Here is a 55,890-nt window from a genome sequence, read left to right on the forward strand (position 1 = left end):
TCGGCGGGAGTGGTCAGCAGCGCGCGGAGTTCGTCCGGGTCCTGGTGCGCTGGGTCGAGCCAGGTGTCCCAGTCGGCCGGGGCGACGGCCAGTGGCATGCGCGGGTGGATCCGTCCGGCCGCGTCGGTGGCCTCGGTGGTGATGATCGTGCAGGTCGCCCACCAGGCCGCCTGGTCGTCGTCGGCCGCCACCGCGGGGTCGCGCCAGAACTCGTACAGGCCCGCCATCGCCATCGTCCGGCCGTCCTCGGGGCTGATGAAGTAGGGCTGCTTGTACGCCTTGGCGGTGCCGGTGGCCGACACCGCCCGCCACTCGTAGAAGCCGTCCGCGGGCAGCAGGCAGCGGCGCTTGGCGAACGCCCGGCGATAGGCGGGTTTCTCCGCGACGGTCTCCGCCCGAGCGTTGATCATCTTCGCCCCCACGTCCACGCTCTTCGCCCAGGACGGCACCAGCCCCCACCGCAGCGGCCTCAGCTGCCGCACCACCTCACCCGTCGCGCGGTCGGGGCGGTCCAGCACCGACCACACCTGATCGGTCGGCGCCACATTCCAGCTCGGCGCGAGGGTTTCCCGCGGATCCCAGCGGGTGACCTGGAACAGCCCGGCCAGATCCTCCGGGCCGCGGGTGGAGACGTATCGGCCGCACATGACTCCCTACCTTGCCACGCGACGGCCGATGTGGCCGGTCGCCACGGCGCCGGGCGCGGGCCCCGACGCGGTGCGACGGCCCCGGATGACCGCGACCCGCCGCGAAGCCATCGTTGCCTCGCGGCCGGCGCGGTTACCCGCCGACGTGATCACGCGGCCGGCGGACATCGCCGACGCGGCCATGGGCTTCGCCCCGCAGGACGAGAAGGCGGGACGGCGCCGCACGTCGAGGAGTCAGGCGCCGACGTACGCCGCCAAGTGCTCACCGGTCAGCGTGGAGCGAGAGGCGACCAGATCGGCCGGTGTGCCCTCGAAGACGATCCGGCCGCCGTCGTGTCCGGCGCCGGGGCCGAGGTCGACGATCCAGTCGGCGTGTGCCATGACCGCCTGGTGGTGCTCGACCACGATGACCGACTTGCCGGAGTCGACGAGCCGGTCGAGCAGGCCGAGCAGTTGCTCGACGTCGGCGAGGTGGAGGCCGGCGGTCGGCTCGTCGAGGACGTAGACGCCGCCCTTCTCGGCCATGTGCGTCGCCAGCTTGAGCCGCTGCCGCTCGCCGCCGGACAGGGTGGTGAGCGGCTGGCCGAGGGTGAGGTAGCCGAGGCCGACGTCGGCGAGCCGTTGGAGGATCTTGTGCGCGGCCGGCGTGCGTGCCTCGCCGTCGCCGAGGAACTCCTCGGCCTCGGCCACCGGCATCGCGAGCACCTCGCTGATGTCGCGCCCGCCGAGGTGGTATGCGAGGACCGAGGCGTCGAAGCGCTTTCCCTCGCATTCCTCGCACGTGGTGGCGACACCGTCCATCATCGCCAGGTCGGTGTAGATGACGCCGGCACCGTTGCACGTGGGGCAGGCGCCCTCGGAGTTGGCGCTGAAGAGCGCCGGCTTCACACCGTTGGCCTTCGCGAACGCCTTGCGGATCGGGTCGAGCAGCCCGGTGTACGTCGCCGGGTTGCTCCGCCGCGAACCGCGGATGGGGCTCTGATCGACCGACACCACACCCTCTCCGGCGGGGATCGACCCGTGCACGAGCGAGCTCTTGCCGGAACCGGCGACGCCCGTGACGACGGTCAGTACGCCGAGCGGGATGTCGACGTCGACGTCCCGCAGGTTGTGTGCCGACGCGCCGCGGATCGCCAGCACGCCGGTGGGCTTGCGTACCGCCTTCTTGAGGGTGGCCCGGTCGTCGAGGTGGCGGCCGGTGACGGTGCCGCCGGCCCGCAGCCCCGCGACCGTACCCTCGAAACAGATACTGCCGCCCGCCGCACCGGCGCCGGGGCCGAGGTCGACGACGTGGTCGGCGATCGCGATCGTCTCCGGCTTGTGCTCCACGACGAGCACCGTGTTGCCCTTGTCCCGCAGCCGCAGCAGCAGGTTGTTCATCCGCTGGATGTCGTGCGGGTGCAGGCCCGTGGTGGGCTCGTCGAAGACATAGGTGACATCGGTCAGCGAGGAGCTGAGGTGGCCGATCATCTTGACGCGCTGCGCCTCACCGCCCGACAGCGTGCCCGAGGGCCGGTCGAGCGAGAGGTAGCCGAGGCCGATCTCCACGAACGAGTCGCATGTGTGCCGCAGTTTCTCCAACAGCGGCGCCACCGAAGGCTCCTGGAGGCCGCGCACCCACTCGGCCAGGTCCCTGATCTCCATCGCGCAGGCGTCCGCGATGCTGACCCCCTCGATCTTCGAGGCCCGGGCGCCCTCACCGAGCCGGGTGCCGTCGCACTCGGGACAGGTGGCGAAGGTGACCGCCCGCTCGACGAAGGCCCGGATGTGCGGCTGCATCGCCTCCTTGTCCTTGGAGAGCATCGACTTCTGGATCCGCGGGATCAGACCTTCGTAGGTCATGTTGATGCCCGCGATCTTCATCCTGGTCGGCTCGTGGTGGAGGAAGTTGCGCAGCTCCCGCTTGGTGTACTCGCGGATCGGCTTGTCCGCGTCGACGAAGCCCGACTCGCTGTAGAGCCGGTAGTTCCAGCCGCCCGCCGTGTAGCCGGGGATGGTCAGCGCGCCCTCGGCGAGCGACTTGGTGTCGTCGTAGAGCTGGGTGAGGTCGATGTCGGAGACGGCGCCGCGGCCCTCGCAGCGGGGGCACATGCCGCCGGTGCGGCTATAGGTCACCTTGACCGCCTTCCGATCCCCGCGCTCGACGGTCATCGCGCCGGCCGCCCGGACCGAGGGGACGTTGAAGGCGTACGCGCTGGGCGGGCCGATGTGCGGTTCGCCCAGCCGGCTGAAGAGGATGCGCAGCATCGCGTTGGCGTCGGTGACGGTGCCGACCGTGGAGCGGGGGTCGGCGCCCATCCGCTGCTGGTCGACGGTGATCACGGTGGTCAGCCCGTCGAGGACGTCGACGTCGGGCCGTGCGAGGGCCGGCATGAAGCCCTGGACGAAGGCGCTGTACGTCTCGTTGATCAGCCGCTGCGACTCGGCGGCGATCGTGTTGAACACCAGCGAGCTCTTGCCCGAGCCGGAGACGCCGGTGAACACCGTCAGGCGGCGCTTCGGGATCTCGACGCCGACGTCCTTGAGGTTGTTCTCGCGCGCACCGTGCACGCGGATCAGATCATGGCTGTCGGCGACGTGCGGCGCGTGCGGGGGCGCATCCGTCTTCGGGGGCTTGCTCATCATCTCTCCATGGGTGGGACGGGGGGCGCACGCCACCGGCCGCGGCGCCGCACGATCAGGGCGCGCCGCGGCCGAGCGGCGGGGCAACTACGCGGAGGGCGCCTGCGAGATCCGCACCATGTTGCCCGAGGGGTCGCGGAAGGCGCAGTCGCGCGGGCCCCAGGGCTGGTCCATGGGCTCCTGGAGCACCTCGGCGCCCGATGCCCGCACCTTCTCGAAGGCCGCGTCGAGGTCGTCGGTACGGAAGACGATGTTCGGCAGGACGCCCTTGGTGAGCAGCTCCTGCAGGGCGTCACCGTCGGCCTTGGGGCGGCCGGCGTGCGGTTCCGAGAGCACGATCTCGAGGCCCGGCTGGTCCGGGCTGCCGAGGGTGACCCAGCGGAAGCCACCGGAGGCGACGTCGTTGCGCACCTCCAGGCCGAGGGCGTCGCGGTAGAAGCCGAGCGACTCGTCCGGGTCGTTGACGGTGATGTGGCAGTACTGCAGAGCGATGGTCATGCCGCCAACGTTAGGCGGCGTCCTCCCCGGCCGCTTCTTCGATCCTGCTCGGCTTGTCCCTGGTGGGCCGGGTGCGCACCTTGGCCACGCACGCGGGCATCGCCGTCACCGCGGGGTGCTCCCGCGCGCGGTACGCGCTCGGCGTCTCCCCCAGGATTTCGGTGAACCGCGCGCTGAACGAGCCGAGCGAGGTACAGCCGACCGCCATGCACGCGTCGGTGACGCTCATGCCCGCGCGCAGCAGGGCCATCGCCCGCTCGATCCGGCGGGTCATGAGATAGCTGTACGGCGTCTCGCCGTAGGCCGCCCGGAACTGCCGTGAGAAGTGCGCCGGGGACATGAGCGCGTGCCGGGCGATCGTGGGCACGTCGAGGGGCCGCGCGTACTCCCGGTCGATGAGATCCCGCGCCCGGCGCAGGTGCCGGAGGGTGGCGAGTTCTTCGGGGGTCATGGGAGCCAGGGTATCAGCGGCCTCCGAAAAGGGTCTCTGACCTGTGATTATGTGGCTCTGCGAGGTTTCGTCGGCACGCTCTGCGGCGTTCCGTCCGCACAGGGAGCGGCCCCAGTCGGCGGCCAGCGCGAGGAAGTCGGCCAGGTCGCCTTCGGCGCCGTCGAGCAAGTGGCGGAGCTTGGTGACAGGCAGCTCGATCACAGGCTGTCGCTCTGCTCCCTGTCGACGGTCAGCCGGACGGTGTCGCCGACTCGCTCGGCGAGCGGGCCGGGGTCGTGACCGAAGGTGGCTGAACGACTCGATGTCGGCGACGGGCCAGAGGTCGAAGCCGTCAGGGGTGCGGGTTTCCAGGGCGGGCCGCATCACGATCACTTGGTGAAGTGTTCCGTATCCCCGCCCTCTTCAACAGCTGCCCAGCGCCGCGGCGCTCTTGAGCTATCGAGCCCCTGCTCCACGTCCCCCTCGTCACGTAAAGTTCCGCGGCGAGGGTCTCAAGGTCCGTCGTCCGGCCTTCGGCGCCCTCGCCACGCAGTTGAGATCGCCGCTCGCACCGCCCCAAGGGACATCGATGGAACTTTCCCAAGTCCGTCTTCTCGTCACGGACTTCCCCAGCTGTTACCACTTCTACCGGGACGTACTGGAGCTCAAGCCGCAGTTCGAAGCGGAGGGCGGCCCGTACGCGAAGTTCACTCCCGGCGGCGGCACCGCGGGCATCGCCTTGCAGGACCGCGCGCAGATGGCCCAGGTGCTGGGTGAACTCGGTGCCGAGCCGGCCGGCTACCGCTCCCTCGTCGTCCTGCGGGTCGTTCTCCCGGGCTTTTCTGAGTGTGGTGTGACGTCGTACTAGCTGTGTGACCTGGGGTTTTCTCTAGCATCTCTGGGGCTGTCGCGAATGTTGCGACACGTTGCACTTGAGATCGGAGGAGACCCGTTGAGGGGCCTTTCCTGTTCAACTCCCGTCCGGCGTCCGCTACTGGACTGTCGTGGACGATGTCCTGGCCGTGGTCCCGGAGGCCGACGCCTTCTTGCGGCACGTGCGGTTCGGCAGGGACCAGGCCGAGCTGACCACCCGTACGTACGCCGGGCATATCGCGTTGTACCTGCGCTGGTGCGCCCGGACGGGGCGGGACTGGCGGGCGGCGGCTGAGGAGCTGGGGCTGTTCATCGTCTGGCTGAAGTTCGGCTCGCAGCAGATCACGGGCATCGAGCGCCCTTCGGGGAACGGGCTGGTGTACCCGGGGCCGGGGGCTGCGGCCGTACGCGAGCCGGCCCGCATCCAGAACGTGCTCACGGGGGTGCGCCAGTTCCTGCTGTACGGCATCACGACGAAGGCGGTGCCCTCGCCGGTGATGGCCCAGCTGTATGAGGTGGCGGAGAACTGGGATCTTCCGGAGCAGGCTCGTGGGGAGGAGCTGACTGGCTACCGGATGCGGCCCCGGCACCGGGTGCAGGTGCCGCAGAAGAAGGGCGAGCGGGCCACCGACCGGGAGATCGTGGAGCTGTTCCTGGCCTGCCGCAGCGCCCGGGACCGGTTCATCGTGCTGTTGCTGGGGCGGGCTGGTCTGCGCCCGGGAGGCGCTGCTGGCTTGCGGCGGGAGGACATGCACTTCATGCCGGACTCGACGGCGTTGGGCTGTCCGAGGAAGGGGTCTCACCTGCACACGTTGCGGCGGGACAACTCCAACGGGGCCTGGGCGAAGCGGCAGCCGGCCGTGGCGCCGGGCCGGTGGAAGCCTGTCGACCACCTGGTGGTGCTCGCCTACGACCAGTACGTGATGGAGCGGATGGCGCTGCCGCATGGGCCGGCGAGCGACTTCGTGCTGGTGAACTTGTTCGCCGGGCCGCTGGGCGCCCCGATGACTACGGATGGCATCACCGAGCTGCTTGGGCGGCTGTCGAAGCGCGCCGGGCTGGGCAGGAGGGTCACGCCGCGGATGCTGCGGCGCGCGGCGGGCAGCAACTTTGCGGACGCCGGAGGCGGGCAGGACGAGATCGCGGCCTTGTTGGACCACGCGCGGTTGTCCAGCGCGGAGCCGTACCTGACGCCGGCCCCGGACCGCCTTCGGGACGCGGTGGAGTCGGTGCCTTCGCCGCGCGAGCTGGCCGGAGGTGTCCGATGAGTCCGGTGCTCACGCCCGTGGTCACCGCTCCGGCGCCGGGTCAGTATGCCTCCGATGCCGAGCTGACCGCCTTCCTGTGGTCGCTGATCAGTGAGGACTTCCTGACGGAGGCGGGCTGGAATGCCGAGCGGCGCGTACTGACGCCGACGGGCCATCCGACCCTGGGCGGCAGGCGCTGCCCGGTGCCCAACTGCGATTCCCCGGTGCGGGGGATGAAGCTGTGCAGCACCTGCTCGGACCGGCGCCGCAAGTCCGGTATGCCCATGAAGGAGTTTGTCCTCCTTCCTCGCATCTCACGGCATCTGCACCTGGGCACCAGCACCTGCCGGGTCTCCGGGTGCGAGCGGCCCTGGATCAACTCGGGCCGCGAACCGGTATGCCGGGCTCACCGGTGGCAGATGATCAAGCGCGGCGGAACCCTGGAGGAGTTCCTCGCCGACCTGGCCGTCAAGGGCCTGCCCGGCCTGGGCGACTGCTCGGTGCTCGCCTGCAACCGCCAGGCCGTCAACGAGAGCGGCACGCGCCTGTGCCACCCGCACGGCAAGCGGCTCCCCGCCCTGCGCCGGGAGCCCGGGTTCGACGAGGAGGGGTGGCTGCGGACCGCGCCGTCGGGCAGCTTCGGCATCGAGATCAGCTTCCGGGGCTTGCCGGACCTGGTCGTCGCCCAGCTGTTGTTCGGGCTCCAGCACCGCTGCCACCGCGGCGCCCGCACCGAGGCCGGCAACTTCCGCGCGCTGATCGACAAGACGATCCGCCCCTCGCTCGCCCGGCGCCTGGAGGACGTCCCCGATCCGGTCGCGAACAGCGACGCCCTGCGCCTTTTGAACCGGACCCGCATCTACGCGATCCGGGCCGTGAAGACCCCCGAGGGCGAGTACACCAAGGACGAGTGCGACCTGGTGGCCTTCGGGCACCGCGGCACGCTGGTCTTCACTGTGATCCATCAGCCCTGGCTGCGCGAGAGCGCCAAACGCTGGGCCCGCGACTACCTCTCCAAGGTCCGCTCCAAGAGCTCCGCCTCCCATGCCCAGCAGCACCTCCACGGCCTGGCCAAGCTCTCGGACACCCTGCGCACACGGCCCGACCGCGGCATGGACAAGCAGGCGCTCTCCCGCGCCGACGTCGAGAACTTCCTGAACCGGATGTCGTTCCTCGACGCCAACGGCGTGATGACCACGAACACCCGCATCGCCTACGTCCGCATGGCCCGCAACGTCCTCAAGCAGTGCCGGGCCATGGGACTGACCCGTCCCGAGGGACCGCTGGCGGGCCTGCCGGACGACTTCGTCATCACCCGCCTCGATGTCCCCAAGCCGCCGGAGCCCTCGGAGGAGGGCCAGGACCTCCCGCCCGAGGTGATGCGCCAGCTCTGCGCTCACCTGGACGCCTTCGAGGCGATGACCGGCTACGAGATACGGCTGAGCGTCGAGCTGCTGATGGACACCGGCCGCCGACCGGAGGAGGTCTGCCGCCTGGAGCTGAACTGCCTCACCCGCGACAGCCAGGGCAAGCCGGTGCTGCTCTACAACAACTGGAAGGAACAGCGGATCGGGCGCCAGCTGCCCGTCCACGAACCGACCGCCAAGCTGATCACCGACCAGCAGAAACGCGTACGCGAACGCTTCCCCGACCAGCCGCCGTCGAAGCTGGTCCTGCTGCCCTCACTGGTGCTCAACCTGCGCGGGGACCGCTCGATTGACTCCAACCACCTGTCCGCGATGCACCGCGAGTGGGTCGAGTCCCTGCCCGATTTCATCCTGGACGACGGCACCGTCTTCGACAAGGAAAAGATCTTCCCTTACGCCTACCGGCACTCCTTCGCCCAACGCCACGCGGACGCCGGCGTCCCCGTCGACGTCCTGGCCGAGCTCATGGATCACGACAACTACCAGACCACCAGGACGTACTACCGCATCAAGGAAGTCCGCCTGCGTGAGGCGGTCGAGCGCGTCACCCAGATGCAGTTCGACCGCCACGGCACCCGCGTCTGGGGCGCGGTCACCAGCGTGCTCGACGCCGAACGCACCCGCCGCGCGGTCGGCGCGGTCGTCGTCCCCTTCGGCACCTGCTCCGAACCGGCCAACGTCGCCGCCGGCGGCGGAGCCTGCCCGCTCCGCTTCCGCTGCGTGGGCTGCGACCACTTCTCCACCGACGTCTCCTACCTCCCCGACCTGCGCACCTACCTCAACGACCTGCTCCGGCAGCGGGAGAAGCTGAGATCGATGGCCGAGGCCGACGACTGGGCCCGCGCCGAGGCCATGCCGTCCGAGGCGGAGATCACCCGCATCCGCCGCCTGATCCAGCGCGTCACCGAGGACATCGACACGCTCACCGAAGCCGAACGCGCCGAGATCCAGCAGGCCGCCCAGGTCGTCCGCCAGATGCGGCAGACCTTTCTCGGCATGCCCCGAATCCGCCAGCCCCTGCCCGACCTCCGACCGGAGCGACCCGCATGACTGCACCCGACCCCACCGTCCAGGCGATGATCGAGGGCCGCCGGGCCGACACCGGACGCCGGCGCCAGCGCGTCCTGGCAGCCCTGGCCGAAGCCGCGAAGGACGGCTCCGAGGTCAGCGCCACGGCGATCGCCCGCCGCGCGGGCGTCGACCGCACCTTCCTCTACCGCCACCGCGACCTCCTCGCCCAGGTCCACGCCCAGGCCGCCGAACCGCCCACCGCCCCCGGCGGCCGGGGACCTGCCGTCAGCCGGGCCTCGCTGCAAGCCGACCTTCTGGCCGCCGACGCCCGCACCGCCCGCCTCGCCGCTCAGGTCAGGCGCCTCGAAGCCCGCCTCAGCGAAGCCCTGGGCGAGCAGGTCTGGCGCGAGGTGGGCATCGGCGGCCCCGAGGACACCGAGCAGCTCAAGGCCCGGATCACCACCCTCGAACAACAGGTGATCGACCTGGAACTCAAGCTCCAGGACCGTGACGACGACCTCGCCGCCGCCCGCGCCGCCAACCGCGAGCTGATGGCCCAGCTCAACCGCCACACCGACTGATCAGGCAGCCCGCGGACAAGCGGGCGAGCGCCTCCCGGCCGATGCACGGCCGGGAGGCGACGGCGACACCGCCGCTGGTGCCGAGTCGGGGCCAGGGTTCGGGAACCGTCGGGCCGTGCTGTGGTGGCTGTCTCAGGCCTTCTCCAGCCGCCACGTCCGGTGACGGGTCACCGGCTCGTTGGACGGCAACGGCCCCATTGTGTTGCTGTCCCAGCGGATCACCCGCGGCCGCCCGAACATGTCCTTGGGGTTGTCGCCGTAGAGGTAACGGAACATGCCGTCGTCATCGGGGTGCTTCGCGATGATGTGATCGTCCCTCTCCGGCTGGAAGGTCAGGACTCTTTGCGGATCGGTGAAAACGTTCCGGCCGTCACCGGTGAGAACGATCCGGCCGTCCTTGAAGTCCCACTTGGCCGCATGGTCACTGGTCTGGGCCACCAGAGTGATCTGGTGGAAATAGGTGTCGTCCCGAAGCGCCCAATGGCCCCGCCCCGCCGGCTCCTCCACCGTGTTGACGATCCGCCCGCCGTTGCACGTCCATGCCTCCGTGGCGTCACCGCGCGGAGGCCCGATGAGCAGCTCCGGAGAAGTCGCCGGCGATCCCACGGCGTCGTACGTCCGGTTGGTGTCCAGAGTCCCGCCGACGCCCGTCTTCTTGTACAGGCACTGTCCGGTCTCCACGTTGACGATGCGGAACTTTCCATCCGGAAATCCGTTCGGCATCAGGCCCTCCTCGCTGGTACCTGCGGGACCAGCGCGGCCCCGGCTTGCCCAGAGTCCCGGCGGGGCCCGTCTTCTTGTACAGGCACTGCCCGGCTTTCAGGTTGACGATGCGGAAATTTCCGCCCGGAAATCCGTTCGTGTATCAAGCCCTCCTCGCCGGTGGCTGCGGGGCCAGGGCGGCCCCGGCTTGTGCATCCGTACACCGGATGCGGCGTTGAAGCCCTTGTCATGGGTTATGCGGGTCCGGCGGCACTGCCGGGACCACGAGAGGCTGCCGCAGATACTGGTGCGGCAGTTGTCCTCGCGAGAGCGGTGCACAGCACTCAGGCCTCGGGCGTGGGAGAGGCTCCCGGTGCGGGCGCCGATTGTCGTGGTGGAGCCGGCTGCTGGGGCGGCACGTGGGAGGAGTCGTGGCCGGCGGGGAGAGATCGGGCTTCCATCGGTCCGGCCATGTAGGCGAGGATGCAGGCGGAGAAGATGAATGCCATGTGGATCGTGGTGCCCCAGATAAGCTCGCGCTGGGGCATGTGGTGGATGTTGACGAACATCTGCAGCAAGTGGATCGAGGAGATCCCGACGATCGCCATGGCCAGCTTGACCTTGAGTACGTTGGAGTTGACGTGCGAGAGCCACTCCGGCTGGTCCCGGTGCCCCTGCAGCCCGATGCGGGAGACGAAGGTCTCGTAGCCGCCGACGATCACCATGATCAGCAGGTTGGCGATCATCACGACATCGACGAGCTTGAGCACCGCGAGCATGACCGCGTTCTCGTCCGACTGCCCGCTGACAACACTGTGAAGCAGGCGCCACAGCTCGCCGAAGAACTCGTATACATAGACAGCCTGCGCGGCCACGAGCCCGAAATACAACGGCGCCTGCAGCCACCGCGTCGCGAACAGGGCGTACCCCAGCGAGGGAACAGTTTCCCCCGCCGGGACCGACGCTTTGGCCCCAAAACTGCCACGAGTGCTCGCCACGTTCCCCCCGCCCCGCATGCCGTCTCCACCGGAAGCTGCCCGCGTCGGCTCTTCTTAGAGCCACAGGGCAGCGGATTCCCTCATACAGGTGACAGGTTTCCCGCACAGCGAAGCCGGAGGTGTCCTTGGGCCGGGAGACGGTCTTGATGGTGAGGTGGAGGTGCATGTTCGCCAGGCCACGAGCTTCCCGAGAGGTCCCGTGCACCACATCTGTTGCATCAGCTACAGTGCTCGCGACCGCTCCTGAGCTGCGAAAACTCCAACCGCACGCGCGCCGAGCCCCGGAGAAGTGGTGGAACACCCTCTACATCGACGCCGCAGTCAAGAAACTCGAAGCAGGCGGCGTCACCGTCTCCCCCGGGATCCGCTCACGCCTGTCCCCGCTGGCCTGCGAGCACATCAACTTCCATGGCCGCTACCCCATCACCCGCTCCCACAGCGACGGCGCCCTGCGGCCCCTGCGCGAGCCCGGCGAGGCCGAGGAGTAAGGCCACAGGGTGCTCGCGGCCTCGGGGGCGATTCTGGTTCTCCCTCACCGGCGTCAGACTGCGTCACGATTCCCACAGGACCCAAAGACGGAATCGTGCGCGCTGCTGGCGTGCTTTTTGATGCACCCCTGTCCTCCGTGTGAGTGAGTTATCGGGGCGGGTGCATGGACAGCCCTTAGAAGCGGCGCGGATGTGCCGCCTTCTACCGGCCGCAAGAGGAGAGAAGAGATTCTCCGTGAAATATCTGAGGCCCCCGATCGTCGCCGATTTCCTGGAAGCCCTGGACGATGGCGACTACAGGTCCTGGGCTGAGGAACAGCCTGTTCCCGGGCTCGGGGAACATCGGTACAGCCGTTGGCGCTGAGAACGCAATGAGGACCGCATGCGCCTGGTTGACCCCACACCTGTCCAGACCCGGCCACGACTGACCCGACACCTTCGGCACGAGGCGAACGTGACGTGGCGGATGCTTGCGGACAATCTGCTCGCGTGCCTCCCGCCGCCCTTGACGTTCACCCTCGCAGCCTGCTTCCGCGCCCAGCTCCCCGCTCACCAAATCCTCTGGCACCTGGGGCAGATCCTCCTGCTGTCCCTGCTGTATGCCTATACCTTCGACACCTCGAACCAGGCCCGCGGAGCTGAGGAAGACCGGCTCAACAAGCCCTACCGCCCCATACCGGCTGGCCTCATCACTTCGGCAGGGGCCATGCGCCGGTTCTGGATCGCGATGCCCCTTTACACCCTCCTCGGCTGGCAACTCGGGGTGGTGGAGTGGGTCCTGCTGTGGCAGGCGGCCATCATCCTCATCAACCTTGTCTCCACCCCCCGCTCCTACCTCTTGTGCAAGACACCCAGCATGGTCATGGGGACCGTCGCGCAGCTCTGCGGCGCATGGCAGGCTGTCAGCCCCATCGACACGACGGTGACGCAGTGGATCACCATCATCACCATCGTCTACGCCCTGGCCCTGCTCTTTGAAGACATCCGGGATATGGAAGGCGACCGGGCGATCGGCCGACGCACCCCGGCGCTGGTCCTAGGCGCCTGGCCGATCCGTATCTGGTTCGTCTCGCTCATGTTGATCACCCCACCCCTGTTTCACTTCAGCCTTTACGCGCCGACCAGCGCGGCCCCATGGCGGATTGCCGTGTGCGACCTCGCACTTGCCGCCACCTGCTGGACGTCCGCGGTCCGGGGCTTGCTCCTGCGCCATACCCGAGCCGACCGCGTCACCTACCAGCTTTATATGGCCTCTTATGTGGTCGCATTGCTGGCTGGCCCCGTCCTATGGTTCTAACAGTTCATCTCATTTGGAGTGTTCGATAGTCTGTTGACGTGGGGATCGTTGAGCGGCTGGTGCCGGATGAGCTGTGGGAGTTGTTCCAGCGTGTGGTGCCGGAGGCGCCGTCACGGCCTCAGGGAGGCGGGCGGCGCCGGCACGGTGACCGGGAAGTACTGGCCGCGATCGTGTTTGTGGCCACGTCGGGGTGTACGTGGCAGCAACTGCCGACGGCGTCGTTCGGGCCGTCGGGAGCCACGGCCCACCGGCGGTTTTCCGAGTGGACCAAGGCGAGGGTCTGGGCGAAGCTCCATCGCCTGGTCCTGGACGAACTCGGCTCCCGCGGTGAGTTGGACTGGTCTCGTTGTGCGATCGACTCGGTGAACATGCGGGCCCTGAGAAGGGGGACCTGACGGGTCCGGATCCTGTGGACCGGGGCAAGTACGGCTCGAAGATCCACTTGATCACCGAGCGAACCGGTCTGCCCCTCTCCGTCGGGATATCGGGAGCGAACTTGCACGACAGTCAGGCCCTGGTCCCCTTGGTGAAGGGCATACCGCCGGTCCGCTCCCGCCGAGGACCACGGCGACGCAAGCCGGGAAAGCTCCACGGCGACAAAGGCTACGACTACTCCCACCTGCGGCGATGGTTACGCAAGCGCGGCATCCCCCACCGCATCGCCCGCAAAGGCATCGAGACCTCCCAGCGACTGGGCCAGCACCGCTGGACCATCGAACGCACCATGTCCTGGCTCGCCGGCTGCCGCCGCCCACACCGACGCTACGAACGCAAAGCCACCCACTTCCTCGCCTTCACCAGCATCGCCTGCACCCTCATCTGCTACCGCAGACTCGCCAAATGAGATGACTTCTTATTCCCAGGCCGCCGGCCGGGCCAGCCGATCTCGGCGAGCACACTCGCCCGACGCCTGGCCGCACATGGTATTCCCGCAGCCCGACTCGCACGCAATGGCGCGATCCTCGCCATGGTCGACAACATCCACTGGAAACTCGTCGCCCGGTCTACTCGGCCTCGCCGAGCAGACCGCATACCAATGGCATCACATCAACGGCGGCGACCGAGCCAGCTACGTGGCCAGCCGCCTGAAGAAACACTCGGCACCGGCCAGCCCCGAATAGCTGTCCCGGTGCCCTACTCAGCGAAAGATGACGTCAACGCCGCGGTCGCGGAAAATCTCCAGGACGACTTCGAACAACGACCCACTCTCCTTGCTCGGACCGTGGCGCTGAGTAAGGGACGACTTAGCGACGCTAGAGGAATGCCATTCCAGCGTGAATGGTGACTCGGCACCCCAGCGGCCGCGCAGGCAGTCATCCAAAGCGTCAAGGTTCCACCCGAAATAGCCGCCTGGCCCATTCACGGCCTCGCCAAGAGCGCAGTAGAAACTGTCCGCGTCCACAATGTGCTCACCGTCCAGGTGAAACGTGGCACCGGAAGGCCGATCCGGCAAGGATCGAAAGCCGTGACGCGTCAGAGCCACGGACAGCCAACCACGACGGCCAGCCGAGCCGAGGGAATGCCACAAACCGGCCCGGTTCATCTGTCCGGCGCGGATGAGCTCCCACGGCCATTCGGACTGTGGAAGCGCGTTGTCGCACCACAGAAGCACGGTCAAATCGACCAGGCCCGCCCCTCGCGTCGAAGGCCGCACCGCCTCCGGCTTCACGTCATTGACGAAGTACTGCCCCATCCTGGCGCCCGATGAGTCCAAGAACGAGAGATTGGCGTTGCCGGCCAGCGCCCGCTTGCTGCCCATGCGGTCAATACACACTCGCAGGCCGCCTTGAGGTGAACACCCGAGCAACTCAACTCTCCGTGATCCGTCCCCCAGTGGCACGAAAAGCCCCGTGGCTTCTTGGGCATGTCCCCAGAAGTCGCTCTCCTCATCATCGCTGGTCAAAGAGCAGCCAGCCCCAACAGCGCCCATACCTTGCCCCCACCATCATCGAACAGCCGCCGATCCTACTGGCCTGGGCGTCAGCACAGTCGACCCGTCGACGCCGACCTGGAAGTAGTCACTCAACGTGACTGCTTGCTTAGGGCACTCGGCAGGAACCAACACTGCCCACCGCCAGTAACAGCGGACGCTGCGCATCGCCGGTCACGGGAGCACGATATCGGCCCCGCCGGCCCGGATCGGGTCGAGCTACCCGCCCTCTCAGCCGGCGGCGGCGCCGAACCACTCCGGCAGCCGGCCGAGCAGATCCCGCTGGTCTTCACCGGCCCATGCCACGTGACCGTCGGGCCGCAGCAGCACGGCGGGCACCTCCAGTTCCTCGCTGACGTCGACGACGTGGTCGACCCGGTCCGCCCAGCCCTCCACCGAGAGCCGGCCGGTCTGGTCGAGCAGCAGCCCGCGGCCGCCGCGCATCAGCTCGTAGAGGCGCCCCCGCTTCAGCTCCACGTCCCGCATCCGCCGGCCGAGCAGTTCGTGGCCCTCGCCGAAGTCGTAGCGGACCCCGACCGCGGTGATCATCTCGGTCACGTACCGGTTCACCTCCTCGAAGTCCATCAGCTTCGAGAGCAGCCCCCGCAGCGCGACCGCCCCCGGCTCCGACCCCATCAGGGTGATCTGCGCGCGGGTGTTGTCCAGCACGGCGGCGCCCACCGGGTGACGCTCGGCGTGGTAGCTGTCCAGCAGCCCCTCCGGCGCCCAGCCGTCGATCTCGGCGGCCAGCTTCCAGCCGAGGTTGAAGGCGTCCTGCACACCGAGGTTGAGCCCCTGCCCGCCGGTCGGCGGGTGAATGTGCGCCGCGTCGCCGGCCAGCAGCACCCGGCCGACCCGGTAGCGCTCGGCCTGCCGGGTGGCGTCGCCGAACCGGGACAGCCAGCGCGGCGAGTGCGCGCCGAAGTCGGTGCCGGCGAAGGCCCGCAGCCGCTGCTGGAATTCGTCGAGGGTGGTCGGGGCCGTACGGTCCTCGGCCACCCCTTCGGCGGGCACGATGACGCGGTACGTCCCGTCCCCGAGCGGCATGGCGCCGAACCGCGGTTGGGTCTTGTTGACCTCCGCGACGAGGGCGGCGATCGTCGCCGGATCCTCGGTCATCTCCATGACGCCCAGCAGCGTCTCGACCTTGGCGGGCTCGCCGGGGAAACCCACGCCGAGCAGCTTGCGCACCGTACTGCGGCCGCCGTCGCACCCGACGAGGTAGCGCGAGCGCAGGTGCGTGCCTCCCCCTCCCCCGGCGGCCGCGCCCCCGCTCGCGGCCAGCTCGACGGTCACCCCGTCCTCGTCCTGGCTCAGCCCGGTCACTTCGTGGCCGCGCCGGATCTCGACGCCGAGTTCGAGGGCCCGCTCGTTGAGCAGCCGCTCGGTGTCCGGCTGCGGGGAGGCGATGCCGTAGGGGTGGGCGGTGTCCAACCGGTCCGGCCACGGCTTCATGATGCCGCCGAAGAGGCCGCCGACACTGAACTTCTTGTTGATCGCGAGGAACCGGTCCAGCAGGCCGCGCTGATCCATGATCTCGACGCTGCGCGTGTGCAGACCCTGCCCGCGGGACTCCTGGGTCGGTGCGGTCAGCTTCTCCAGCACGACCACGTGCACACCGTGCAGCCGCAATTCACAGGCCAGCATCAGACCGGTCGGTCCGCCGCCGGCGACGATCACGTCAATCATCAAAACCTCTGTTTCCCCTGGTCCTGGCTTCGGTCGATGATTGTGCGGGACGACCGGGGCCTTGCCGCAAGCCCCCCGGTGCGCTATATCTTGAGAGTGGCAAGGAGAGGATGAGCTCCTTGCCTTTTCCTTTTTCCTTCGTTGTCCCGTCGTTGTCCCGCCCGTCGTGGCCGGAGGGCCGTGGCCACCCGTCCGCTCGGTCCGGATCCGGTACGGGAGTGGCTCCCGGGCACAGAAGAAATCCGGGCCGCTCAGCCGAGAACAGAGGGCTGCGTCGGGGCCGCATATCGGGGTAGCCGTTCGGTTACGGAGACGTGCGCGTCGGTATCGGATCCGCCAACGGATGGAGGCCCTCGATGTCCACAGGAATTCTCATCGCGGTCATCGTCGCGGTGGTGGTGATCGGCGTGGCGGGCGGCGCTTGGATCATGGTCCGCCGCCGGCAGCATCTGCGGGAGCGGTTCGGCCCCGAGTACGACCGCACCGTCGAGGCCGGGGACAGCCGCATGGCCGCCGAGCGTGAACTGCGCGCCCGCGAACAGCGGCACGACGGGCTGGACTTGACGTCCCTGCCCGAGACGACACGGCGACAGTACGCGCAGGATTGGACCGGTGTGCAGGAGCGTTTCGTCGACAGGCCCGAGGAGGCCGTCGGCGAGGCGGACCGCCTGGTGACCCGGCTGATGAGGGAGCGCGGCTACCCCACCGAGGGGTACGAGCAGCAGCTCAAGGATCTGTCGGTCGAACACGGGCACACGCTGGAGCACTACCGCGCCGCCCACGAGATCAACACACGCGCGAGCGGGCACAAGGCCACCACCGAGGAACTGCGGGGCGCGATGGTGCACTACCGCGCGCTCTTCGACGACCTGCTGACGAACGGTGACCGGCCGGGCGCCCGGCGCACCATGCAATCCGACGAGGGGTGAGGAACGATGCGGCATGACGACCATGGCGACAAGGAAACCGGCGGTCTGAGCGGCGAAGCCCGGCTCACCACCGAAGATCTCGCCCGGAAGGACAGCGGCGGACCACCCGCGTTCCCCGGCGAGGCCACCACCCACAAGCACGCGCCCGGCAGTCCGGCCCGGGAGGCCGGCGAGGAGGAGCCGCTGCTCGGCCCCGACGAGGCCAGGGACTTCCGTTCCAGGTGGCAGGCGATCCAGACCGACTTCGTCGATGATCCGCGGGACGCGGTACGCACGGCCGACCAACTGGTCGCCGAAGTGATGCAGACCCTGGCCAAGTCGTTCACCGCCCACAAGGAAGACCTCGAGGGCCAGTGGGGCCGGGGGGAAGAGGTGGTCACGGAGGACCTGCGGATCGCGCTCCAGCGCTACCGCTCGTTCTTCAACCGCCTGCTCAGCACGTGAGAGCCACGGCGGGACCGGGCGGACGGAACGGCAAGGAGCCGGTACGCCGGAAGGGGCCGTCCTCGGCAGCGGGCCACGACTGGCCGAGGCGGTCCAGCTCCATGACGGCGTGCGGCACACAGGCGTCGGCGAGAAGGTCACCGATCCGGTAGGCAACAAACGTCTCACCGACGCCGACGGTCCCGGACGAGCCGCACGCGGCGTCCTCGCCACGCGCGGCTCGATCTCTGCCGGTCCCTGCCTGGTCACGGCGTGACCGGACAGGGTCTCGGTGTCCCGGTCGGGAGAATCCGCCGGGCGTATGCCGAGCACGGTTCCTGTGCTGACGACGCGCATACGGAACGTCAGGGAATAGAGGGTCAATTGCTGTTCCTCCGGCAAATGAGCCGGACGGACACCCACCGGCGGCACTCCGCCAATTCTCGCACCATGCCTTTCCTGACCACCGCGCGCGCTGACGCGAAAGATTTGCCCGTCGCTTACGCAGCCGTGCGCCTTCTCCCCTTCGTTACGGGCCGGAGCGGCAGCCACAAGCGGCACTTCCCCTTCACACACTCGGAATTCACAGCGCACGCACAGTCAAGAGTGTCTTATTCGCCATACGCGCATTCCATAGCCGCCGTAATGTCCCCTGCACAAGGCCGCCCGAGTCTCCACCAGGGCGACTCGCGGTCCGACAGGGGGAGTTGGGAACCGTGCGGTTACGTCCTGACGTATTCGGCAGCCTTTGCGACATTCTCCGCTCGCACTCGTTCCGCCGCCCCAGGGTCCGCCGGACGGTGACCGGCGCCGTGGCCGCGGGGCTGGCCGTCGTGCTCGTCGCGGCGTACTCCGGCGCGGGCTCCGCGATCGCCCGTACGGGCGGTGCGCGTCCGGCGGCCGCCATGCCCGCGTTGTCGCCAGCCGCACCGCGCACCGCTCCGGCGGACGCCTCCTCCCTGTGGGGCGCCCACTTCCAGGGCACCGCCAAGGTGAAGCTCATCCCCTACGACTACTGCGGTTCCGGCAACTCCCTCGAGGCCGGTCAGGCGCAGACGTACGAGCTGCCCGCCACGCTCGACCTCGGCAAGCCACGTGAGGCGGGCGGGCAGAGCGACGGCAACCCGTTCACGCTGCTGCTCGCTGCCGGGCAGGCGTCGCAGGACGGCGCGATCTCCCTCCAGTCCTCGGCGACCGCGTCCGGTCAGCTGCTGCTGACGTACTGGCACCTGGCCTGGGACGGCAGCGACCTGAGCGGCGAGCTCACCGACACGCACGTCAAGGAGGGGGTCGCCCTCAACCTCGTCAACTGGCCCGGCCTGCTGGTGCCGTGCCGCCCCGAGCTGGGCAAGCTTCCCGGTGGGATACCGCACGACATCGCCACCGGCTCCACTCTCTCGGGGAACCTCAGCCGAGGCAGCACGTCCCTGACGGCCAAGGCGAAGAGCGAGGACGGCCTGGTGGAGTTCTCCTTCGACTTCAGCGGGAGCTCCTGAGATGGCCACGGTGGACCTCGAACAGTGGGGAACACGGATAGCCGCCCTTGTCGCTCCGCACGAGACCGAACTGGCCGGCGCGGTCGTCCGGGCCTATGCCGACGGGGGCCGCCGCCGGCGGGATCTCTTCCGGCGCGCGGGGGACGCGCCAGGCGGCATGGGCGGTTCGCTGCCGACCGTACTGCCCGACGTCCTGGACGCCCTGGCCTGGGCGGACCGAGCGGTCAACGCCGCCCTGGGAAGCCAGCAGTTGGGCAACGCCCTGTCGGCGGCGGCGCTGCTCGTCGCGGTGCGGTCCCGACGCGAAGGCGATGGGGGCCAGGCGCCGGCACCGCCGGACGTGGAGGCCGCGTACCGGATGAGCGAACGGCTCCGGGAACGCGGCATGGACCCCGCCGAGGCCGAGCGGCTCGCCTGCGAGCTGTTCTCGGGGCTCTCCGAGCATGCCGACCCCGAAGAAGTCACCGCGTTCCTCGACCGGTTGATCGCCGTGGAGCCCCCGCGGCCGGTGGTCCGGGGCCCGCGCGCGCTGCGGTGGCTGCTCGGCCGTGGCGGCCGGGGATGAACCGGCCGCCCGGCCCGCCTCCGTGGCTGTGGCCGGTGACGGTCGTCTACGCGGCGCAGGTGCCGACGGCCATCGGGTGGTGGACGGCCCAGGTCAAGGACCTGACGGGGCACGGTGCCTACTCGGCGCGGCTCGCGGCGACATGGGGCTTCCGGGTGCTGCTGGCCACCTCGGTTGTCCAGGTGCTGCCGCAGGTCTGCGTGGCCGTGGGCGCGCTCGGTGTGCTTCTGCCCCGGGTGCGGCGACGGCTCGTCGAGTGGCACTACGGGCTGCTGCCGCCGGCGGCCGTGAGAGCGGGCGAGGGCATCCAGCGGTTCGTCACCGAGCACGCGCCGGGGGTAGAGACACGGATCTCCCTGCGGAGCGGGCAGTCCGCCCGCGTCTACCCCGGAGACCGGCGCGGCACCAGGATCGCGGTGTTCGGCTCCCTGTTCGCGCTGTGGGACGAGGACCGGCGGGCGGCCGAGGCGACGCTGCTGCACGAGATCGCCCACCACAGGTCCGGTGAGCAGCACGTCGCGGGGCTCGGCAGTCCGTTCACGGGCATGCTGCGGTCCTGGCCGTGGGTCTTCGGGCTGTGCGGGCTGCTGCCCGCGGCGCTGTTGCTCGTCGTGGGCGAACCGGCGGGTCACGAGTTGCTCGCCCAGGTCGTGTTCGTGATCCTGCGGGTGCCGCACTTTCTCGTCGTGCCGCTCGGTGCGCTGTGGACGGCGGAGCTCGTCGCCGACCGGTACGCCCGCGCGGCGGCGGGGCAGGAGGCCGCGCTGCGGGCGCTGCGCCGCGTCGGGGAGGGCGGCCGGCACCGGGGACTTGGGCTCCACCACCCTCCGGGCCGGCTGCGGCGGTGGTGCGTCCTGCGGGCCGACGAGCGGCCGGCCCAGTTCGTATCGGCCTCGCTGCTGCCCGCCGCCGTCCTTGCCAGCACCTTGCTGGACATCGCCGGCGTCACGGTCGAGTACCGGCTGCTGGGCGAGGACTGGGGGTGGAGCGCGCGCCGGGCCCTGTGGCTGGCGCACGGCCAGTTCACCGGCGGCCCGCTGTGGCCGGTGCTGCTCGCCGCCTTCGCCGTCTGGCCGTTGCTCGCGCGGGTGTGGCCCCGGCTGTGGGGGTGGCGGGATGAGCATCGGGAGGTGTTCTCGGTGCGGGCGTACGCCGGGGCGACGCTCGTGCCGGTGCTCGTGCTGGCTGTCGGGCTGATCCCGGTGGCCGCTCCCCCGCTCCCTGGCTGACCAGGGCACAGCGGCCGTTGACGAGGCGTCAACAGCCGCTGGGTGGTGGCTGGTCAGCGCGGTGGCTACCGGAGGACGCCGTGGACGGCCTCGCGGTCGGTGGGCCGGAGAGGTGTGGCGGGGGCGGCGCTCTTGGTGGTGAGGGCCGGAGTCACGTAGGCGGGAGTGGGATCGGGTTCGGGAGCGCAGGTCCTGGCGATGCGGCCGCCGCCCTCGGGGAGGCTGCCGTCACGGAGATAGGCGGTGAAGGTGTCGTCCAGGCAGGCGTTGCCGTGGAAGAGGATCTCGTGGAAGCTGCCGCCGGTCTGGACGACCAGCTTCGAGCCGGGCAGCGCGTCGTGCATGGCCAGCCCGCCCTCGTACGGGGTGGCGGCGTCCTCGGTGGCCTGGAAGAGCAGGACGGGCGGCAGGCCCTTGCCGGTGATCTTCATGCGGCCGGCGGGGTTGCCCTGGTAGGGCCAGAACATGCAGGCGGCGTTGTACCACATGTTGTTGTAGGTGTAGAAGGGTGCGACGGCGTTGACCTTGGCCTGGTCCTTCTTCCAGAACTCCCAGTCGCGCGGCCAGGCGTTCTCGGTGCACTGGGCCGCGTTGTACGCCGGGAAGGTGCCGTCATCGGCGCCCGGTGCCGCGTAGCGGTTGTAGGCGATGCTCAGCGGCCGGGTGTCGTGCTTGGTGAGGTAGCCCGAGAGCGCGGTGGCCATCTGGGGCCAGCGCAGGAAGTTGTAGCCACCGCCGTAGAAGGTGTCCTCGAACTCGGCGGGACCGATCCTGCCCGGGGCCGGGGCGGCGTCCACCGGCTGGGTCCGCAGGGCCGTCTCGACCTGGTAGTACGCCTTCTCGACCGTGGCGGCGTCGGTGCCCAGGTGGTAGACGGAGTCGGCCTTGGCGGTCCAGGCCGCGAAAGCGTCGAAGCGGCGCTGGTGCTCCTTGTCCTGCAGGATGTTGTGGTCGTACCAGCTGATGGTGGGGCCGACGATGCTGTCCAGCACCATCCGCCGGACGCGCGAGGGGAAGAGCTGGCCGTAGGTGGAGCCGAGTGAGGTGCCCCAGGAGCCGCCATAGAAATTGATCTTCGGTGCTCCGAGCGCCCGCCGGATGCCGTCCATGTCCCGGGCGCTGTCGACGGTGGTCATGTGCGGCAGCAGCCAGGACCAGTCGGCCGCGCAGTCGGCGGCGTATCCGGCCGCCTTCTTCAGCCAGGGTTTCGAGGTGCCTTGGCTGAGCTGGTAGTCAGGTCTCTCGGCGTCGAAGTAGTGGGCGTCGCAGACCACATGGGGCTGACTGCCATTGGTGCCACGCGGGTCGAAGCCGATCCAGTCGTAGGTCGAGGCGACGTCCTTGGGAAGCTGCCCGGAGATGTACGCGGGCATCCAGAGCCCGGAGTCCCCGGGGCCGCCGGGGTTGAGCAGGATCGGGCCCTGCCGCTTGCTCTTGGGCGCGGTGGCGGGAAGCCGGTTCAGCTTGATCTTGATTGTGGGGCCGTTCGGGTGCGCGTAGTCCACCGGTACGTCGAGCAGCGCGCATTGCAGCGCGGGCGTGGTGGTGTCGTTGCAGGAGCTCCAGGCGAGCTTTCCCTGCCCGGCGCTCCCGCGTTCGGCGGCGCCGGATGCCGTGCCGGCGGAGACGCCGGTGAGGGCCGCGACGGCTGCGGCGGCCGAGAGCAGTGCGATGACTTTTCTCATGGAGGGCATGATGTGATATGTGAAATGTTACAGCCAGAGAACTGACGGGACGTTATCAAGCTGTGACGGCGGGCCAGTTGAGCCTGCGGGCTCTCGACCACCCGCGCCGGCCGCCTCGGAAGAGGGCCGCGCCCAAGGGGCGTGCCAGCGAACGCTGGCGTTCACGGGGCTGCCGAATCCTGTGGCGCGAAAGCTACAGTCGACGCGAAGGGCGCCGTGGCCGGGCCGTCGGCGGCCGCTTGCCCACGCGTCGGCGGGCCCCGGCCGGAGAGGGAAGGGGCTGGCCCATGACCGGAGACACCGAGAGATCCTGGATGGGGCGCCGTGGTCTGCTGGGCGGAGCGCTGGCGAGTGGAGCCGCCGTGGTGGCCGGGAACTCCTTCCTCGCCCCCGCCGCGCGGGCCCAGGCGAGGGCGGGGACGGCCGCGGGCTGCCGCGTACGCCGCCCGCGGCTCCACACCCGCGAGGAGTGGCGGGCCGTTCCGCCCACGGATCCGCACAGCGTATTGGTCGAACCCTTCGCACCCGCGCTGATCGTGGTGCATCACATGGACTACCCGAACACCACCGACTATTCGCTGGAGCACGCTTTCCAGCTGTCCAGGGACTGTCAGTACGACCACATGCACCACAACGGGTGGAACGACATCGGTCAGCAACTGACCATCAGCAGGGGCGGATTCCTCATGGAGGGCCGGTACCGGTCCGCCAAGGCCATCCGGAGCGGCGAGCACGTCATCGGGGCGCAGGTGGCCAACTGGAACACCGCCAGTCTCGGCATCGAGAACGAGGGCACGTACATCACGGAATTGCCGCCCGCCGCACAATGGCACGCGCTCGTCGCCACGTGTGCCTGGCTGTGCGACACGTACGGGCTCTCCCCGATGACCGCGATCGTCGGCCACCGTGACCTCAACCAGCCCGGGACCTCGCTGGCCACCGAATGCCCCGGCAATGCCCTCTACAAGCGGTTGCCGACTCTGCGTAAAGAGATCGCGGAGGCCATGGGTCTCCCTGTCGGAGACGGCTCGCCCAACCATGTGGCCGGTGATGTCCCCGCTTCGGCGCCGGCCGGGGAGAGGGACCACGGGCCGGCGACGGGGGCGCTGGATCCCACCCGCTGACGTTTCCCTGGATGAGCGATTCGACGCGGCCGGCGCACGCATCGCGACCGGCCTTCGTCAGCGCCTTCCCGGAACCCCCCGTGCCCAAGGTGAGCCCAAGGCCCGGCGAGACTACCGTCATGGATCTGCTGTCACTGCGATACTTCCAGGCCGTGGCCCGGCACCAGCACATCAGCCGGGCCGCGGAGGAACTCCGGGTCGCCCAGCCGTCGGTGAGCCGGACCATCATCCGGCTTGAGTCGGAACTCGGCGTTCCGCTGTTTGACCGCCAAGGCCGGCGGATCCGGCTCAACGCGCACGGCGCGGCCTTCCTGCGCCGGGCCGAGAGGGCGCTGGCCGAACTCGACGACGCCCGGCGTGAGATGGCCGATGCCGCCGGTGACGGGCCGGGCCGGGTCGCCGTGGCCGCCGAGACCCTGCTTCAGCTGGCCACGGTGCTCGCCGCCTTCCGTGCGCGCCGCCCCGGGGTGAAGGTGCGGCTGTTCCAGGCGCCGGTGGACTCGATGCTGCGCCATCTGCGCTCCGCCGAGGCGGACTTCGCGCTCGCCTCCCAGCCGCTGACCGGCCCTGGTCTGTGCTCGGTGGAGGTGGCACGGGAGGAGGTGTTGCTGGCCGTGCCACCGGGGCACCCACTGGCCGGCCGGGAGCGCGTCGCGGTGGCCGAGCTGGCCCACGAGGAGTTCGTCAGCACCCCCACCGGCCACTGGCAACGTGCCCTGCTGGACCGGCTTTTCGCCCGTGAGGGGCTCACCCCGCAGGTGGTCTGCGAGGGTGACGAAGCCTCCGCCACGCCGGAGCTGATCGGTGCCGGGCTGGGCATCGGCCTGATGCCGGCGGTCGCCCGGCGGGCTCTCGGCGAGCGCCGGCAGGTGTCCTGGCTGCGACTGGACGCGGCCGACTGCCACCGGACGCTGACGCTGGTGTGGCGCCAGGACGCGTACCTCTCCCCCGCCGCCCTGGACTTCCGCCGGCTGGTCAGGGAACAGCTCATGCCCGCCGAGTCATGAGCACATGGCGAAACCGGTCGTGGAAGGCATGAGCGGGCAGCGCTAGCGTCATGACTGTCCACCCGGTTCCGACGAGGGAGATCAGCCATGAGCGGGCAACACGGCGCTGCGGACAGGGGTTTCGACAGCTATGTGGAGGCCATCCTCGACGTGCTGTCCGCCGAGCCGCGGCGGGCGGCCGTCACCACCGCCGAGGGAGTGGTGATCGGCACGGGCGAGCTCCGGGACCAGGTCCACCGGCTCGCCGGGGAACTGGCGGAGCGCGGAGTCGGCCGCGGCGACACGGTCACCCTGCTCACCGGCAACACCGCCGAGGCCATCGTCGCCCGCTACGCCGCCAATCTGGCCGGCGCCCGGATCGTCGGCCTCTACGAGGGCATGAGCCCGCCGACCATGGCCCACATCATGGCGAGCGTGGACTGCTCCCTGCTGCTGGTGGACGACCGGCGGCACGCCACCGCCGAGGAGGTGCTGCGGCTCCCCGGCGTACCCCCGGCGCTCTCCCTGGGGCCGAGCGGCTTCGCCGAGGACGTACTGGCCGCGGCCGCCCGGCGCCCGGCGCGCCCGATGGGCGGTCTGGTGGGCCCGGACGACGACTGGTGCATCCGGCACACCGGCGGGACCACCGGGATTCCCAAGGGCATCCGGATGACCCACGGCTCCTGCCGGCGGAGCCTGGACCACCGCCTCGCCGGCGCCGGTGACCCGCCCCGCTATCTGGCCTGCACCGCGCTCGCCCATCTCGCCGGAGTCTTCGTCGACATGGCGCTCTACCAGGGCGGCTCGGTGGTCCTGCGGCACGGCTTCGAGCCCGGGGACGCGCTGGCCACGATCGAGCGCGAGCGCGTCACCCACACCTGGCTGCTGCCGCCGCTGCTCTACGGGCTGCTGGACCACCCGGACCTGGCCGGCACCGATCTGTCCAGCCTGAGCCGGATCAGCTACGGCGGCACCGCCGCCTCGCCGGCCAGGCTGCGGCAGGCGGCCAAGGCGCTGGGCCCCGTGCTCTACGGCCTGTACGGGCAGGCCGAGGCGCAGTACATCACCGAAGCGGGACCCGCGGAGCAGGAGATCACGGGCCGTGGCGGGCATCTGACCGTCGGCCGGGCCATCCCCGGAGTGGAGATCGTCATCCGCGACGCCGACGGCACCACCCTGCCGCCCGGGGAGCGCGGCGAAGTGCAGGTGCGCACGCCCCACATGATGCGCGGCTACTGGAAGCAGCCGGAGCTGACCGCCGAGGTGCTGCGGGACGGCTGGGTGCACACCGGTGACGTCGGCTATCTCGACGAGGACGGCTACCTCTACATCGTGGACCGGATCAAGGAGATGATCGTGGTCGTCGGCGGCCACGTCTACCCGGCGGAGCTGGAGGAACTGCTGCTGGGCCATCCGGCTGTCGCCCAGTGCGTGGTCTACGGCAGCCAGGACGAGGAATCGGTGGAACACGTCCACGCCGCCGTGGTGCCCGCCGCCGGCCGACGGCCTTCACTGGAGGAGATCCAGGACTTCGTCACCGCCCGCAAGGGCCGCCTCTACGCTCCCGAGACGCTGCGCCTGGTGGCGGAGATCCCGCTGACGGCGGCGGGCAAGCCGGACAGGAAGCTGCTGCGGTCGGGGTTGGCGGGCTGAGGAGACGGGGCTCCTCGTCGTACGCCGCTCAGCCCGCCTTCGGCCGCCGCTCGCCGCCGTCCCCGAGCACGCGCTCGACCTCGGACCGCGACGCCCCGTACTCGGTGAGGACGTCCGCCACGACGCCGGGGCCGGTGGCGAGTGCCAGCAGGAGGTGTTCGTCGCCGATGTGGCGCTCGCCCCGGGCCAGGGCGGCGCGCAAGGAGCGTTCCAGTACGGCTTTGGCGTCGCGGGTGAAGGGGCGGTGGCCGGCGGGCCGCCGGCGCCCGGGCTCGCGGCCGGCGGCCAGGGCGCCGGGGCCATGGGTGCCCTCGACGCGGGCGACGATCCCGGCGATGTCGATACCGAGACCGGCCAGTGCCTCCGCGTCCCTCCGGGAGATCCCGCCGCGCCGCCGGGCCTCCCCCAGCGCGCCCTCCAGCGCCTCGCGACGCCGGTCCACGCCGAGCGCGGACAGCGCGGAGGAGGCCCTCGTGCCCGCCGCGTCGAGCAGCGACAGCAGCAGGTGCTCCTCGGTCACGGCCTCCGAACGGGTCCGCTCACAGTGCCCGGCCGCCCCCTTCACCACGTCGCGCGCGCTGCTGGTGAACCTCTCGAACATCGTCAACGCCTCCCGTACTTCTTGTGCACGGCCTGCCTGCTGACGCCCAGCTCGTCGGCGATCTCCTGCCACGACCAGCCCTGCGCCCGGGCGCTTCCGACCTGCACGGCCTCGAGCCGCTCGAGCAGCCGCCGCAGCGCGGCGACGGCTCGCAGCCCGACCCGTGGGTCACGGTCACCCGCCCGCTCGGCGAGATCGGTTGCCTCGGTCATGACTGTCAATCTACGTTGACACGCCGATGCGCGTCAACGTTGGTTGACAAGGAATGTTCAGGGCGCGATCGGCAGCTGCCGCTTGTGCTCGGTGAAGCGGTAGCGGCGGACGATCGCCTCGAAGGCGGCCTCACCGACCGGCTTGCCCTCCAGGAAGTCGTCGATGTCGTCATAGGTGACGCCGAGCGCGTCCTCGTCGGGCTTGCCCGGGTCCAGCGTCTCCAGGTCCGCGGTCGGAACCTTCCAGATCAGCGCCGCCGGCGCGCCCAGCGCCTCCGACACGGCCCGTACGCGCCGCTTGGTCAGGCCGGTGAGCGGGACCACGTCGGCCGCGCCGTCGCCGAACTTGGTGAAGAAGCCGGAGACCGCCTCGGCGGCGTGGTCGGTGCCCACGACCAGGCCGTCGTGCGCGCCCGCCACCGCGTACTGGGCGATCATGCGCTGCCGGGCCTTGATGTTGCCGTGCACGAAGTCCTGGTGGTGCGCGTCACGGAAGAGCGTGCCCCCGGCGAGCGCCGCCTCCAGCGCGGCGTCGCTGGCGGCCTTCACGTCGACGGTGAGGACCCGGTCGGGCCGGATGAACTCCAGCGCCATCTGCGCGTCCTTCTCGTCGGCCTGGGTGCCGTACGGCAGCCGCATCGCGAAGAAGGTCGCGTCGTGCCCGGCGTCGCGCACCCGCTCGACCGCGAGCTGGCACAGCCGGCCCGCCGTCGTGGAGTCCACGCCGCCGCTGATGCCCAGCACCAGGGAGCGCAGCCCCGTGGAGGTCAGCCGCCCGCCGAGGAAGGCCACCCGGCGCTCGATCTCCTGCTGCGCGTCGAAGGACGCGCTCACCTGGAGTTCCCGGGCGATCTCCTGCTGCGGGGATATGGAAGCCAGGTCGGTCACGGGTTACTCCTTGGTCGGGCTCGCGGATCGGGTCGTCACGCGCCACCGGAGCGCGAGAGGACGGAAGAACTCTAGACGGACCCCGCGGCTCGCCATGATCGACGGTCCCCGGCCCCCGGCTCCCGGGCCGGTGCGGCCCCGGCCACCAGGCCCAACGGAGCTCCCCGCGCGGGTGAGCGGCGCGCGATGCGTTCCCCGCCGGGTTTGCCCGCGGCCGGTAAGGGTTAGCCGAATGCGCGGAACAAGCCAAGGATCACCGCGACGGGCCGCCAGGGGTGGCGAGCCCGCGCCGCCTGCGCGTCACGCGGCGCGGCGGGTACGGGAGAGGCGAGGATGACGGCCAAGGACACAGCCGCTCCGGACGGAGGTGAGTTTCCGCCCCACCCGCTGCGCGAATACGCCCTGCTGGCCGACGGCGAACGGGGCATCCTCGTCGGCCCCCGAGGTGACTTCGCGTGGATGTGCGCGCCGCGGTGGGACTCGGACGCCGTCTTCTCCACCCTCATCGGCGGCGACGGCGTCTACGCCGTCACGCCGGTGGGGCGCTGTGTGTGGGGCGGCTACTACGAGCAGGGCTCCCTGATCTGGCGCAGCCGCTGGGTGACCGACGACAGCATCATCGAGTGCCGCGAGGCGCTCGCCTTTCCGGGGGACCCCCATCACGTGGTCGTCCTGCGCCGGATCATCGCCTGTGAGAACCGCGCCCGGGTCGCTGTGACGCTCGATCCGCGCGCGGCGTTCGGCCGCCATCCCCTGCGCGAGCCGGCGCGGGAGGACGGCGGAGTGTGGCACGGCCGCCTCGGTGACCTGCGGATGCGCTGGTCCGGTGGCTCCCTGGCGCGGCCCGCGGGGCCGGAGGGACACCGGCTGGCCATGGAACTGACGGTCGCGGCGGGCGAGCATCACGATCTCGTGCTGGAGATCGGCGACCGGGCGCTCCCGGCGGAGCCGCCGGACGCGGACCGGTACTGGAACGCGACCGAGGCCGCGTGGAAGCGGGCGGTGCCGCGCCTGGAGCACACCATCGCGCAGCGGGACGCGCGCCACGCGTACACGGTGCTGCGAGGTCTGACCGGTTCGGCCGGGGGCATGGTCGCGGCCGGCACCACCAGCCTGCCCGAGCGCGCGGGTGAGGGCCGCAACTACGACTACCGGTACGTGTGGATCCGCGACCAGTGCTACGCCGGGGAAGCCGTCGCCGCCGCGGGTCCCCATGCCCTGCTCGACGACGCGGTGCGCTTCGTCGCCGCCCGGCTGCACGACGACGGCCCGCGCCTGGCCCCCGCCTACACCGTGGAGGGGCGCGCCATCCCCGACCAGCGCCGCCTGGACCTGCCCGGCTACCCTGGCGGCTACGACCTGGTCGGCAACCATGTCAACAGCCAGTTCCAGCTGGACGCGTTCGGTGAGGCCCTGTTGCTGTTCGCGGCGGCGGCCCGGCACGGCCGGCTGGACGCCGATGGCTGGCGGGCGGCGGAGATCGCCGCCGACGCGATCGCCCGGCGCTGGCAGGAGCCCGACGCCGGGGTGTGGGAGCTGTCCCCGCGGCCGTGGGCGCACAGCCGCCTCTGCTGCGCGGCGGGCCTGCGGGCCATGGCCGAGGCCGGGGCGTCCGCGTCCCGGCAGGCCCGGTGGATGCCCCTGGCCGACCGGCTCGTCGCCGACACCTCCGCCCGCAGTCTGCACCCCGCCGGGCACTGGCAGCGGTCCCCCGGCGATCCGGGGCTGGACGGTTCGCTGCTGCTGCCGCCCCTGCGGGGGGCGGTCGCCGCCGACGATCCGCGCACCGTCGCCACGCTGCGCGCCTACACGGACCAGCTGACGGAGGATCACTTCGCGTACCGCTTCCGCCACGACGAGCGCCCGCTGGAGGCCGCGGAGGGCGCGTTCCTGCTGTGCGGGTTCGTCGTGGCGCTCGCCGAGCACCAGCAGGGCCGGGAGGTGTCGGCGCACCGCTGGTTCGAACGCAACCGGGCGGCCTGCGGCCCGGCCGGTCTGTACTCCGAGGAGTACGACGTCTCGCAACGGCAGATGCGCGGCAACCTGCCCCAGGCTTTCGTCCACGCCCTGATGCTCGAATGCGCGGCGCGGCTGGCTGTCCCGTGGCCTGGCCCTTGAGCTCAGCGGGCGCTGGACGTACCGGAGCGGTATGCCGGAAATATCGACCGGGGCCGGCATGTGCCGGCGAGCGCGACTCGGTCAAGCCCCGCACCACGTGCGGTTCGGCCTCTCCGGGGCGCGATGAACGGCCGTTTCGGAAAAGGCTGTCCACCGGCCCGGCGGCGCGGGCTCGCCGTCCCCGTCACCCTCTTGGCTCAGCGTGCTCCCCGCGTACCCCTTTCACCTCCGGGGACGCCGCCACCTGCCCGGGGCCCGGCCGGACCATACGGTGGAGACCGGAGCAGGCGGCGGGAGGAGTCCGATGAGCACGAGTCCGGTCCGGCGGTACGCGCTCACGGTGCCCGACGCCGCGGGAGGGCAGGCGCCGCCGACGGTGGTCGTGGTGAGCCTGACCGGCTCCCCCGGCCCCAACGGCGGCCGGATCTGGGCGGATGCCACCGGTGAGTGGCGGGTGCAGATCATCAGCGAGGCCGCCACCGTGCTCGCCGCACCCGCCGGGTACGCGGGCCACCGCTGTCTCCACGCCGTGCCCCTCCCCTGACTCCGCCGCCCGACCGGAAGTGACCCGACCGTGTGTCCAGCACCAGCCGCGCCGCCCACGGCAAGTGGCCCACCGTCCAGGGTTTTGACACACATGCAGTGGTTAAAAGAGTTCCCGGCCCGCTGTGCCGCCTGTGCCTGCCATCCGGGGCAGTGCCACTGGAAGCCCCGGCGTGCCGGGCGATCGCGTGGGCCTGAATCCGGAAGCCGGGAGACAGGGGTGAAGCCATGAGGCCGGACCGCGCCGGTGAACGCGCCACGTCGCATGCGGACGCGCCGGTCGACGTGGCCGCGTTGGAGGCGGCGCTGCGCGAGCGGGTGGACGGTGAGGTGCGCTTCGACCCCGGCAGCCGCGGGGCGTATGTGACGGACGGGTCCAACTACCGGCAGGTTCCCCTCGGCGTGGTCGTACCGCACGACGTGGAGGCCGGGGCGGAGGCGGTCGCGGTGTGCGCGCGGTTCGGCGCGCCGGTCCTGTCCCGGGGCGGTGGTACGAGCCTGGGCGGGCAGTGCGCCAACGCGGCGGTGGTCATCGACTGGACGAAGTACTGCGACCGGCTGCTCTCGGTCGACGCGGAGGCCAGGACGTGCGTGGTCGAGCCGGGCATCGTCCTGGACGAGCTCAACCGGCAACTGTCCGGGCAGGGGCTGAAGTTCGGCCCGAAACCGGCGACCCACAGTCACTGCACCGTGGGCGGGATGATCGGCAACAATTCGTGCGGCGGCTCGGCCCAGGCGTACGGCAAGACGGTGGACAACGTGCGGCGCCTGGAGATCCTCACCTATGACGGGGTGCGCTGCTGGGTCGGCCCCACCCCGGCCGAGGAGTTCGAGGCGGTGGTCGCGGCGGGGGGCCGGAAGGCCGAGCTCTATCAGGGCCTGCGCGATATCGTCGGCCGCTGTATGGGAGACATCCGGAAGGGTTTCCCGGACATTCCGCGGCGCGTCTCCGGCTACAACCTGGACTCACTGCTGCCGGAGAAGGGCTTCGATCTGGCCCGGGCGCTCGTGGGCAGCGAAGGCACCCTGGTGACCGTGCTGCGCGCGGAACTCGACCTGGTGCCGGTGCCCGCCCACGAGGCGATGGTGGTCCTGGGATACGAGGACATCTGTGCCGCGGCGGATGAGGTGCCGAAGCTGCTGGAGCACAGTTCCCCGGAGTTGCTGGAGGCCCTGGACGGGCGGATGGCGCAGCTGATGCGTGAGGAGCACGCCTATCTCGACTCGCTGGAGCGCTTCCCGGAAGGGGAGAGCTGGCTGCTGGTGCAGTTCAGCGGGGACAGCCGCGAGGAGGCGGACCGCAAGGCATGTGATCTGCTGCGGGCGCTGGGGCGCGACGAGAATGATCCGTCCGTGGCGTTCTCGGACGACCCGGGCCGTGAGCGGATGCTGTTGCGGGCGCGGGAGGCCGGTCTGGGTGTGACGGCGCGGCCGCCGGACGGCAGGGACACCTGGGAGGGGTGGGAGGACTCCGCGGTCCCTCCGGAGAAACTCGGGGATTATCTGCGGGATCTGAGGGCCCTTTTCGCGGAGTTCGACTACGGCCGTCCGACCCTTTACGGGCACTTCGGCCACGGCTGTGTGCACACCCGGATTCCTTTCGAGCTGAAGAGTGCCGAGGGCGTCGCCGAATTCCGTCGTTTCCTTCATCGCGCCGCGGACCTCGTCACTTCTTACGGAGGGTCGCTGTCCGGGGAGCACGGTGACGGGCAGGCGCGCGGTGAGCTGTTGCCGCGGATGTTCGGCGAGGTCCTGGTGACGGCGTTCGGTGAGGTCAAGGCGCTCTTCGATCCCGGCAACCGGATGAATCCCGGCAAGGTGGTGGACCCGTACCGTCTCGACGAGAACCTCAGGCTCGGCCCGCTGTGGCGACCGGCGAGCCGGACCACCGCGTTCGCGTATCCCGAGGACGACCACTCGTTCGAGCGGGCGGTGCTGCGGTGCGTCGGCATCGGCAATTGCCGCAGCCACACGGGCGGGGTGATGTGCCCTTCCTACCGGGCGACCGGTGAGGAGGAGCACTCCACCCGGGGGCGGGCCCGGTTGCTGTTCGAGATGCTCGGCGGGCACGCCGACTCCGCCATCACCGACGGCTGGCGCTCCACCGCGGTCCGCGATGCCCTCGACCTGTGCCTGGCGTGCAAGGGCTGCAAGTCCGACTGTCCGACCGGTGTCGACATGGCCACCTACAAGGCGGAGTTCCTCTCCCATCACTACGAGCGGCGGCTGCGGCCGGTCACTCATTACTCCCTGGGCTGGCTGCCGTTGTGGGCCCGCGCCTCGCGCCTGGCGCCGGGCCTGGTCAACGCCGTGCTCCAGGCGCCCGTCCTGGCGGCGGCCGGCAAGCGGCTGGCGGGAGTCGCGGCCGAGCGCCGGGCGCCGGAGTTCGCCGAGGAGTCCTTCGTCCGGTGGTGGGCGCGGCGCGGCACCGAGGAGCCGGCTCCGGACGACCCGCGGGCCGTGGTGCTGTGGCCGGACACCTTCGGCAACTACTTCCACCCGGGCATCGCCAAATCCGCCGTGCGGCTGCTGGAGGACGCCGGTTTCAAGGTCGCGGTGCCGCGTCAGGCGGTGTGCTGCGGCCTGACCTGGATCACCACCGGCCAACTGGCCGTCGCGAAGAAGGTGTTGCGGCGCACCCTGGACGTGCTCGGGCCGTTCCTCGCGGCGGGGACTCCGATCGTGGGCCTGGAGCCCTCCTGCACGGCGGTCTTCCGCGCCGACGCCGTCGAGCTGATGCCCGAGGACGAGGACGTCCGAAGGCTCGCACGGCAGCTGCGGACGCTCTCCGAGCTGCTCCTCAGCGACGCCGCGAAGGAGTGGCAGCCGCCGCGACTGACCCGTGCGGCGGTGGTGCAGACGCACTGTCACCAGCACGCGGTGCTCAAGTCCGACGCGGACCGTGAGCTCATGCGCCGGGCCGGTCTGGACGCCGAGGTGCTGGACGAGGGCTGCTGCGGGCTCGCGGGCAGCTTCGGGTTCGAGCGCGGCCACTACGACGTGTCGATGAAGATCGGTGAGAAGGGCGTGCTGCCGGCGGTACGGGGGGCGGCGCCGAGCTCGCTGATCCTGGCGGACGGGTACAGCTGCCGCACTCAGATCGAGCAGGGCCGCACCGGCCGGCGCGCGATGCACCTGGCCGAGGCCCTGGCCCTCGGCCTGGACGGCGGCATTCCCCCGCAGGACCATCCGGAGAAGGCCCTCCAGCGTCCCGGCACCCCGCCCCGGGCTCCGCGCCTGGCCGCGGGAGCCACTGCGGCGGTCGCCCTGGCGGTGGCCGCCGTGGGCATCCGGTGGTGGCGTCGGCGCGACTGAGCCGAACGGGCGGGGCCCGGCCCCCGGGCCCGCGTCGTCCTCCCGTGGGGCCGCTCGGCTCCTTACGGTTCCCTCGACGCCGCCCGCCCCGCAATCCACGACCCCGACTGCGACGAGAGGAAACTTCGTGTCGATCAAGTCGATCAAGGTGTCCGACCACATCCTGCGGCGGCTGCGCGAGTGGGAGGTCGAGCACGTCTTCGCCTACGCGGGTGACGGCATCAACGGCCTTCTGGCCGCCTGGGGGCGGGCGGACGACAAGCCCCGGTTCATCCAGTCCCGGCACGAGGAGATGTCGGCCTTCGAGGCCGTCGGATACGCCAAGTTCTCCGGCAAGGTGGGCGTGTGCGCGGCGACGTCGGGCCCCGGGGCGATCCACCTGCTCAACGGGCTCTACGACGCCAAGCTCGACCACGTGCCGATCGTCGCGATCGTGGGACAGACCAACCGCAGCGCGATGGGCGGCTCCTATCAGCAGGAGGTCGACCTGATGGCGCTCTACAAGGACGTCGCCTCGGAGTTCTGCGAGATGGTGACGGTCCCCGAGCAGTTGCCCAACGTCCTCGACCGGGCCATGCGCACCGCCTACGCCAAGCGCACCGTGACCGCGGTCATCGTCCCCGCCGACGTGCAGGAGCTGGACTACTCACCGCCCACCCACGCGTTCAAGATGGTGCCCTCCAGCCTGGGCATGTCGTCGTACGCGCCGGTCCCGGCGGCGGAGGACGTCAAACGTGCCGCCGAGATCCTCAACGCGGGCAAGAAGGTCGCCGTCCTGATCGGGCAGGGTGCGCGGAGCGCGCGGGCCGAGGTCAGGGAGCTCGCCGACACCCTGGAGGCGGGGGTGGCCAAGGCGCTGCTGGGCAAGGACGCGCTCCCGGACGACCTGCCGTACGTGACCGGCTCGATCGGGCTGCTCGGCACCCGGCCGTCGTACGAACTGATGCGGGACTGCGACACGCTCCTCGTCGTGGGCTCCAGCTTCCCCTACACCCAGTTCCTGCCCGAGCTCGACCAGGCCCGCGCCGTGCAGATCGACGTGGACCCCTCCATGGTCGGTCTGCGCTACCCCTTCGAGGTCAATCTGGTCGGGGACGCCAAGGAGACGCTCAAGGCGCTGCTGCCGCTGCTGAAGCGGAAGGAGCACGGCGCGTGGCGGAAGAAGATCGAGAAGGACACCGCCCGCTGGTGGGAGGTGATGGAGCGGCGCGCCGCCGTTGACGCCGATCCCATCAACCCCGAATACGTCGTGCACGCGCTCGACGCGCTGCTCCCGGACGATGTGATCCTCGCGGCCGACTCCGGTTCCGCGGCGAACTGGTACGCCCGTCATCTGCGCATGCGCGGCGGTATGCGCGGCTCGCTGTCCGGCACGCTCGCCACCATGGGCCCCGGCGTGCCCTACGTCATCGGCGCGAAGTTCGCCCACCCCGGCCGCCCGGCCCTCGCGATCGTCGGGGACGGGGCCATGCAGATGAACGGCATGGCCGAGCTCATCACCGCCTCCAAATACTGGTCCGAGTGGCAGGATCCGCGGCTTATGGTCGCGGTGCTGAACAACCAGGACCTCAACCAGGTCACCTGGGAGATGCGGGCGATGTCCGGGGCCCCGCAGTTCCTGCCCTCTCAGTCCATCCCGGATGTGCCCTACGCCGACTTCGCCCGCTCCATCGGCCTCGACGGCGTGCGGGTGGAGAAGCCCGGCGAGGTCGTGGGCGCCTGGGAGCGGGCGCTGGCCGCCGACCGGCCGTTCGTGATCGACTTCCGCACCGACCCCGCCGTGCCCCCGATCCCGCCGCACGCCGACCTCGATCAGATCGAGGCGGCGGCCGCCTCGATCGTCAAGGGCGACAGCGACCGCACGGGCATGATCCGGCAGGGCTTCAAGGCGAAGGTGCAGGAGATGCTTCCGGGCCGCCGCCACCGCGACGACCGGCCGGGCGCGTCGGGAAGCCCGGAAGGCACGTGACCGGCGGGGCAGCCGGCACGGAACCGACGGTCGACAGCGTCGAGACGGCCGTCTACACCGTGCCGACCGACGCGCCCGAAGGCGACGGCACCCTGACCTGGGACTCCACGACGCTGGTGCTGGCCGAGGTGGCGTGCGGTGATGTCACCGGCCTCGGATACACCTACGGCGCACCGGCCACCGCCCAGGTCGTCGCGGAGCAACTCGCCGGTCTCGTGCGCGGCCATCGCGCCTGGGACGTGCCCGCGGCCAACGAGAGGATGAGCCGGGCCGTCCGCAACGCGGGCCGCCCCGGCCTGGTCGCCGGGGCCCTCTCCGCCGTCGACATCGCGCTGTGGGATCTCAAGGCGCGGCTGCTGGGCGTCTCTCTCGTGCAGCTCCTGGGCACGGGGCCCGGTGACGTCCCCGTGTACGGCAGTGGCGGCTTCACCACCTATGACGATCAGCGGCAGGACGCCCAGCTCCGCGGCTGGGCCGAGGAGCAGGGCATCCCACGCGTCAAGATCAAGATCGGTGAGTCGTGGGGGCGGGCCGAGCAGCGCGATCGCGAGCGCGTCACCCGGGCGCGCCGGAGCGTCGGCGCGGACACCGAGCTCTACGTCGACGCCAACGGCGCCTACTCCCGCAAGCAGGCCGTCCGCCTCGCCCGGCACCTCGACGCCGAGGGCGTCACCTGGTTCGAGGAGCCCGTCTCCTCCGACGACCTGACCGGCCTGGCACACGTCCGGGCCGCCGTCCCCCTGGATGTCGCGGCCGGCGAATACGGCTATGCCCTCCCCTACTTCGGGCACATGCTCGCGGCGCGGGCCGTGGACTGCCTGCAAGCCGACGCGACCCGCTGCGGCGGCATCACGGTGTGGCTGCGCGCCGCGGCACTCGCGGAGGCCGCCGGGCTGCGGATCTCCGGCCACTGCGCCCCGCATGCGCACGCCCACGCGGCCGCTTCGGTGCCCAACCTCCGCCATCTCGAATGGTTCCACGACCACGTCCGGATCGAGCGGCTCTTCTTCGACGGCGCACTGGATCCGGCCGGCGGGAAGATCCGTCCCGGGTCCTCGGGCGCCCCGGGGCATGGGCTCACCTTCCGCCGCCGGGACGCGGAGCGCTACCGCGTCGCCTGATGCCCTGGAACGGGCGACGAGTGATCCCTGGCCGACGAGGAAAGGCAGGCGCCATGCAGCAGACCGTCGTCATCACCGGTGCCAGCGCGGGCATCGGCCGCGCCACGACCCGGGCGTTCGCCGCGCGCGGGGCGAACGTCGTCCTGCTCGCCCGCGGCCGGGCCGGTCTGGCCGCCGCCGCCCGCGAGGCCGAGGAGGCCGGCGGGCGGGCGCTGACCGTGCCCACCGACATGGCGGACCACGATCAGGTGGAAGCGGCGGCGGATGCCGCGGTGGAGGCGTTCGGGCAGATCGACGTATGGGTCAACGTCGCCTTCACCTCCGTCTTCGCTCCGTTCACCGAGATCACGCCCGAGGAGTACGACCGGGTCACCCAGGTCTCCTATCTGGGCTTCGTCAACGGCACCCGCGCCGCGCTCAGCCGCATGCTGCCCCGGGACCATGGCACCGTCGTCCAGGTCGGCTCCGCCCTCGGCTCCAGGTCCATCCCCTTGCAGTCCGCCTACTGCGGTGCCAAGCACGCCGTCAACGGCTTCACCTCGTCGGTGCGCACCGAGCTCATGCACCAGGGCAGCAAGGTGCGCGTCACCGTCGTCCAGATGCCGGCCGTCAACACCCCGCAGTTCTCCTGGGTCCTCTCCCGCCTGCCCAGGCGCCCCCAGCCGGTGCCCCCGATCTACCAGCCCGAGGTCGCGGCCCGCGCCGTGCTGTACGCCGCGGACCACCCCACGCGCAAGCAGTTCTACGTCGGCGCCAGCACCGTCGCCACCATCCTGGGCAACAGGGTCGCCCCCGGTCTCCTCGACCGCTACCTCGCCCGCACCGGGTACGACTCCCAGCAGACCGGGCAGCCCGACGACGCCGGGCGCCCCGCGAACCTCTGGCATCCCCTGGACGACACCGACGACCATGACTACAGCGCCCACGGCTCCTTCGACCACCGGGCCCACCGTCGCTCCCCCCAACTGTGGTGCTCCCAGCACCCCGTTCAGGCATCCGCCCTGGCCTCCGTGACCGCGCTGGGCGCCACGGCCCTGGTCCGCCGCCTGGTGCGGAAATGACCCCGGTTTCCTGCTCGCTTCGGGCCGCACAACGTATTTGACGGCACGTCAGCCGATCGGCCAGAGGGCGAGCGCGGCCACCAGCCCGATCCCCGCCACCGTCCACGTCGCGTAGTCGCCGACGTGTCCCGAGTGCAGCCGTCGCAGCGGAGCGGTCCAGCGCCCGGTCGGGAGGGCCGCGCGTACCGCCAGCACGGCCAGCCCCACGGCGAGCGCGGCGGACAGCAGGCCGAGGCCGACGCCTGCCGGGCTCCACCAGGTGTGCGGCACATGGGGAGACGGGAGGCGCCGCCCGTCCAGGACGGCAGCGGCGTAACCCGCGTGGTCGGTGAACGCCCAGGCCGCGGCGGACACCGCCCGGGCCGCTGCGGGAACGGTGCCCGCCGCCAGCGCGCCCGCCAGCAGCAGCCCGGCCACCGCCACCATGGGCCGGGGCAGGCGCCACACCGTCCGTCCGGTCTCCGGTTCCTCGTCGCCGCGGGTCTCCGGTCCCGTCGTGCGGGGTTTCTCCCCGACGCCCAGGAAGACATGTGCCGCCGCGCGCAGCACCGCGCCGCCCGTGACCGCCGACACCAGGACGAAGAGGAACAGCAGGCCCCCGGCCTGTTCCTCGGCCAGCGCCTTGCCCAGCGCGGTGCCGAAGGGCGGCAGCCCGGCGAGCGCGAGACCACCGACGGCGAAGAGCGCACCGAGGCCCCGTATGTCCCGTCCCTGGCCGTGGAGTTCACCTTCGTCCACACTGCCGTGCCGGTCGAGGAGCACTCCGGCACAGGCGAAGAGCGACGCCTTGACCCCGGTGTGACCCAGCACGTACAGGCAGACGCCCGCCGCGCCCCGCGGGCTCCCGGACGCGAGCCCGACGAGGAACAGCCCGGTGTGCCCGACGGTGGAGAAGGCGAGCAGCCGCTTGATGTGCCGCTGCTGCCAGCACATCGCCGCACCGGCCAGAGCGGTGCACACGCCGAGGACGAGGAAGACCCGGCGGAAGTCCTCCGCCGGGATGCCCCCGGGTCCGCCGAAGACGGTCGTGTGGACGCGCGCGGCGCCGTAGACGCCCATCTCCACCATCACCCCGGACAGCAGCATGCACACCGGGGTAGGAGCCACCGCGTGCGCGTCCGGCAGCCAGAAGTGGAAGGGCGCGGCGGCCGCCTTGACCAGCAGCCCCGTCAGGACCAGGACGAACGCGGCGACGACGAGCGCGTCGTGCCGGGGCTGGGCGTCCAGCTGCCTGCCGGCCTGGGCCATGCCGAGCTCTCCGGTACGGGCGTACAGCAGGCCGATGCCGAGCAACGAGGCGTATCAGCCCAGGGAGTTGACGAAGCCGAAGGCGAGTGCTCCCTGGACGGGGCGGGCCTCCTCGACGCGGTATCCGGTCAGCGCGTAGCCGACGACGCCCATCAGCTCGAAGAACACGAACGCGTCGAAGAGGTCCCCGGTGAGGGCGAAGCCGCACATGCCCGCCTGGAAGAGCAGGACGAGCGCCGGGTAGGCCCCGGGGTGGCTGTGGGGCCGCTCGTCGAAGTACCGCCAGGAGTAGACGAGTACGGCCGTGACGAGCACCGAGGTCAGCGTCGCGAGGCCCGTCCCCACGCGGTCGCCGGCGAGCACGATCCCGACGCCGTGCCCGTGGCTCGGCCGCCATCCACCGACCCAGGACACCGCGGGTCCCCAGGCGAGGAGGACCAGGGACAGCCCGGCCGTGGCCGCGGCGCAGACGCACCCCACGGTCTCCGCGACCGGCCGCGCCATCCGCCGCCCGGCGCCGGACAGCAGGGCCGCGCCGAACAGGGGCACCGCCACGATCAGGGGAAGCAGCCGGTCCACCGCCCCTCACCCCCTCAGCGCGGAGAGCTCGTCGGGATCGGTGGTGCCGTGCCGCTTGGCGGTCTGGACGACCAGGGCGAGCAGGAGCGCGGTCACCGTGGCGCCGACGACGACATCGGTGAGGGTCAGGGCCTGCACGACGGGGTCGGCCACCCGGGTGCCGGCCGGGGCGTCGGAGAAGACCGGCGCGGTCGCGCCCCGGCGGTAGCCGATGGCCAGCAGCAGCACATAGGTCGAGGACTGCGCGACCGAGAGGCAGCCGACGGCGTGCACGAGGTCGCGGCTGGTGGCCAGGCCGTACACGCCGATCAGGAAGATCCACCCAGCCGTGAGGTAGGGGAACGCGCTCATGCCTTCCCGCCCTTCTCGATCTCCAGTGCCTGGCGCAGGAAGTGGGAGAGCAGGACGACGACCGCGGAGGCGACCTCCACGCCGACGGCCGCGTTGAGCAGGGGGACCGTGCCGCCGGAGGTGAGGGTGCCGAAGGTGCCGTACGGCGGGAAGTTGGCCAGATAGGCCGAGCCGGCGAGCAGCCCGCCGACGCCGAGCAGGACGTACGCGGCCTCGCCCGCGGCGTCACCGATCTCGTAGAGGCCCACGGGCCGGACGCGCTCCAGTGCGAGGTAGTCGACGCTGACGTAGAGCAGGTGGAAGGCGGTGGCCACGACGACGCCGCCCTGGAAGCCGCCGCCGGGGCTGAGCTGGCCGTGCGCGATCACGTAGAGGCCGATGAGCAGGGTGACCGGCAGCGCGACGAGTCCGTAGCGGCGCAGGGCGCGGGGTACGGACGCCGGCCGCGGGGCCTCGCGCCGCTCGTCGCGGGTCTGCCGGAGCAGCAGGACGGTGCCGAGGACGGCGGAGAAGAGGATGCTCTCCTCGCCGAGGGTGTCGAACGCGCGCTGGTCGAAGTTGACGCCGGAGACGGTGTTCGCGGTGTGCCGCCGCAGGGACGCCTCGACCGCCCGGTCGCCGTAGGGATGCCAGGCGCCGCCGAAGCGCGGCAGGTCCGGGCAGGCCGCGGCGAGCAGCGTGGCTGTCGCGAGCAGCCCGGCGGCCAGCACCCACATGCGTGCGCGACGGCTCATCCGCGCCGCTTCCCGGACCCTCGCCGCACCTTGCGCACCGTCAGCAGGATCATCAGCGGCGTGAGGGCCGAGCCGACGCCGAGTTGGGAGAGCCCCGCGTCGGGTGCCTGGAGCACGGTGAAGGCGAGGGCGAGGCCGAGGCCGAGGCCGAGGCCGAGCAGGGAGAGCACGACGGCCTGGCGTGCCGGGTCCCGGTTGAGCACGGCCGCGGTCGCGGCGGCCGCCACGAACAGCAGGGAGAGGGCGAGGAGTACGTCATCCACCGCGCACCGCCCTGGTCGTGACCATCCCCCCGGCGACCAGCAGCGCCCCGATGACGATCAGCTTGATCATCGCCCGCCCGGGGGCCGTGGCGAGACACAGCGGGACGACGGTCGCGGGCACGCCGACCGCGACGACGGGGGTCAGCCACCGGGTGCCGGGCGGGTCGCCGTCGTGCCCCTCGCCGCCGTCGTCCCCCTCGTGGCCGTCGCCGCCGTCGAGGAGGAGACGGGCGAAGACCAGCGTTCCGGCCGGGCCCAGCACGGAGACGACGAGCGCGAGATCGACATACGCCGGGCGTCCGTACCCCTGCGCCAGCAGCAGGAAGACCAGGCAGAGCAGCAGGGTCGCCATGTTCTGGGCGACGACCCGCCGCCCGGCCGCGCCGGACGCGGCACCCCACAGGCTCGGCCCCAGACCACCGGCGATCACCAGCGCGGCGGCGCCCAGCCACCAGTTCATCCGGCCGCCGCCCGCCGCGCGCCGAGCGCCGCCCAGGCCGCCGCCAGCGCGGCCCCCGCGCCCACCGCGAGTTCCCATGTGTCGACCGGCCCGACCAGCGTGACCCACAGCGCGAGGAGACCGGCCCACCACCCGAGACCCTCCAGCACACCTCTGAGGACGTCCCGCACCTTCGCCTCACCTCCGGTTTCGACCGCAACGCCCCAGTATCGGCCACCAGGTGGCGGTGTCATGGGGACCGGCCGAGGCGTGTCGTCCCCCGGCGGTGGCACCGGGGGCGAGACTGGAAACCACCTGCGTGTTCCGTGGCACAGACGGGAGAGACCTTGTCGAAGGGACCGGAGGAATACGACGCCGGACCGTACGTCCCCGAAGGCGCCGACCTGCGCGCCCTGCGGGCCGCGGCCGCCCGCTGCCAGGGCTGCCCCCTCCACCGTGAGGCGACCCAGGCGGTCTTCGGCTCCGGTGACGCCTCGGCCCGCCTGGTGCTCGTGGGGGAACAGCCCGGTGACCAGGAGGACCGGCAGGGGCAGCCGTTCGTCGGCCCGGCCGGGGGCGTGCTGGAACGCGCGATCAGCGAGGCGGGGATCGATCCCGGCGACACCTATGTCACCAACGCCGTCAAACACTTCAAGTTCGAGCGGGCGGCGCGCGGCAAGCGCCGCATCCACAAGGCGCCCGGCCTGCGGGAGATCAGCGCGTGCAAGCCGTGGCTGGCCGCCGAGCTGCGCCTCGTCGATCCCGAGGTGGTCGTCGCGCTCGGCGCGACCGCGGGGAAGGCGCTGCTGGGCTCCTCGTTCCGGGTGACCCAGCAGCGTGGCGTGGCGCTGCCCCTGCCGTCACCGGACGGAGGGGAAGGGGGCGAGGGAGTGCTGGTCGCCACGATCCACCCCTCCGCGGTGCTTCGGGCGGACGGCGCGCGTCGGGCCGAGATGTACGGGGGCCTGGTGGCGGACCTCGAGCTCGCGGGACGACTGCTGGGCTGACGGGCCCTCAGCTTTCGATGACGACCTTGACGCTCTCCGCCTCGGCGTCGGCGGCGTCGGGGACGACCATGCCGGCCTCCACACCGGTGCGCAGGTAGCGCAGGACATCGGAGTTGAGGCGCTCTCCGGGCACCACGGCGGGGATCCCCGGCGGGTAGGGAGTCAGCATCTCCGCCGCGACCCGGCCGGCGGCCTTCTCCCAGGGCACCTGTTCGCTCGGGCCGAAGAACGCGTCCCGGGGCAGCATCGCCTGCTCCAGACGCAGGTCGGGAGGGTCGGGCACCGCGACGGCCGTGGCGGGCCGCAGCTCACAGGCACGCTCGGACAGGTCGCGCAGCGCGGCGAGCAGGGCATCGGTCGTCTGTTCGTCGTCGGCGTGGGACAGTTGGGCGCTGATGCGCCGGTGGTCGCACACGTGGAGGTTGATCCGGTGCTGTTCGCGCAGCCAGTCACCGGCCCGGTAGCCGGTGGTGCCGAGGGCCGAGATGTCGACGATGATCTGGAGCGGGTCGAGATCGGTGGCGCGGGTGGGTCCGCAGAAGTCCGCACGCCCGTGCACGTGCATGCCCGCGACGGCCTCGACGCGGCTCCGCACGGTCTGTGCCAGGGCGAGGGCGGCGTCGTACAGCTCGCGGCCGCGCAGAGCCATCTGGCGGCGCCATCCGTCGAGCGCCGCGTAGATGAGCACGGAAGGGCTGGTCGTGCCGAGCAGGTCCGCGCAGGCACTGAGTTTCTTCGCGTCGACCCGGTCTCCCTGGAGGTGGAAGACGGAGCCCTGTTCGAGGCCGGAGCCCATCTTGTGCACGGAGGTCACGCAGACGTCCGCCCCGGCGTCCATGGCCCAGGTCGGCAGGCCGGGGTGGAAGGGCAGGTGCGCGCCCCACGCCTCGTCGACGACGAGGGGCTTGCCCCGCCGGTGACATACCTCGGCGAGCGCTGCCAGATCGGCGCAGGTGCCGTAGGGGGTGGGGCTGGTGACCAGCGCGCCCTTGGCATCGGGGTGCCGGTCGAACGCCTCTTCGTATGCCTGCGCGGAGGGCGGGTGGGCCAGGTGGAGGTCACCGTCCCATTGCGGGTCCACCCACACGGGGTGCATGCCGGAGAGGATCAGGCCGGAGACCACCGATTTGTGGGCGTCCCGGCCGACCAGCAGCTTCTCGTGCGGGCCGGCGACCGCGAGCATGGCGGCTTTGACGGACAGGGAGCTGCCACAGGTGGAGAAGAAGGTGTGTTCGGCCCCCACGGCGTCCGCCATCAGCTCCTGGGCCCGCTCCAGGATCCGGTGCGAGCTCGTACGGTCGTCCAGGCCGCTGGTCGCCAGCACGTCCCTGGTGAACACGGCCTCGCCCAGCGCCGACAGGACGGCCGGATCGGCACCGCGGCCCTGTTTGTGGCCGGGCGGTGTGAACGGGATCTGACCCGTTTCCCGGTACGCCGTCAGCGCCTCCAGAACGGGTGCGCGTGAGTGGTCCGTCAAGTCTCCGCTCCCCTGCTCGGCACCCTGGGCGCCTTCCCGTGGGAAAGACGCCCAGGGCTCACCCTCTGCCTGTCACGCGCGGGCCCGCAACCGGAACTGGTGCTTCTGGGGCCCGCGCCTCCACCCGCTTACCCGGGCCGGTGACAGGAATGCGCCGACGGGTCCTCGCCGTCGACGAGATGCGGGCGCGCGGCGGCGTACCCGTCCGGGCCCGCCCGCCCCTTGGCCGGGCCGGGCCGGCGCCGGACCCGTTCGGCCGACCGGACCGCTACAGGTCCGGGTCGGTCACCGGACCGGCGTCGGCACCAGCGCGGCGGAGATCGTCGCGGCGGCGTCGCGCAGCAGCGTCTCCTGGCGGGCGGCCTCCGGCCGTGCCGGGTCCAGCGCTCCTCGCGGCCCCGTCAGGAACAGGGCGGCGGCCTCTCCGGTGACACCACGGCACGGGACCGTGACCGCGAGCGACGCGTCCTCGGCGGTGTCCGCGCCGAGGACGCACCGCCCGTCGTGCGGGTCGTCCAGCACCTGTGCCGCGGCGCTGGTGGGCGGCAGCACGTCGCCGGTCGTCAGCCGTTGCGGGCTGTTGTCGGGCCGGAAGACGTGGTGGATGACCTGTACGCCCTCGGGGTGCGCCACGGCGAGGCGGACGCTCATGCCGCTGTGCGCCGCGAGGTTGTCGGCCCACGGCATGGCGGCGGCCCGGATGTCGTTGCAGTCCTGGCGCGCGCCGGCCGCCGGCGGGAAAGCCTCGGTCAGGCGGCAGGCGCCGGCACCGTCGTCGTAGGCGACCAGTCCCTCGGCCCGGAGATCATCCAGGAGAGCGCGTACGGTGCCGGCGGGAAGGCCGAGTTCGGCCGTCAGGTGGTCGAAGGACACACCGCGGTCCTGGTACCGGGCCAGCAGTGCGAGCAGGGCGGCCGTGTGGCCTACGGGCGCTTCGTGATGGGGCATCTGTGCATCTCCTCGCCGTGCGGGATCTGGCGCGTGTATTCCACGCTAGGACGGCCGGGGGCTCGAAGTGGTCCACCGATCGGTGGAAAGACCGGTGGAATTCCGGCGCCGTCCCCGGCCGCGGACCCCCGTCACGTCATGCCCGGACCGCACCGGCGCGCGATGGTGGAAAGAGGAGCACCACGAGCGACGGCCGAGCGCCGCCGGGAAGGGAGGCCGTCATGACGGGCTCATCGGGATCCAGGCACCGTTCGGGGCTGCCGGAGCTGATGGAATGGCTGGGTTCGGGGTTTCCCGAGGTACCGGTGTCGTGGCACGGCCGGGATTCCCACGTGATCCCGATCGAGGTGACGGAGGGTGATGACCAGTATGTGCTGCGTGCCGAGTTGCCTGATATCGACCCGGAAAAGGACGTCGAGATCACGGTCGAGGGAAACGCTCTGACCGTCCGCGCCGAGCGCGTCGAGAGCGAGGAGGACAAGCGCCATTCGGAATTCCGCTACGGCTCTTTCGAACGCACCGTCCGCTTGCCGTTCCCGATTCCCGAAGTGGGCCCCACGGCCGAATACCGCGACGGCGTCCTCACCGTGACCGTCCCCCGCACCACCGAGGAGAAGCCGGCCGCGCGCACCGTTCCCGTGCGCCGCGTCGGCTGAGGTCTCGCACGGCAGCTGCCTGACGTACCGTCAACAACGCGTCGGCGGAGCCGGAAGCCGTACGACGGCGAGCCGTCGGCGAAGCGGTCTTCGGCACCATCCGGCGCGGAGGCGGCGGATGACGGCGGGGCCGCCGTGGGCGCCGCACCTCTCCGGACGGCGGAAGAGCGCGGAGGGGCCCACGACCCCTGTGCGTGGGCCCCTGCGCGCGCTCCCCGCGCTCAGAGGCTGGGACTGTAGCGGACGGGGAGTTCGGACAGGCCACGGATCAGGCCGGGGCGCCACGGCACCCGCGCGGGGTCCTTGGCGAGGGTGAGGTCGGGGAAGCGGTCGAGCAGCGCGGTGAAGGCGATCTCGGCCTCCAGGCGGGCGAGCGGGGCACCCAGGCAGAAGTGGATTCCGTGGCCGAAGGCGAAGTGCCCGGCGCCGCCGGTGCCCGCACGGGGGCGGCGGATGTCGAACCGGTCCGCGCCGGGGAAGCGGTCGGAGTCCCGGGAGGCCGAACCCAGCATGATCAGCACGGCCTCACCGGCCGGGATCGTCACGCCCCCGATCTCCACGTCCTCCGCGGCCCAGCGGAACGACGAGGACGTCACCGGCCCCTCGTACCGCAGCATCTCCTCGATCGCGCCCTCGAGCAGTGACCGGTCGGCACGCAGCGCGGCGAGCTGCTCGGGGTGGGTCAGCAGGGCGTACGTCCCGTTGGACAGGAGGTTGACGGTGGTCTCGTGGCCCGCGACGAGCAGCACGAACGCCATGCCGAGCAGTTCCTGGGAGTCGAGCGGCGCGCCCTCCGCGTCACGGGCCTGGACCAGCGCGCTCAGCAGGTCGTCCCCCGGGGAAGCGGCCTTGGCCTGGAGCAGATCGCTGAGATAGTCCGTCATCGACATGGCCGCCGCGCCCGCGGCCTCGGGTGTGGGCTGGAAGACCATGGCGTCCGACCAGACCCGGAAGGTCTCCTGGTCCGCGGCCGGCACACCGAGCAGTTCACAGATGACCGCTATGGGCAGCGGTCGCGCGAGTGCCTCGACGAGGTCGGCGCCGGACTGCGGGGCGATGGCGTCGAGGAGTTCGTCGGTCAGCTGCTGGATGCGCGGACGCAGTGACTCGACCCGGCGCGCGGTGAACGCCCCCGCGACCATCCTGCGCAGCCGTGTGTGGTGGGGCGCGTCGGTCTGGAGCATGTTGCGGCCGATGGCGTAGCCGCCGTCGTCCTTCCAATGGGCGGAGTTGCGTACGTCGTTGCTCAGCCGCGTGTCGGTGAGCGCGGCCCGCACCTCCTCGTGCCCGAGGATCACCCAGATATGACCGGCGCCTTCTGTGGCCACCCGGTGCACCGGTCCCTGCTCGCGCAGGTGGGCGTAGACCGGATAGGGGTCGGCGATGAAATCCGTACCGGCCGGTGCGACGGTCTCGAACGCGGGCATCGTGCTCACGGGTTGTCGTCCCTTCGTCGTCGGGCCCCGGCCTCGGGCAGGCCACGGCCCCGTCAAGTGGGGAGTGCTCCCCGCTTGATGGTCCGACCCTAACAAGCGAAACGGGGAGTGGTCCACGTTTTGTTGTTAGGGTGCTGTCGGCGACAGTGGGGGCTGAATCGGCATACGGCGCGGGAGCGGTGAGGGACAGTGAGTGCGGAGCGAAGCGGCGGGTCATCGCCGGAAGGCGGCCGGCGGGCCCCGCTGCGGCGGGACGCCCAGCGCAACCGCGAGCTGCTGATCGCCGCGGCCCGCGAGGTCTACGCCGAGCAGGGCATGGAAGCGCCGCTCGACGAGATCGCGCGCCGGGCCGGAGTCGGCAACGCCACCCTCTACCGGCGCTTCCCCACCCGCGGCGCGCTCATCGAGGCCGTCTTCGGCGACTCGCTCAACGACACCCTCCGCCGCGGCGAGGAGGCCCGGATGGCCGAGGACGCCTGGGAGGGCCTGGTCCGCTACCTCGAGTACATCTTCGAGGGCCTGGCCGCCGACCGGGGCTCCAACGACCTGATGACCACGGGCGTCCAGGACGTACCCTCCCTGGACGCCCTCAAGGCCCACCACCACCGGACGGTTTCCCTGCTGATCCGCCGTGCCCAGGAACAGGGTTCGATGCGCGGCGACATCGTCACGGAGGACCTGCTCTTCATGCTGGCGGCCCTCGGGCGCGTCGTCCCCGCCTCCGTCACGGCCGCGCCCGGCGCCTGGCCGCGCCACCTCCACCTGCTGCTCAGCGGACTGCGGGCCGAGGCCGCCGCCGCGTTGCCCGCCGCGCCGCTCACCGCCGACCAGCTCTCGGCGGCGCTGCTGGATCTCGCCGCGCCGAAACAGCAGGGCTGACGCGCCCGGCTACTCCACGGCCTCCAGGAATTCGAGCCGGTTGCCCACCGGGTCCTCGGAGTGGAAGCGCTTGTGGCCCGGCAGGTCGTCGTCCCAGGTGACCTGGGCGCCACGCTCCTCCAGCCGGGCGGCGTACGCCTCGATCCCGGCGACCCGCAGCCCCGGGTGGGCCTTCTTCGCGGGCCGGAAGTCAGCCTCGATGCCCAGGTGGAGCTGGACCGGACCGGCCTGGAACCAGCAACCGCCCCGGGCCGCGAGAACCGGGGGCTTGGCTATCTCGGTCATGCCGAGCATCCCCGCGTAGTACCCCCGCAGTCGGTCCTCGCTGCCGGGCGGGGCGGCGAGCTGCACGTGGTCGACGGCAACGAGCATCGGGGCGGGCCTCCTCTTGTCGGCAGCAACCTGCGCTCGTCCGCGCGGCCGTCCCATCCTGCCGCCACCGGCGCCTCCCGCCAACGCTTCGGCCGGCCGTTTGTCACCGGTATCCGCGACCATGGCCGACATGGAGATTCACGGCAGTTGCAGCGACCGGTTCAGCGCCGTACGGAAGGAGTTCGCCGACTCCCTGCGCGGCGGAGCGGACGTCGGCGCCTCGGTGGCGATCCACCTCGACGGCGAGCCCGTCGTCGACCTGTGGGGCGGCCACGCCGACCAGGCACGTACGGAACCCTGGCAGCGCGACACCATCACCAACGTGTGGTCCCTCACGAAGACGATGACCACGCTGTGCGCCCTCCTCCTCGTCGACCAGGGTGAACTCGGCCTGTCCACGCCGGTCGCGACCTACTGGCCCGAGTTCGGTACCGCGGGGAAGGAGCGTATCGAGGTCCGGCATCTGCTCGGCCACACCGCGGGCCTCCCCGACTGGGATCAGCCCATGGCGCTCGACGATTTATGCGACTGGGAGAAGGCCACCACCCTGCTGGCTCGCCAAGCACCCCGCTGGGAGCCCGGTACGGCGTCCGGCTATCACCGGTTCACCCATGGCTTCCTGATCGGTGAAGTCGTCCGCCGCATCTGCCGGCAGTCGATCGGCGCGTTCTTCGCCGATCACATCGCCGGCCCGCTGGGCGCCGATTTCCACATCGGCCTCGCAGCCGACCACGATCACCGTGTCTCCGAGGTCATCCCGCCGACGGCGCCCGCCCCCGCGGCCAATCCACAGGTGACGATTCCCGTCGGCGCCTACGTGACCGCCCAGGACACCAGGAGCGTCCAGTGGCGCCGTGCCGAGATCCCCGCCGCGGCGGGGTACGGGAACGCGCGGTCCGTGGCCGCGGTCCAGTCGGTACTGGCCACCGGCGGCGCGGCCCCCGCGGCGCGCCTTCTCTCCGAAGCCACCTGCCGTGCGGTGTTCCGCGAACAGTCGCACGGCATCGACCTCGTGCTCGGCACTCCGCTGCGTTTCGGCGTGGGCTACGCCCTCAACGCTTATGACGCACCGGTGCGCACGGCCGGCCCCCGCACCTGCTATTGGGGTGGAAGAGGCGGATCACTCGTCGTCAACGACCTCGACGCGCGCATGACCTTCGCGTACGTGATGAACCAGATGACCCACCTCGGCCTCACCGACCCACGCGGCCAGAGGCTTCTCCGCGCCGCCCACACGGCACTGACGCCCTGACCGGAACCCCTGCCGGAGCGTTCAGCGGATGGCATCCCGCCCCACCGACGGCACATAGCGCGGTGCCCGCCAGGCGTTCAGCCGGTGCTCCACCGCGGCCCCCAGCGACAGCAGGCTGGTGTCCTGGTGGTCGCCCGCCATCAGGAGGAGGCCGACGGGGAGTTCGTTCACGGATCCGGCGGGCACCGACAGCGACGGGTATCCGGCGACAGCCGCGGGGGTGGAGGACGGGATCACGTCGTTGTCGCCCCGCGCGCAGTCGGTCGTCCAGGCCGGCGGGTTCGTCGGCGAGGCGATGGCGTCCAGATGGTGGGCCGCCATGGTCTCGTCGATCGAGCGGCGGGAGAGGTCCTTCAACTCCGCGCGCATGGCCCGGTACTTCGGGTCGGTGACGCCAGGCGCGGCGAGGGCCTGCTCGAAGAGCTCCTGGCCGGCGAAGCAGGTCCGTTCCGCGGGGTGGGCGCGGTTGAATTCGATCAGCTCGGCGAGGTCGCGAGGGCCGTGACGAGTGGCGAGGTAGGCGTCGATGTCGCGGTGGAACTCGCTCAGCAGCGCGGGGAACTCGAGCTCGGCGAGCCGCTCCTGGTACGGGGGTGTCACCTCGACGACCTCGGCTCCCGCGGCGCGCAGCTTCCGCGCCGTACGGCTCATCAGCTCGTCCGCCTTCGGGCCGAGCGAGGGAAGCCGCCACAGGCCGATCCGTTGGCCCCGCAGATCCCCGGGGCGCGGCGTACCGCCCGAGGCGCCACCGCTCAGCACGGACAGGGTGAGCGCGACGTCGGTCACGTTGCGCGCCATGGGTCCCGCGGTGTCCTGCTCGGCGGAGATCGGCACCACTCCGGCCCGGCTGACCAGCCCGAGGCTGGGCTTGTGGCCGACGACCCCGTTCATCCCGGCCGGGCACACGATGGAGCCGTCGGTCTCCGTGCCGATCGCCACCTGCGAGAGCGACGCGGCGAGCGCGGCGGCGGAGCCGGAGGACGATCCGCACGGGTTGCGGTCCAGTACGTACGGATTGCTGGTCTGCCCGCCCACCGCCGACCACCCTGATGTCGGCTTCGCCGAGCGGAAGTTCGCCCACTCGGACAGGTTGGTCTTGCCGAGAATCACCGCCCCCGCCTCCCGCAGCCGGGTCACCAGGGCGGCGTCGGCGTCCGGCGGGGTCCCGGCCAGCGCCAGCGAGCCCGCCGTCGTCGGCATGTCGCGGGTGTTCACGTTGTCCTTGAGCAGGACGGGTATGCCGTCCAGCGGGCCGCGCGCGGCGCCGTGCCGATGTCTGGCATCGCTGGCGGCGGCCTGGCGCAAGGCCGTCGGGTCGGTGCGCAGCACCGCGTTGATCCTGGGGTTGACGGTCTTGATCCGCCCCAGGTAGGCGGCGGTCAGTGCCGACGAGGTCAGCGAACCGTCGGCCATACGGTCCTGCAATTCCGGGATGGTCACCGTGTCGAGGTCGACCCCCAGTCTCGGAGGCGGACCGCCTGCGTCACCGGCTCCGGCGGCTTCCGCGCGCGGATACGGCGTGCCCGCGAGCAGGGATCCCACGACCAGCGTGGCGATCAGTGTGGCAACGCTCCTCATCTTCATGGGGGCCAGCGGACTATACGCCGACGGCCCGCCGCAAGGGTGCCGTTTCCGGGGCCCCGCCCGCGCGCCTGGCGGCCATGCCGCGTGAACCGGGGCCCGGCAACTCCACCCAAGATCACTACATGCACAATGCACGTATGGCGATGACCAATATGCCGAAGACGGCAGAGATCGACGATGCCGCGTCCATCAGTCGCTCCCTGGCCCGTGCCTTCGACGACGACCCGATGATGCGTTGGTTCTTCCCTGACGACTCCTCACGCCAGGAGTCGCTGGGGAGTTACTTCACCACCATCTTCACCCGGCAGTACGCGCACAACGGCGTGTGTGAGCGCACCGAGGACGCCGCGGCCTTCTGGGTGCCGGCGGAGGCTCAGGACAAGGCCGTTCCCGACGCGGAGACCATCCAGCGGCTGCTGGCCATCCTCGGAGACCGGGCCGGGCTGTTCAAGGACGCCGTCGGGGCGGCCGCCGAGCACACCCCCCAGGAACCGCACTGGTCCCTGGCGCTGATCGGTGCCGACCCCGCCGTCCAGGGCCAGGGGCAGGGTGGCGCTCTGCTGCGCTCGGGCCTGGCCAAGGCCGACGCGGCGGGTCTGCCCGTCTATCTGGAGTCCTCCAAGGAGTCCAATCTCCCTGTCTACGCCCACTTCGGCTTCACCGTGCGCGAGGAACTGCCGCTGCCGGGAGGCGGGCCGACGCTGTGGACGATGTGGCGCGAGCCGCGCCGGCCGGCCGACGCCTGATCCGGTTCATGCCAGGGGGCCGGCAGCGCGCGGTCGCGCCTGCCGGTTCCCCCTCAGCCTCGCGGGCTCACCGTCATGCGGATGTCGTCGGCCGCCCAGAGCACGAAGCGTTCCACCGGGATCACCTCGTGCTCCGGCACGGGCCGGAACCGCAGGCGCTTGAGCAGGACGGCCAGGATCAGTTCCGCCTCGACCATGGCCAGGGCGGCACCCTCGCAGCCGCGCGGCCCGAGGCCGAAGGGGAGGTAGGCCAGCCGCGGCCGCTTGGCCGTCTCCTGCGGGGTGAAGCGCTCGGGCACGAACCTCTCGGGCTCGGGCCAGTGGCCGGGGTTCATGTGGACGGCCCAGAAGGGGTAGAAGACGGTCGTCCCGGCCGGGATCTCGTAGTCCCCCAGGAGGAGGGCCTCGGTCGTCTCCCGCGCGCCGTACGGGCCGGGCGGGTAGAGCCGCATCGCTTCCTTGAGCACCATCTCCAGGTACGTCAGCCTTCGCAGGTCGGCGTATCCGGGCGCCGTACGGTCACCGAGCACGCGGTCGAGCTCGTCGGCGACGCGTCCGGCGGCCTCGGGGTGCCGGCCCAGCAGGTGCAGGGTCCATGAGACGGCCACCCCGGTCGTGTGGTGGGCGGCCAGCATCACCACCATGACGGTGTCGCGGATCCGCGCGGGCCGTTCACCGGCCTCGGTGAGCGCGCCGATCAGGTCGCTCCCCTCCGCGCGGTCGCCGCGACGGTGTGCCGCGACCACCCGGTCGACCACCGCGCGCAGGTAGGCGAGGGCCTTTGCCGCCCGCTCGGCACGCCGCTCCCCCGGGTCCGGCGGCGGCGCCTGGTAGAGCCGCCCCAGATGTTCGGTGAGCACCTCTTCGAACGCCGCGACGACGCGGTCCGGGTCCTCGGCCTCGCCGCCCAGCGCGTACTCGCAGATCATCCGCAGCGACAGCGCGGTGAGGTCCTTCTGCAGTTCCACGGGCCCCTGGCCGGCGCGTCCGGCCCAGCGGTCCGCGAGCGCGGTGACCAGCTCGGTGAACCGCGCGAAGTGCCGCTCGTGCGAGGGGCGTCCGGCCAGCACCGACAGCAGCAGACGCCGCCACGGCGTGTGCTCGCCGGCCGGCATCACCTGCGCATTGCCCGCCTCGAACAGCGGGGCCAGGAACGCGAACAACCTCTCCGGCCGCTTGTCGAGGTGGGCCGTGGCCTCCAGTAGTACGGGGTCGGCGACCGACACGGCCGCGTCCGCGCCCGGGAGCTGGAACCGCACGACAGGGCCGTACTCGGCGTGCAGCCGCAGCTGGTAGACGTGCAGTCCGCCCGCCGCCGCGATGGCACCGGCCCCGCCGTCCGCCCGGGGGTCGGGACCTGGGATGTCCATGGCGTTTCCTCCTCGCCGACGGTCCGGATCACGCGCCGCGTTCCGTACGACGGCGCTCGCTCTCCACGGACCACAGGATGCGGCCCTTGTCGCCGGCCACGCCAGACACCGACACAGGGAACCCGGACGGACGCGACCGCCATCCGACTACCCGATTTCGGTCATATCGCGCTGTTCGACACTTCAGCTCACCTCACCGCCAGGCACCGCATGTCCCGCTTCCCCTCGCCCCACCCTCCCCAGGAGATCCGTGCTCCGGCCACGCCGGCGTGCCGGACAGCAGACAGAACATTCGACGCCCTTCCCTCACCGGGCCCCACCGTTCGAGCGGTGGCCTGAATCAGCCGATACCGGACCTTGCGCCCTCCAGGGGACATCCGTGAACGTTGAGTGCACGCACCACCGGACAGCGGATGCACACAACTCCGCTACCTCCTTGGCCAATTGCGCCTTCGCACCGCTCGCCCGACAGTCGCGGCCCGTTCCGGAAAGCGAGAGTGAACCGATGCTCCCTGTCCCCGAGGACGCCGACGCCCGGCCGGGCCGCGGCACGGCGTCCGGGCTCTCCGCCACGTGCGCTGAGCCCGTGACCGTGGCCGTCGCCGGCGTCGAGTTCGGCTGGGGCAGTTCGGGGAAGCTGAGCGCCGTCCTGTCCGCACTGCGCGAGAGGTCTCCGGCGCCGCTCCGCTTCATCGGCCTGGCCTCGCGTCTCGGGCGCCCCGTACTGGCCGGGCACGGCATCCACCGCTGGCACGACCTGCCGGACGGCGGCGCCGTCGAGGACATCGTGGCGTCGGAGGGCGTACGAGCCGCGGTGGTCGTCCTCGACGGGCCCGCCGCGATGGCGCTCGAAGACGCCGGAGTGCCCACGGTGTTCGTGGACAGCCTCCCCTTCATGTGGTCCGAGGGCGACCGCCCCACGCTGCCGCTGAACGTGACGGTCTACTGCGCCCAGCAGTGCATGGAGCTTCCCCCCGAATGCCGTGACGTGCTGGCCTCCGTCCGCGCCCTGCGCTGGGTCGAGGCGGTCATCGGCACTCCCCCGGTCACGGGCACCGCCGGCCGCTCGCCGGGCGGACCGTACCGCAGGGCCCTGGTCAGCATGGGCGGGCTGCGCGCGCCCCGGCTCGACGACTGGACGGCCTACCCCCGCATCGTCGTTCCCGCCGCCCTCGAAGCGCTCGCGGCCCACGGGGTGCGGGAGGCGCATGTGGCGGGCAACCTTCCCGCCGGCCTGGCCGACCGGCTCATCGGCCGCGGGGCCGGAGAGCTGCGCGTGACGGCGGGCGCGCTGTCCCACGGTGAATTCCTCGCCGGGCTCGCCGACTTCGACGTCCTGCTCACTTCGCCGGGGCTCACCACACTGCTGGAGGCCGGAAGCCTGCGCGTCCCCACCGTCTGCCTGCCTCCGCAGAACCTGAGCCAGATCTTCAACAGCCGCTTCCACAGCCGGGCGGTCGACGCCGACGTGCGAGTGATCTGGCCCAAGGACGTCTTCTGCGAGGACGAGGCCCTGGCCCTGCGCTCCCAGGGCGAGGGCGAGGCCCTGGGCCTGATCTACGACGGGATCAGTGCCGCCGCTGCCGGCACCGTCGCCTCACTTCAAGAAGGAATCCTGACCGCCCTGTCGCATTCCCGGACGGTCACCGACTGGGGCGCGCTCACCACCGGCATCGGCGCCGACGGCGCCGCCCAGGTGGCCGACGCGCTGCTGGCGATGGTGGGTCAAGACCCTCATCCCGCTTGACCTGCCCACATCTCCCTCTCAGCGAACGGCCGGGATGCCCTCCATGCACGAGCGTCACCGCTATCTCTTCATCAGGATCCTGGAAGCCTGCAACGCCGACTGCTTCATGTGCGACTTCGCCCTCTCCCGCGACACCTACCGTTTCTCCCGCGCGGAATTCGATGAACTGCTGCCCGAAGCCACGGCCGCCGGGGTGGGTTACGTACGGTTCACCGGCGGGGAACCACTCATGCACCAGGACGTCGTCGAGCTGGTGAGCGCGGGTACGGCCGCGGGCATGCGGATGTCCCTCATCACCAACGGGATGCTGCTGCCCAGGATGGCGGAGCGCCTCGCCGGAGCGGGCCTGGCACAGGTCATCGTCAGCCTCGACGGCGCGTCGGGCGCGACCCACGACGTCTACCGGCGCTCCCCCGGCATGTTCGACAACGCCTTGCGGGGCCT

Annotated in this window: 51 protein-coding genes and 2 pseudogenes (2 of these 53 running past the window's edge); 29 read left to right on the forward strand and 24 right to left on the reverse strand. The window is 71.2% G+C overall.

Annotated elements, in window-relative coordinates:
- From ACZ4A5_RS17950 to ACZ4A5_RS17965, 4 genes are all read right to left on the reverse strand, one after another.
- Positions 1-647, reverse strand: partial view of an SOS response-associated peptidase gene (locus tag ACZ4A5_RS17950; protein WP_467584271.1) — the 5' portion only. The gene continues 103 nt to the left of window position 1, outside the view; the window shows 647 of its 750 coding nt (coding positions 1-647); it begins with the start codon at positions 645-647; its stop codon lies beyond the left edge, outside the window.
- A 234-nt stretch (positions 648-881) separates the two neighbouring features.
- The gene (locus ACZ4A5_RS17955) at positions 882-3,269 is read right to left on the reverse strand and encodes an ATP-binding cassette domain-containing protein (protein WP_467584275.1); all 2,388 of its coding nucleotides are present in this window, start codon (positions 3,267-3,269) and stop codon (positions 882-884) included.
- An 87-nt stretch (positions 3,270-3,356) separates the two neighbouring features.
- The gene (locus ACZ4A5_RS17960; protein WP_467584277.1) at positions 3,357-3,767 is read right to left on the reverse strand and encodes a VOC family protein; all 411 of its coding nucleotides are present in this window, start codon (positions 3,765-3,767) and stop codon (positions 3,357-3,359) included.
- 10 nt (positions 3,768-3,777) lie between these two features.
- The gene (locus ACZ4A5_RS17965; RefSeq protein WP_467584280.1) at positions 3,778-4,218 is read right to left on the reverse strand and encodes a helix-turn-helix transcriptional regulator; all 441 of its coding nucleotides are present in this window, start codon (positions 4,216-4,218) and stop codon (positions 3,778-3,780) included.
- Between the two features lie 568 nt (positions 4,219-4,786).
- Between ACZ4A5_RS17965 and ACZ4A5_RS17970 the strand changes: the two are divergent.
- The 4 genes and pseudogenes from ACZ4A5_RS17970 to ACZ4A5_RS17985 all read left to right on the forward strand — a co-directional run.
- Positions 4,787-5,023: pseudogene (locus tag ACZ4A5_RS17970) on the forward strand (VOC family protein); the annotation flags it as partial.
- Between the two features lie 178 nt (positions 5,024-5,201).
- A complete protein-coding gene (locus tag ACZ4A5_RS17975; protein WP_467584283.1) occupies positions 5,202-6,338 on the forward strand; it encodes a tyrosine-type recombinase/integrase in 1,137 nt (378 codons plus the stop codon).
- The gene (locus tag ACZ4A5_RS17980) at positions 6,335-8,794 is read left to right on the forward strand and encodes a tyrosine-type recombinase/integrase (protein ID WP_467584286.1); all 2,460 of its coding nucleotides are present in this window, start codon (positions 6,335-6,337) and stop codon (positions 8,792-8,794) included. The genes ACZ4A5_RS17975 and ACZ4A5_RS17980 overlap by 4 nt, the downstream gene beginning before the upstream one ends.
- Positions 8,791-9,336 carry a hypothetical protein gene (locus ACZ4A5_RS17985; RefSeq protein WP_467584289.1) on the forward strand — a complete coding sequence of 182 codons (546 nt, stop codon included), beginning with the start codon at positions 8,791-8,793 and terminating at the stop codon, positions 9,334-9,336. Before ACZ4A5_RS17980 ends, ACZ4A5_RS17985 begins: the two co-directional genes overlap by 4 nt.
- Positions 9,337-9,468: 132 nt before the next feature.
- On the opposite strand, the gene ACZ4A5_RS17990 is transcribed toward ACZ4A5_RS17985, so the two are convergent.
- Together ACZ4A5_RS17990 and ACZ4A5_RS17995 are read right to left on the reverse strand one after the other, a co-directional pair.
- Entirely contained in the window at positions 9,469-10,059 is a 591-nt protein-coding gene (locus tag ACZ4A5_RS17990) for a hypothetical protein (protein WP_467584292.1), read from the reverse strand.
- 323 nt (positions 10,060-10,382) lie between these two features.
- Positions 10,383-11,036: a TIGR00645 family protein gene (locus tag ACZ4A5_RS17995; protein ID WP_467584295.1), complete on the reverse strand. Its 654-nt coding sequence runs from the start codon at positions 11,034-11,036 to the stop codon at positions 10,383-10,385.
- 227 nt (positions 11,037-11,263) lie between these two features.
- Here ACZ4A5_RS17995 and ACZ4A5_RS18000 point away from each other — a divergent pair, with 227 nt between their 5' ends.
- The 3 genes from ACZ4A5_RS18000 (at position 11,264) to ACZ4A5_RS18010 (ending at position 13,665) form a co-directional block, all read left to right on the forward strand.
- Positions 11,264-11,524, forward strand: a complete 261-nt coding sequence (locus ACZ4A5_RS18000) for a Tn3 family transposase (protein WP_467584297.1) — start codon at positions 11,264-11,266, stop codon at positions 11,522-11,524.
- Positions 11,525-11,906: 382 nt separating this feature from the next.
- Positions 11,907-12,821, forward strand: coding sequence for a UbiA family prenyltransferase (locus tag ACZ4A5_RS18005; protein ID WP_467584300.1), 915 nt, complete (start codon positions 11,907-11,909; stop codon positions 12,819-12,821).
- A gap of 38 nt (positions 12,822-12,859) precedes the next feature.
- A protein-coding gene (locus ACZ4A5_RS18010; protein WP_467584305.1) for an IS5 family transposase occupies positions 12,860-13,665 on the forward strand; the annotation gives its coding sequence in 2 pieces (ribosomal slippage) (positions 12,860-13,201 and positions 13,204-13,665; 804 coding nt in all).
- A 294-nt stretch (positions 13,666-13,959) separates the two neighbouring features.
- On the opposite strand, the gene ACZ4A5_RS18015 is transcribed toward ACZ4A5_RS18010, so the two are convergent.
- Complete coding sequence (locus ACZ4A5_RS18015) at positions 13,960-14,580, reverse strand: barstar family protein (protein WP_467584308.1); 621 nt, start codon at positions 14,578-14,580, stop codon at positions 13,960-13,962.
- Between the two features lie 402 nt (positions 14,581-14,982).
- A complete protein-coding gene (gene rox / locus ACZ4A5_RS18020) occupies positions 14,983-16,440 on the reverse strand; it encodes a rifampin monooxygenase (RefSeq protein WP_467584311.1) in 1,458 nt (485 codons plus the stop codon).
- Positions 16,441-16,796: 356 nt separating this feature from the next.
- Between rox and ACZ4A5_RS18025 the strand changes: the two genes are divergently transcribed.
- From ACZ4A5_RS18025 to ACZ4A5_RS18050, 6 genes are all read left to right on the forward strand, one after another.
- Entirely contained in the window at positions 16,797-17,369 is a 573-nt protein-coding gene (locus ACZ4A5_RS18025; RefSeq protein WP_467584314.1) for a hypothetical protein, read from the forward strand.
- A 6-nt stretch (positions 17,370-17,375) separates the two neighbouring features.
- Positions 17,376-17,813: a hypothetical protein gene (locus ACZ4A5_RS18030; RefSeq protein WP_467584317.1), complete on the forward strand. Its 438-nt coding sequence runs from the start codon at positions 17,376-17,378 to the stop codon at positions 17,811-17,813.
- 109 nt (positions 17,814-17,922) lie between these two features.
- Positions 17,923-18,069, forward strand: a complete 147-nt coding sequence (locus ACZ4A5_RS18035) for a hypothetical protein (RefSeq protein ID WP_467584322.1) — start codon at positions 17,923-17,925, stop codon at positions 18,067-18,069.
- A 523-nt stretch (positions 18,070-18,592) separates the two neighbouring features.
- Positions 18,593-19,288 (forward strand): hypothetical protein, encoded by a 696-nt coding sequence (locus tag ACZ4A5_RS18040; protein WP_467584324.1) that lies wholly within the window; start codon positions 18,593-18,595, stop codon positions 19,286-19,288.
- 1 nt (position 19,289) lies between these two features.
- On the forward strand, positions 19,290-19,853 hold the full coding sequence (locus tag ACZ4A5_RS18045; protein ID WP_467584326.1) for a hypothetical protein: 564 nt from the start codon (positions 19,290-19,292) through the stop codon (positions 19,851-19,853).
- A complete protein-coding gene (locus ACZ4A5_RS18050) occupies positions 19,850-21,082 on the forward strand; it encodes a hypothetical protein (protein ID WP_467584329.1) in 1,233 nt (410 codons plus the stop codon). The genes ACZ4A5_RS18045 and ACZ4A5_RS18050 overlap by 4 nt, the downstream gene beginning before the upstream one ends.
- Before the next feature lie 65 nt (positions 21,083-21,147).
- Here the strand turns inward: ACZ4A5_RS18050 and ACZ4A5_RS18055 are convergent, their stop codons facing one another.
- Positions 21,148-22,767 (reverse strand): alpha/beta hydrolase, encoded by a 1,620-nt coding sequence (locus ACZ4A5_RS18055; protein WP_467584336.1) that lies wholly within the window; start codon positions 22,765-22,767, stop codon positions 21,148-21,150.
- A 287-nt stretch (positions 22,768-23,054) separates the two neighbouring features.
- Here ACZ4A5_RS18055 and ACZ4A5_RS18060 point away from each other — a divergent pair, with 287 nt between their 5' ends.
- The 3 genes from ACZ4A5_RS18060 (at position 23,055) to ACZ4A5_RS18070 (ending at position 26,530) form a co-directional block, all read left to right on the forward strand.
- Positions 23,055-23,891, forward strand: coding sequence for a peptidoglycan recognition protein family protein (locus ACZ4A5_RS18060; RefSeq protein ID WP_467584339.1), 837 nt, complete (start codon positions 23,055-23,057; stop codon positions 23,889-23,891).
- Positions 23,892-24,010: 119 nt separating this feature from the next.
- Positions 24,011-24,898 carry a LysR family transcriptional regulator gene (locus tag ACZ4A5_RS18065; RefSeq protein ID WP_467584343.1) on the forward strand — a complete coding sequence of 296 codons (888 nt, stop codon included), beginning with the start codon at positions 24,011-24,013 and terminating at the stop codon, positions 24,896-24,898.
- Positions 24,899-24,985: 87 nt separating this feature from the next.
- Complete coding sequence (locus tag ACZ4A5_RS18070) at positions 24,986-26,530, forward strand: AMP-binding protein (RefSeq protein WP_467584346.1); 1,545 nt, start codon at positions 24,986-24,988, stop codon at positions 26,528-26,530.
- Between the two features lie 28 nt (positions 26,531-26,558).
- Here ACZ4A5_RS18070 and ACZ4A5_RS18075 read toward each other — a convergent pair whose 3' ends face one another.
- Genes ACZ4A5_RS18075 through nadE form a run of 3 tightly spaced genes read right to left on the reverse strand, consistent with a single transcriptional unit; the run spans position 26,559 to position 28,231 of the window.
- Positions 26,559-27,131: a Clp protease N-terminal domain-containing protein gene (locus ACZ4A5_RS18075; protein ID WP_467584349.1), complete on the reverse strand. Its 573-nt coding sequence runs from the start codon at positions 27,129-27,131 to the stop codon at positions 26,559-26,561.
- Positions 27,132-27,133: 2 nt separating this feature from the next.
- A complete protein-coding gene (locus ACZ4A5_RS18080) occupies positions 27,134-27,343 on the reverse strand; it encodes a helix-turn-helix domain-containing protein (RefSeq protein WP_467584352.1) in 210 nt (69 codons plus the stop codon).
- A gap of 57 nt (positions 27,344-27,400) precedes the next feature.
- Positions 27,401-28,231, reverse strand: coding sequence for an ammonia-dependent NAD(+) synthetase (gene nadE / locus ACZ4A5_RS18085; protein WP_467584357.1), 831 nt, complete (start codon positions 28,229-28,231; stop codon positions 27,401-27,403).
- A 333-nt stretch (positions 28,232-28,564) separates the two neighbouring features.
- Between nadE and ACZ4A5_RS18090 the strand changes: the two genes are divergently transcribed.
- From ACZ4A5_RS18090 to ACZ4A5_RS18115, 6 genes are all read left to right on the forward strand, one after another.
- Complete coding sequence (locus ACZ4A5_RS18090; RefSeq protein ID WP_467584359.1) at positions 28,565-30,349, forward strand: glycoside hydrolase family 15 protein; 1,785 nt, start codon at positions 28,565-28,567, stop codon at positions 30,347-30,349.
- Positions 30,350-30,653: 304 nt separating this feature from the next.
- Positions 30,654-30,893, forward strand: a complete 240-nt coding sequence (locus ACZ4A5_RS18095; RefSeq protein WP_467584362.1) for a DUF6296 family protein — start codon at positions 30,654-30,656, stop codon at positions 30,891-30,893.
- 227 nt (positions 30,894-31,120) lie between these two features.
- Positions 31,121-34,207 carry an FAD-binding and (Fe-S)-binding domain-containing protein gene (locus ACZ4A5_RS18100; RefSeq protein WP_467584365.1) on the forward strand — a complete coding sequence of 1,029 codons (3,087 nt, stop codon included), beginning with the start codon at positions 31,121-31,123 and terminating at the stop codon, positions 34,205-34,207.
- Positions 34,208-34,349: 142 nt separating this feature from the next.
- Complete coding sequence (locus tag ACZ4A5_RS18105; protein WP_467584453.1) at positions 34,350-36,176, forward strand: thiamine pyrophosphate-requiring protein; 1,827 nt, start codon at positions 34,350-34,352, stop codon at positions 36,174-36,176.
- Positions 36,173-37,297 carry an enolase C-terminal domain-like protein gene (locus ACZ4A5_RS18110; protein WP_467584368.1) on the forward strand — a complete coding sequence of 375 codons (1,125 nt, stop codon included), beginning with the start codon at positions 36,173-36,175 and terminating at the stop codon, positions 37,295-37,297. The genes ACZ4A5_RS18105 and ACZ4A5_RS18110 overlap by 4 nt, the downstream gene beginning before the upstream one ends.
- 53 nt (positions 37,298-37,350) lie before the next feature.
- Positions 37,351-38,358 carry an SDR family oxidoreductase gene (locus ACZ4A5_RS18115; RefSeq protein ID WP_467584371.1) on the forward strand — a complete coding sequence of 336 codons (1,008 nt, stop codon included), beginning with the start codon at positions 37,351-37,353 and terminating at the stop codon, positions 38,356-38,358.
- Between the two features lie 48 nt (positions 38,359-38,406).
- Here ACZ4A5_RS18115 and ACZ4A5_RS18120 read toward each other — a convergent pair.
- The 6 genes and pseudogenes from ACZ4A5_RS18120 to ACZ4A5_RS18145 form a co-directional block, all read right to left on the reverse strand.
- Positions 38,407-40,185 (reverse strand): annotated as a pseudogene (locus ACZ4A5_RS18120) (complex I subunit 5 family protein).
- Positions 40,186-40,191: 6 nt separating this feature from the next.
- On the reverse strand, positions 40,192-40,536 hold the full coding sequence (locus ACZ4A5_RS18125) for a sodium:proton antiporter (protein WP_467584374.1): 345 nt from the start codon (positions 40,534-40,536) through the stop codon (positions 40,192-40,194).
- The gene (locus ACZ4A5_RS18130) at positions 40,533-41,270 is read right to left on the reverse strand and encodes an MnhB domain-containing protein (RefSeq protein WP_467584377.1); all 738 of its coding nucleotides are present in this window, start codon (positions 41,268-41,270) and stop codon (positions 40,533-40,535) included. Before ACZ4A5_RS18130 ends, ACZ4A5_RS18125 begins: the two co-directional genes overlap by 4 nt.
- On the reverse strand, positions 41,267-41,533 hold the full coding sequence (locus ACZ4A5_RS18135; RefSeq protein WP_467584379.1) for a hydrogenase subunit MbhD domain-containing protein: 267 nt from the start codon (positions 41,531-41,533) through the stop codon (positions 41,267-41,269). The genes ACZ4A5_RS18130 and ACZ4A5_RS18135 overlap by 4 nt, the downstream gene beginning before the upstream one ends.
- A complete protein-coding gene (locus tag ACZ4A5_RS18140) occupies positions 41,526-41,993 on the reverse strand; it encodes an MrpF/PhaF family protein (protein ID WP_467584382.1) in 468 nt (155 codons plus the stop codon). Before ACZ4A5_RS18140 ends, ACZ4A5_RS18135 begins: the two co-directional genes overlap by 8 nt.
- Positions 41,990-42,163, reverse strand: coding sequence for a hypothetical protein (locus ACZ4A5_RS18145; protein WP_467584384.1), 174 nt, complete (start codon positions 42,161-42,163; stop codon positions 41,990-41,992). Before ACZ4A5_RS18145 ends, ACZ4A5_RS18140 begins: the two co-directional genes overlap by 4 nt.
- A 156-nt stretch (positions 42,164-42,319) precedes the next feature.
- Here ACZ4A5_RS18145 and ACZ4A5_RS18150 point away from each other — a divergent pair, with 156 nt between their 5' ends.
- Entirely contained in the window at positions 42,320-42,979 is a 660-nt protein-coding gene (locus ACZ4A5_RS18150) for a UdgX family uracil-DNA binding protein (protein ID WP_467584387.1), read from the forward strand.
- Positions 42,980-42,986: 7 nt separating this feature from the next.
- Here ACZ4A5_RS18150 and ACZ4A5_RS18155 read toward each other — a convergent pair whose 3' ends face one another.
- Both ACZ4A5_RS18155 and ACZ4A5_RS18160 read right to left on the reverse strand, forming a co-directional pair.
- Positions 42,987-44,456 (reverse strand): aminotransferase class I/II-fold pyridoxal phosphate-dependent enzyme, encoded by a 1,470-nt coding sequence (locus ACZ4A5_RS18155; RefSeq protein WP_467584390.1) that lies wholly within the window; start codon positions 44,454-44,456, stop codon positions 42,987-42,989.
- Between the two features lie 285 nt (positions 44,457-44,741).
- Positions 44,742-45,404: a helix-turn-helix domain-containing protein gene (locus ACZ4A5_RS18160; protein WP_467584393.1), complete on the reverse strand. Its 663-nt coding sequence runs from the start codon at positions 45,402-45,404 to the stop codon at positions 44,742-44,744.
- 221 nt (positions 45,405-45,625) lie between these two features.
- Between ACZ4A5_RS18160 and ACZ4A5_RS18165 the strand changes: the two genes are divergently transcribed.
- On the forward strand, positions 45,626-46,060 hold the full coding sequence (locus ACZ4A5_RS18165) for an Hsp20/alpha crystallin family protein (protein ID WP_467584395.1): 435 nt from the start codon (positions 45,626-45,628) through the stop codon (positions 46,058-46,060).
- Between the two features lie 221 nt (positions 46,061-46,281).
- On the opposite strand, the gene ACZ4A5_RS18170 is transcribed toward ACZ4A5_RS18165, so the two are convergent.
- Positions 46,282-47,487: a cytochrome P450 family protein gene (locus ACZ4A5_RS18170; RefSeq protein WP_467584456.1), complete on the reverse strand. Its 1,206-nt coding sequence runs from the start codon at positions 47,485-47,487 to the stop codon at positions 46,282-46,284.
- A gap of 198 nt (positions 47,488-47,685) precedes the next feature.
- On the opposite strand from ACZ4A5_RS18170, the gene ACZ4A5_RS18175 reads away from it, so the two are divergent.
- Complete coding sequence (locus ACZ4A5_RS18175) at positions 47,686-48,375, forward strand: TetR/AcrR family transcriptional regulator (protein ID WP_467584397.1); 690 nt, start codon at positions 47,686-47,688, stop codon at positions 48,373-48,375.
- 9 nt (positions 48,376-48,384) lie between these two features.
- Here ACZ4A5_RS18175 and ACZ4A5_RS18180 read toward each other — a convergent pair whose 3' ends face one another.
- Positions 48,385-48,747: a VOC family protein gene (locus ACZ4A5_RS18180; protein ID WP_467584399.1), complete on the reverse strand. Its 363-nt coding sequence runs from the start codon at positions 48,745-48,747 to the stop codon at positions 48,385-48,387.
- 130 nt (positions 48,748-48,877) lie between these two features.
- On the opposite strand from ACZ4A5_RS18180, the gene ACZ4A5_RS18185 reads away from it, so the two are divergent.
- A complete protein-coding gene (locus ACZ4A5_RS18185) occupies positions 48,878-49,999 on the forward strand; it encodes a serine hydrolase domain-containing protein (RefSeq protein WP_467584402.1) in 1,122 nt (373 codons plus the stop codon).
- 21 nt (positions 50,000-50,020) lie between these two features.
- Here ACZ4A5_RS18185 and ACZ4A5_RS18190 read toward each other — a convergent pair whose 3' ends face one another.
- Positions 50,021-51,583 carry an amidase family protein gene (locus ACZ4A5_RS18190; protein WP_467584405.1) on the reverse strand — a complete coding sequence of 521 codons (1,563 nt, stop codon included), beginning with the start codon at positions 51,581-51,583 and terminating at the stop codon, positions 50,021-50,023.
- A 137-nt stretch (positions 51,584-51,720) separates the two neighbouring features.
- Here ACZ4A5_RS18190 and ACZ4A5_RS18195 point away from each other — a divergent pair, with 137 nt between their 5' ends.
- Positions 51,721-52,329 (forward strand): GNAT family N-acetyltransferase, encoded by a 609-nt coding sequence (locus ACZ4A5_RS18195; protein ID WP_467584408.1) that lies wholly within the window; start codon positions 51,721-51,723, stop codon positions 52,327-52,329.
- Positions 52,330-52,382: 53 nt separating this feature from the next.
- On the opposite strand, the gene ACZ4A5_RS18200 is transcribed toward ACZ4A5_RS18195, so the two are convergent.
- Positions 52,383-53,699 carry a cytochrome P450 gene (locus ACZ4A5_RS18200; RefSeq protein ID WP_467584411.1) on the reverse strand — a complete coding sequence of 439 codons (1,317 nt, stop codon included), beginning with the start codon at positions 53,697-53,699 and terminating at the stop codon, positions 52,383-52,385.
- A gap of 505 nt (positions 53,700-54,204) precedes the next feature.
- On the opposite strand from ACZ4A5_RS18200, the gene ACZ4A5_RS18205 reads away from it, so the two are divergent.
- Both ACZ4A5_RS18205 and blsE read left to right on the forward strand, forming a co-directional pair.
- A complete protein-coding gene (locus ACZ4A5_RS18205; RefSeq protein ID WP_467584414.1) occupies positions 54,205-55,446 on the forward strand; it encodes a hydroxymethylcytosylglucuronate/cytosylglucuronate synthase in 1,242 nt (413 codons plus the stop codon).
- 43 nt (positions 55,447-55,489) lie between these two features.
- Positions 55,490-55,890, forward strand: partial view of a cytosylglucuronate decarboxylase gene (gene blsE / locus ACZ4A5_RS18210; protein ID WP_467584417.1) — the 5' end (the start) only. Its footprint extends 589 nt past the window's final position; only the first 401 of its 990 coding nucleotides appear in the window; the start codon lies at positions 55,490-55,492; the stop codon falls past the right edge of the window.

The sequence above is a fragment of the Streptomyces sp. NPDC025618 genome (assembly GCF_055558795.1).

Excerpts from the sequence above, each read along its gene's own strand:
- ACZ4A5_RS18065 (WP_467584343.1), top strand. The coding sequence starts at position 24,011 with ATGGATCTGCTGTCACTGCGATACTTCCAGGCCGTGGCCCGGCACCAG.
- ACZ4A5_RS18160 (WP_467584393.1), bottom strand. The coding sequence starts at position 45,404 with ATGCCCCATCACGAAGCGCCCGTAGGCCACACGGCCGCCCTGCTCGCA.
- ACZ4A5_RS18005 (WP_467584300.1), top strand. The coding sequence starts at position 11,907 with ATGCGCCTGGTTGACCCCACACCTGTCCAGACCCGGCCACGACTGACC.
- ACZ4A5_RS17965 (WP_467584280.1), bottom strand. The coding sequence starts at position 4,218 with ATGACCCCCGAAGAACTCGCCACCCTCCGGCACCTGCGCCGGGCGCGG.
- ACZ4A5_RS17990 (WP_467584292.1), bottom strand. The coding sequence starts at position 10,059 with ATGCCGAACGGATTTCCGGATGGAAAGTTCCGCATCGTCAACGTGGAG.
- ACZ4A5_RS18015 (WP_467584308.1), bottom strand. The coding sequence starts at position 14,580 with ATGGGCAGCAAGCGGGCGCTGGCCGGCAACGCCAATCTCTCGTTCTTG.
- ACZ4A5_RS18190 (WP_467584405.1), bottom strand. The coding sequence starts at position 51,583 with ATGAAGATGAGGAGCGTTGCCACACTGATCGCCACGCTGGTCGTGGGA.
- ACZ4A5_RS18200 (WP_467584411.1), bottom strand. The coding sequence starts at position 53,699 with ATGGACATCCCAGGTCCCGACCCCCGGGCGGACGGCGGGGCCGGTGCC.
- rox (WP_467584311.1), bottom strand. The coding sequence starts at position 16,440 with ATGATTGACGTGATCGTCGCCGGCGGCGGACCGACCGGTCTGATGCTG.
- ACZ4A5_RS18195 (WP_467584408.1), top strand. The coding sequence starts at position 51,721 with ATGGCGATGACCAATATGCCGAAGACGGCAGAGATCGACGATGCCGCG.
- ACZ4A5_RS18185 (WP_467584402.1), top strand. The coding sequence starts at position 48,878 with ATGGAGATTCACGGCAGTTGCAGCGACCGGTTCAGCGCCGTACGGAAG.
- ACZ4A5_RS18205 (WP_467584414.1), top strand. The coding sequence starts at position 54,205 with ATGCTCCCTGTCCCCGAGGACGCCGACGCCCGGCCGGGCCGCGGCACG.
- ACZ4A5_RS18090 (WP_467584359.1), top strand. The coding sequence starts at position 28,565 with ATGACGGCCAAGGACACAGCCGCTCCGGACGGAGGTGAGTTTCCGCCC.
- ACZ4A5_RS18055 (WP_467584336.1), bottom strand. The coding sequence starts at position 22,767 with ATGAGAAAAGTCATCGCACTGCTCTCGGCCGCCGCAGCCGTCGCGGCC.
- ACZ4A5_RS18075 (WP_467584349.1), bottom strand. The coding sequence starts at position 27,131 with ATGTTCGAGAGGTTCACCAGCAGCGCGCGCGACGTGGTGAAGGGGGCG.
- ACZ4A5_RS18100 (WP_467584365.1), top strand. The coding sequence starts at position 31,121 with ATGAGGCCGGACCGCGCCGGTGAACGCGCCACGTCGCATGCGGACGCG.
- ACZ4A5_RS18080 (WP_467584352.1), bottom strand. The coding sequence starts at position 27,343 with ATGACCGAGGCAACCGATCTCGCCGAGCGGGCGGGTGACCGTGACCCA.
- ACZ4A5_RS17955 (WP_467584275.1), bottom strand. The coding sequence starts at position 3,269 with ATGAGCAAGCCCCCGAAGACGGATGCGCCCCCGCACGCGCCGCACGTC.
- ACZ4A5_RS18050 (WP_467584329.1), top strand. The coding sequence starts at position 19,850 with ATGAACCGGCCGCCCGGCCCGCCTCCGTGGCTGTGGCCGGTGACGGTC.
- ACZ4A5_RS18025 (WP_467584314.1), top strand. The coding sequence starts at position 16,797 with ATGTCCACAGGAATTCTCATCGCGGTCATCGTCGCGGTGGTGGTGATC.
- ACZ4A5_RS18115 (WP_467584371.1), top strand. The coding sequence starts at position 37,351 with ATGCAGCAGACCGTCGTCATCACCGGTGCCAGCGCGGGCATCGGCCGC.
- ACZ4A5_RS18125 (WP_467584374.1), bottom strand. The coding sequence starts at position 40,536 with ATGAGCGCGTTCCCCTACCTCACGGCTGGGTGGATCTTCCTGATCGGC.
- ACZ4A5_RS18130 (WP_467584377.1), bottom strand. The coding sequence starts at position 41,270 with ATGAGCCGTCGCGCACGCATGTGGGTGCTGGCCGCCGGGCTGCTCGCG.
- ACZ4A5_RS18180 (WP_467584399.1), bottom strand. The coding sequence starts at position 48,747 with ATGCTCGTTGCCGTCGACCACGTGCAGCTCGCCGCCCCGCCCGGCAGC.
- ACZ4A5_RS18030 (WP_467584317.1), top strand. The coding sequence starts at position 17,376 with ATGCGGCATGACGACCATGGCGACAAGGAAACCGGCGGTCTGAGCGGC.
- ACZ4A5_RS18060 (WP_467584339.1), top strand. The coding sequence starts at position 23,055 with ATGACCGGAGACACCGAGAGATCCTGGATGGGGCGCCGTGGTCTGCTG.
- ACZ4A5_RS18170 (WP_467584456.1), bottom strand. The coding sequence starts at position 47,487 with ATGCCCGCGTTCGAGACCGTCGCACCGGCCGGTACGGATTTCATCGCC.
- ACZ4A5_RS18140 (WP_467584382.1), bottom strand. The coding sequence starts at position 41,993 with ATGAACTGGTGGCTGGGCGCCGCCGCGCTGGTGATCGCCGGTGGTCTG.
- ACZ4A5_RS17960 (WP_467584277.1), bottom strand. The coding sequence starts at position 3,767 with ATGACCATCGCTCTGCAGTACTGCCACATCACCGTCAACGACCCGGAC.
- ACZ4A5_RS18070 (WP_467584346.1), top strand. The coding sequence starts at position 24,986 with ATGAGCGGGCAACACGGCGCTGCGGACAGGGGTTTCGACAGCTATGTG.
- ACZ4A5_RS18045 (WP_467584326.1), top strand. The coding sequence starts at position 19,290 with ATGGCCACGGTGGACCTCGAACAGTGGGGAACACGGATAGCCGCCCTT.
- ACZ4A5_RS17985 (WP_467584289.1), top strand. The coding sequence starts at position 8,791 with ATGACTGCACCCGACCCCACCGTCCAGGCGATGATCGAGGGCCGCCGG.
- ACZ4A5_RS18165 (WP_467584395.1), top strand. The coding sequence starts at position 45,626 with ATGACGGGCTCATCGGGATCCAGGCACCGTTCGGGGCTGCCGGAGCTG.
- ACZ4A5_RS17980 (WP_467584286.1), top strand. The coding sequence starts at position 6,335 with ATGAGTCCGGTGCTCACGCCCGTGGTCACCGCTCCGGCGCCGGGTCAG.
- ACZ4A5_RS18095 (WP_467584362.1), top strand. The coding sequence starts at position 30,654 with ATGAGCACGAGTCCGGTCCGGCGGTACGCGCTCACGGTGCCCGACGCC.